This window comes from Pseudomonas fluorescens, from assembly GCF_902497745.1.
Classification (GTDB): domain Bacteria; phylum Pseudomonadota; class Gammaproteobacteria; order Pseudomonadales; family Pseudomonadaceae; genus Aquipseudomonas; species Aquipseudomonas fluorescens_BM.
On record NZ_CABVHJ010000015.1, the window covers coordinates 104028 to 161698 of the forward strand.

52 protein-coding genes and 1 riboswitch (1 of these 53 only partly in view) are annotated in these 57671 nt (G+C 59.6%); of the genes, 13 read left to right on the forward strand and 39 right to left on the reverse strand.

The window, feature by feature from the left end; all coding sequences use genetic code 11:
- From F8N44_RS22005 to orn, 5 genes are all read right to left on the reverse strand, one after another.
- On the reverse strand, positions 1–752 hold a 752-nt coding region (locus F8N44_RS22005; RefSeq protein ID WP_191630935.1), incomplete at its 3' end, for a hypothetical protein.
- 175 nt (positions 753–927) lie between these two features.
- Positions 928–1539 carry a trimeric intracellular cation channel family protein gene (locus F8N44_RS22010; RefSeq protein ID WP_150651779.1) on the reverse strand — a complete coding sequence of 204 codons (612 nt, stop codon included), beginning with the start codon at positions 1537–1539 and terminating at the stop codon, positions 928–930.
- Between the two features lie 65 nt (positions 1540–1604).
- Positions 1605–2642, reverse strand: a complete 1038-nt coding sequence (locus F8N44_RS22015; protein ID WP_150651780.1) for a hypothetical protein — start codon at positions 2640–2642, stop codon at positions 1605–1607.
- Between the two features lie 41 nt (positions 2643–2683).
- Positions 2684–3706 carry a hypothetical protein gene (locus tag F8N44_RS22020; protein ID WP_150651781.1) on the reverse strand — a complete coding sequence of 341 codons (1023 nt, stop codon included), beginning with the start codon at positions 3704–3706 and terminating at the stop codon, positions 2684–2686.
- Positions 3707–4205: 499 nt separating this feature from the next.
- Positions 4206–4748 (reverse strand): oligoribonuclease, encoded by a 543-nt coding sequence (orn, locus tag F8N44_RS22025; protein WP_034151653.1) that lies wholly within the window; start codon positions 4746–4748, stop codon positions 4206–4208.
- A 107-nt stretch (positions 4749–4855) separates the two neighbouring features.
- Here orn and rsgA point away from each other — a divergent pair, with 107 nt between their 5' ends.
- Positions 4856–5887 (forward strand): small ribosomal subunit biogenesis GTPase RsgA, encoded by a 1032-nt coding sequence (gene rsgA, locus F8N44_RS22030; protein WP_122599323.1) that lies wholly within the window; start codon positions 4856–4858, stop codon positions 5885–5887.
- 48 nt (positions 5888–5935) lie between these two features.
- Here rsgA and F8N44_RS22035 read toward each other — a convergent pair whose 3' ends face one another.
- From F8N44_RS22035 to motA, 3 genes are all read right to left on the reverse strand, one after another.
- Entirely contained in the window at positions 5936–7099 is a 1164-nt protein-coding gene (locus F8N44_RS22035; RefSeq protein WP_150651782.1) for a sterol desaturase family protein, read from the reverse strand.
- A gap of 91 nt (positions 7100–7190) precedes the next feature.
- A complete protein-coding gene (motB, locus tag F8N44_RS22040; RefSeq protein ID WP_150651783.1) occupies positions 7191–8258 on the reverse strand; it encodes a flagellar motor protein MotB in 1068 nt (355 codons plus the stop codon).
- A 3-nt stretch (positions 8259–8261) separates the two neighbouring features.
- A complete protein-coding gene (gene motA, locus F8N44_RS22045) occupies positions 8262–9113 on the reverse strand; it encodes a flagellar motor stator protein MotA (protein WP_007915795.1) in 852 nt (283 codons plus the stop codon).
- A 166-nt stretch (positions 9114–9279) separates the two neighbouring features.
- Here motA and F8N44_RS22050 point away from each other — a divergent pair, with 166 nt between their 5' ends.
- From F8N44_RS22050 to asd, 3 genes are read left to right on the forward strand one after another with little or no spacing between them, the layout of a single operon-like run.
- Positions 9280–10818 (forward strand): HDOD domain-containing protein, encoded by a 1539-nt coding sequence (locus F8N44_RS22050; RefSeq protein WP_150651784.1) that lies wholly within the window; start codon positions 9280–9282, stop codon positions 10816–10818.
- Positions 10819–10860: 42 nt separating this feature from the next.
- Entirely contained in the window at positions 10861–11676 is an 816-nt protein-coding gene (gene rhdA / locus F8N44_RS22055; protein WP_150651785.1) for a thiosulfate sulfurtransferase, read from the forward strand.
- 19 nt (positions 11677–11695) lie between these two features.
- On the forward strand, positions 11696–12556 hold the full coding sequence (gene asd / locus F8N44_RS22060; RefSeq protein ID WP_008079215.1) for an archaetidylserine decarboxylase: 861 nt from the start codon (positions 11696–11698) through the stop codon (positions 12554–12556).
- A 67-nt stretch (positions 12557–12623) separates the two neighbouring features.
- On the opposite strand, the gene F8N44_RS22065 is transcribed toward asd, so the two are convergent.
- Positions 12624–13025: a hypothetical protein gene (locus tag F8N44_RS22065; RefSeq protein ID WP_038360321.1), complete on the reverse strand. Its 402-nt coding sequence runs from the start codon at positions 13023–13025 to the stop codon at positions 12624–12626.
- A gap of 220 nt (positions 13026–13245) precedes the next feature.
- Between F8N44_RS22065 and F8N44_RS22070 the strand changes: the two genes are divergently transcribed.
- Positions 13246–14997, forward strand: coding sequence for a molecular chaperone (locus tag F8N44_RS22070; protein ID WP_150651786.1), 1752 nt, complete (start codon positions 13246–13248; stop codon positions 14995–14997).
- Between the two features lie 128 nt (positions 14998–15125).
- On the opposite strand, the gene serB is transcribed toward F8N44_RS22070, so the two are convergent.
- Positions 15126–16340: a phosphoserine phosphatase SerB gene (serB, locus tag F8N44_RS22075; protein WP_008079219.1), complete on the reverse strand. Its 1215-nt coding sequence runs from the start codon at positions 16338–16340 to the stop codon at positions 15126–15128.
- A 134-nt stretch (positions 16341–16474) separates the two neighbouring features.
- On the opposite strand from serB, the gene F8N44_RS22080 reads away from it, so the two are divergent.
- On the forward strand, positions 16475–17980 hold the full coding sequence (locus F8N44_RS22080) for an AhpA/YtjB family protein (RefSeq protein ID WP_150651787.1): 1506 nt from the start codon (positions 16475–16477) through the stop codon (positions 17978–17980).
- Between the two features lie 475 nt (positions 17981–18455).
- On the opposite strand, the gene F8N44_RS22085 is transcribed toward F8N44_RS22080, so the two are convergent.
- The 9 genes from F8N44_RS22085 to F8N44_RS22125 form a co-directional block, all read right to left on the reverse strand.
- Positions 18456–19166, reverse strand: a complete 711-nt coding sequence (locus F8N44_RS22085; RefSeq protein ID WP_150651788.1) for a membrane integrity-associated transporter subunit PqiC — start codon at positions 19164–19166, stop codon at positions 18456–18458.
- Between the two features lie 177 nt (positions 19167–19343).
- Positions 19344–21608 (reverse strand): DNA topoisomerase IV subunit A, encoded by a 2265-nt coding sequence (gene parC, locus F8N44_RS22090; protein ID WP_034151664.1) that lies wholly within the window; start codon positions 21606–21608, stop codon positions 19344–19346.
- 7 nt (positions 21609–21615) lie between these two features.
- On the reverse strand, positions 21616–22140 hold the full coding sequence (locus tag F8N44_RS22095; protein WP_053116749.1) for a TIGR02281 family clan AA aspartic protease: 525 nt from the start codon (positions 22138–22140) through the stop codon (positions 21616–21618).
- Positions 22137–23126, reverse strand: a complete 990-nt coding sequence (locus tag F8N44_RS22100) for an esterase-like activity of phytase family protein (protein WP_150651789.1) — start codon at positions 23124–23126, stop codon at positions 22137–22139. The genes F8N44_RS22095 and F8N44_RS22100 overlap by 4 nt, the downstream gene beginning before the upstream one ends.
- Positions 23126–25033, reverse strand: coding sequence for a DNA topoisomerase IV subunit B (gene parE, locus F8N44_RS22105; RefSeq protein ID WP_093430155.1), 1908 nt, complete (start codon positions 25031–25033; stop codon positions 23126–23128). Before parE ends, F8N44_RS22100 begins: the two co-directional genes overlap by 1 nt.
- Before the next feature lie 41 nt (positions 25034–25074).
- Positions 25075–25683: a YqiA/YcfP family alpha/beta fold hydrolase gene (locus tag F8N44_RS22110; protein WP_150651790.1), complete on the reverse strand. Its 609-nt coding sequence runs from the start codon at positions 25681–25683 to the stop codon at positions 25075–25077.
- A gap of 304 nt (positions 25684–25987) precedes the next feature.
- Positions 25988–26803 (reverse strand): 3',5'-cyclic-AMP phosphodiesterase, encoded by an 816-nt coding sequence (gene cpdA / locus F8N44_RS22115; RefSeq protein WP_150651791.1) that lies wholly within the window; start codon positions 26801–26803, stop codon positions 25988–25990.
- 99 nt (positions 26804–26902) lie between these two features.
- Complete coding sequence (locus F8N44_RS22120; protein WP_016985685.1) at positions 26903–27355, reverse strand: DUF1249 domain-containing protein; 453 nt, start codon at positions 27353–27355, stop codon at positions 26903–26905.
- The gene (locus tag F8N44_RS22125) at positions 27346–27963 is read right to left on the reverse strand and encodes an NUDIX domain-containing protein (protein ID WP_150651792.1); all 618 of its coding nucleotides are present in this window, start codon (positions 27961–27963) and stop codon (positions 27346–27348) included. The genes F8N44_RS22120 and F8N44_RS22125 overlap by 10 nt, the downstream gene beginning before the upstream one ends.
- Before the next feature lie 227 nt (positions 27964–28190).
- On the opposite strand from F8N44_RS22125, the gene F8N44_RS22130 reads away from it, so the two are divergent.
- Entirely contained in the window at positions 28191–28937 is a 747-nt protein-coding gene (locus F8N44_RS22130) for an RsiV family protein (protein WP_150651793.1), read from the forward strand.
- Here F8N44_RS22130 and cytX read toward each other — a convergent pair.
- Entirely contained in the window at positions 28906–30198 is a 1293-nt protein-coding gene (gene cytX / locus F8N44_RS22135) for a putative hydroxymethylpyrimidine transporter CytX (RefSeq protein ID WP_150651794.1), read from the reverse strand. The genes F8N44_RS22130 and cytX overlap by 32 nt on opposite strands.
- Before the next feature lie 139 nt (positions 30199–30337).
- A complete protein-coding gene (gene thiC, locus F8N44_RS22140; RefSeq protein WP_150651795.1) occupies positions 30338–32227 on the reverse strand; it encodes a phosphomethylpyrimidine synthase ThiC in 1890 nt (629 codons plus the stop codon).
- A gap of 146 nt (positions 32228–32373) precedes the next feature.
- Positions 32374–32479, reverse strand: a riboswitch (TPP riboswitch).
- Positions 32480–32685: 206 nt separating this feature from the next.
- On the opposite strand from thiC, the gene F8N44_RS22145 reads away from it, so the two are divergent.
- On the forward strand, positions 32686–34119 hold the full coding sequence (locus F8N44_RS22145; protein ID WP_150651796.1) for a TolC family outer membrane protein: 1434 nt from the start codon (positions 32686–32688) through the stop codon (positions 34117–34119).
- Positions 34120–34209: 90 nt separating this feature from the next.
- On the opposite strand, the gene waaA is transcribed toward F8N44_RS22145, so the two are convergent.
- Positions 34210–35484 (reverse strand): lipid IV(A) 3-deoxy-D-manno-octulosonic acid transferase, encoded by a 1275-nt coding sequence (gene waaA / locus F8N44_RS22150; protein ID WP_150651797.1) that lies wholly within the window; start codon positions 35482–35484, stop codon positions 34210–34212.
- Between the two features lie 11 nt (positions 35485–35495).
- On the reverse strand, positions 35496–36398 hold the full coding sequence (locus F8N44_RS22155; RefSeq protein WP_191630936.1) for a LysR family transcriptional regulator: 903 nt from the start codon (positions 36396–36398) through the stop codon (positions 35496–35498).
- A 103-nt stretch (positions 36399–36501) separates the two neighbouring features.
- On the opposite strand from F8N44_RS22155, the gene F8N44_RS22160 reads away from it, so the two are divergent.
- From F8N44_RS22160 to F8N44_RS22175, 4 genes are all read left to right on the forward strand, one after another.
- Complete coding sequence (locus F8N44_RS22160; protein ID WP_007915730.1) at positions 36502–36834, forward strand: DMT family transporter; 333 nt, start codon at positions 36502–36504, stop codon at positions 36832–36834.
- A gap of 200 nt (positions 36835–37034) precedes the next feature.
- Positions 37035–38210, forward strand: coding sequence for an NAD(P)/FAD-dependent oxidoreductase (locus F8N44_RS22165; RefSeq protein WP_150651799.1), 1176 nt, complete (start codon positions 37035–37037; stop codon positions 38208–38210).
- Positions 38207–39019, forward strand: coding sequence for an aldo/keto reductase (locus F8N44_RS22170; RefSeq protein WP_150651800.1), 813 nt, complete (start codon positions 38207–38209; stop codon positions 39017–39019). The genes F8N44_RS22165 and F8N44_RS22170 overlap by 4 nt, the downstream gene beginning before the upstream one ends.
- 31 nt (positions 39020–39050) lie before the next feature.
- Positions 39051–40013: a metal ABC transporter ATPase gene (locus F8N44_RS22175; protein WP_150651801.1), complete on the forward strand. Its 963-nt coding sequence runs from the start codon at positions 39051–39053 to the stop codon at positions 40011–40013.
- A 4-nt stretch (positions 40014–40017) separates the two neighbouring features.
- Here the strand turns inward: F8N44_RS22175 and F8N44_RS22180 are convergent, their stop codons facing one another.
- The 7 genes from F8N44_RS22180 to msbA form a co-directional block, all read right to left on the reverse strand.
- Positions 40018–40818, reverse strand: a complete 801-nt coding sequence (locus F8N44_RS22180; RefSeq protein WP_150651802.1) for a hypothetical protein — start codon at positions 40816–40818, stop codon at positions 40018–40020.
- Between the two features lie 58 nt (positions 40819–40876).
- Positions 40877–41563 carry a hypothetical protein gene (locus F8N44_RS22185; RefSeq protein ID WP_150651803.1) on the reverse strand — a complete coding sequence of 229 codons (687 nt, stop codon included), beginning with the start codon at positions 41561–41563 and terminating at the stop codon, positions 40877–40879.
- Complete coding sequence (locus F8N44_RS22190) at positions 41564–42538, reverse strand: glycosyltransferase (protein WP_150651804.1); 975 nt, start codon at positions 42536–42538, stop codon at positions 41564–41566.
- A gap of 130 nt (positions 42539–42668) precedes the next feature.
- On the reverse strand, positions 42669–44090 hold the full coding sequence (hldE, locus tag F8N44_RS22195) for a bifunctional D-glycero-beta-D-manno-heptose-7-phosphate kinase/D-glycero-beta-D-manno-heptose 1-phosphate adenylyltransferase HldE (RefSeq protein ID WP_093430139.1): 1422 nt from the start codon (positions 44088–44090) through the stop codon (positions 42669–42671).
- A gap of 64 nt (positions 44091–44154) precedes the next feature.
- On the reverse strand, positions 44155–45555 hold the full coding sequence (locus tag F8N44_RS22200; RefSeq protein ID WP_150651805.1) for a PIG-L deacetylase family protein: 1401 nt from the start codon (positions 45553–45555) through the stop codon (positions 44155–44157).
- 4 nt (positions 45556–45559) lie between these two features.
- Positions 45560–46456 (reverse strand): GNAT family N-acetyltransferase, encoded by an 897-nt coding sequence (locus tag F8N44_RS22205; RefSeq protein WP_150651806.1) that lies wholly within the window; start codon positions 46454–46456, stop codon positions 45560–45562.
- Positions 46450–48276, reverse strand: coding sequence for a lipid A export permease/ATP-binding protein MsbA (msbA, locus tag F8N44_RS22210; protein WP_127925582.1), 1827 nt, complete (start codon positions 48274–48276; stop codon positions 46450–46452). The genes F8N44_RS22205 and msbA overlap by 7 nt, the downstream gene beginning before the upstream one ends.
- 125 nt (positions 48277–48401) lie before the next feature.
- Here msbA and F8N44_RS22215 point away from each other — a divergent pair, with 125 nt between their 5' ends.
- Positions 48402–49055, forward strand: coding sequence for a toluene tolerance protein (locus tag F8N44_RS22215; protein ID WP_150651807.1), 654 nt, complete (start codon positions 48402–48404; stop codon positions 49053–49055).
- A 3-nt stretch (positions 49056–49058) separates the two neighbouring features.
- On the opposite strand, the gene F8N44_RS22220 is transcribed toward F8N44_RS22215, so the two are convergent.
- From F8N44_RS22220 to F8N44_RS22260, 9 genes are all read right to left on the reverse strand, one after another.
- Positions 49059–50519 (reverse strand): hypothetical protein, encoded by a 1461-nt coding sequence (locus tag F8N44_RS22220; RefSeq protein ID WP_150651808.1) that lies wholly within the window; start codon positions 50517–50519, stop codon positions 49059–49061.
- A gap of 54 nt (positions 50520–50573) precedes the next feature.
- A complete protein-coding gene (locus F8N44_RS22225; RefSeq protein WP_127925579.1) occupies positions 50574–51482 on the reverse strand; it encodes a glycosyltransferase family 2 protein in 909 nt (302 codons plus the stop codon).
- Positions 51475–53229 carry a carbamoyltransferase gene (locus F8N44_RS22230; RefSeq protein WP_150651809.1) on the reverse strand — a complete coding sequence of 585 codons (1755 nt, stop codon included), beginning with the start codon at positions 53227–53229 and terminating at the stop codon, positions 51475–51477. Before F8N44_RS22230 ends, F8N44_RS22225 begins: the two co-directional genes overlap by 8 nt.
- A gap of 171 nt (positions 53230–53400) precedes the next feature.
- Positions 53401–53736 carry a YceK/YidQ family lipoprotein gene (locus tag F8N44_RS22235; protein WP_150651810.1) on the reverse strand — a complete coding sequence of 112 codons (336 nt, stop codon included), beginning with the start codon at positions 53734–53736 and terminating at the stop codon, positions 53401–53403.
- A 115-nt stretch (positions 53737–53851) separates the two neighbouring features.
- Positions 53852–55303 carry a lipopolysaccharide kinase InaA family protein gene (locus tag F8N44_RS22240; RefSeq protein ID WP_150651811.1) on the reverse strand — a complete coding sequence of 484 codons (1452 nt, stop codon included), beginning with the start codon at positions 55301–55303 and terminating at the stop codon, positions 53852–53854.
- Positions 55303–56055 (reverse strand): lipopolysaccharide kinase InaA family protein, encoded by a 753-nt coding sequence (locus F8N44_RS22245; RefSeq protein WP_150651812.1) that lies wholly within the window; start codon positions 56053–56055, stop codon positions 55303–55305. Before F8N44_RS22245 ends, F8N44_RS22240 begins: the two co-directional genes overlap by 1 nt.
- Positions 56052–56786, reverse strand: coding sequence for a lipopolysaccharide kinase InaA family protein (locus F8N44_RS22250; protein ID WP_150651813.1), 735 nt, complete (start codon positions 56784–56786; stop codon positions 56052–56054). Before F8N44_RS22250 ends, F8N44_RS22245 begins: the two co-directional genes overlap by 4 nt.
- Entirely contained in the window at positions 56786–57592 is an 807-nt protein-coding gene (gene rfaP / locus F8N44_RS22255; protein WP_150651814.1) for a lipopolysaccharide core heptose(I) kinase RfaP, read from the reverse strand. Before rfaP ends, F8N44_RS22250 begins: the two co-directional genes overlap by 1 nt.
- Positions 57592–57671, reverse strand: the final stretch of a protein-coding gene (locus tag F8N44_RS22260) for a glycosyltransferase family 4 protein (protein WP_150651815.1). 1042 nt of this gene lie beyond the right edge of the window; only the last 80 of its 1122 coding nucleotides appear in the window; the start codon falls outside the window, past its right edge — the gene reads right to left on this strand; it ends in the stop codon at positions 57592–57594. The genes rfaP and F8N44_RS22260 overlap by 1 nt, the downstream gene beginning before the upstream one ends.

A 57671-nucleotide genomic window follows, 5' to 3' on the forward strand; every position in this document is an offset into this window, starting at 1 on the left:
CGTTCGCGGCGAACAAGCGTAGCCTCCATAAAATTTGTTTTTGATTCGTTAAGTTTGTTACCGCTCGCAAAGACGTCATCATCGCCGGGTTCTACCCCATCTACAATCCAGTCGACCAGTCTGATCTGCTGCCCCTGCGGAAACAGCCCCAGATAGTAGTTCCAGATACGATTGCCGGGTTCTTCATTGCCGCGCCGCGTCTGAAACCAGTCGAACAGCCCTATCGAATACGTCACGGGAGTTTGTGCTTCGATCGTGACGCTACTGTCCTGGACACTGGAAAGGGTGGTTCCATTGGTGAGAATCTTCTCCCCGTTCAGCGTCAGGCGCGCACCGATCTGAGTCGTACCAGCGCTCGATGAGGATACCCAGAACGTGCGAACCTGAGGGTGGGCGCTGTCATTTTCCACATCATCCTCGTCTGCTTCTCTGACTGAGAATGGAGTTTGCGACTCTAGGGTAAATCGTCCTTGTTCAGTGCTCGCGACCCAGCCTTCGCGCAACGTCTTGCCAGTGCTGTAATGAATGAGTTGGATGCTGTCCATTACCTGCGCCGGTACGTGCATAACATTACCGTCGGTATCTACCCCGGAAACCAGAACTTGCACTTTCACCTGCATCCGGCCGTTAGCGAACAGCGACTTGCTGCGAGTAGCATCGTTGGCATCAAACTTGACACTCATTCTGGCAAGACCTGCAAGAATCGGCTCAATGGTTTGCTGACCGTGTGTAGCGTCCATGCTTTCGCTCATGATGTATTCCTTTGAAGAGTTATATTTAAATATTGACATCGAACATATGCCAACAAAAAAATTACAGACCTTTCAAATAAACAGCAAAGCGAAAAATGTAAGAAACATACACTTGCAAGTCTCTAGCTTTTTACGATCTTTTATCCGCTAAACCACTTTCTTCCAGCCACAAGGATTAATGCTCGTCGTTATAAATGAATTTTGGCATTTCCCAATGAAAACGGATGGCCAGCAGACGTAACAAAAACCCGCCGAACAGCGTGATCAGAATGGCTTGTTCGCCTGGCACATTCAGATAAAGACACAGCATGTAGCACCACGCCGCAGCAAACGAGACACTCGCATAAAGTTCACGCCGAAAGATCAGCGGAATGTCGTTGCAGAAAATATCGCGCAAGATGCCGCCAAATACCCCGGTGATCACGCCGCTGACCGACGCCACCAGCATGCCGTGGCCCATTTCCAGGGCGGTCATGCAACCGATCAGTGTGAACGCCACCAGACCGACCGCGTCGAGCACCAGAAACAGCGAACGCAAGTGGCGCATCCAGCGCGCTGTGAATACGGTAAACATCGCCGCGACGGAAGTCAGCACCAGGTATTCCGGATGTTTGACCCACGTCAGCGGGTAGTGCCCGAGCAGCACATCACGTACCGAACCGCCACCCAACGCCGTGATGCAGGCAATCAGCACCACGCCAAACCAGTCCATGCCGCGACGGCCGGCAGACAGGGCGCCAGTCATGGCTTCGGCAGTGATAGCGATCAGATAGAGCATCAGCAACATGGTGGCGATCCAGGCAGGAAGGCGCGCAGTCTAGCCATTTCGCGCCAGTACCAAAAGAGATGACGTTAACCTTGTTCCAGTTTGAAACTGCCGTCCTTGATGACGGAACGGATAGCCAGTTGATGCTCCGTGCCGAATTGGTCTAGCACCTTGAAATGAAATACGCCTTCGTGTGAGGACGCCTGCTGATCTCGCCAAAAGTCACGAGACCACGAAACCACGGCGGTCAACTCCCCGTCCCGATCATTGACCCGGACCGTGTATTGAGCGACCGAATAAGACCTGACCGGGTTCTGCGCGGTTACGCGCCCGGTGAGCAGCGGTAAAACAACGCCTATTTTGCGGCGATCCGGTCTGACCAGCACGCCCTTGAGTGCATTGACCTTTTCGCCCCCGACGTATCCGTTAATGTGGTTTCCATAGGCAAATTCGATACTGCCCGTCTGGTTGTCCTTAACCCAGTCCATCAACTTGATCTGTTGCCCTTGAACATAAAGGCCGAGGTAATAGTTGAAGATTTTGTGCCCGCTCTTCTCGTCTCCGCGGATGACCGGCTCCCAGCGAAAGTTCTCGATCGCATACCGTGGCGGCGCCTGTGACTCTATCGTGACACTGCTGTCATGCATGCTGAACAAAGAGCTGCTGTTGGTGTAGATAAACCGTCCATTGAGGAAGATGCGAGCGGCAATCCGTGTGGTTGCGGCACCCTCAGCCGAGACCCATAGAGTTCGCACCTGTCGTTGAATGGACTCGGTTGCACCGACCGTAGCGGTCGAATTCGTAGCCTTTCTGGCGCTCGGAGCTTCGCTGGTAAACTCACCCGGCTCGACAGTGGCACGCCAGCCATCCTGCAAGGGCTTGCCCGTGTGGTAATGAACCAGTTCTATGCTCTGGAACACGTCATCCGGAATAACAGCGTAGTTTCCGGAGACGTCCACGCCGGATACCAGAACCTGAACTTTGACTTGCATACGACCGTTGCCGTATAGCGTCTTGCTCAGCGTGCTGGCGTCACCACCAAGCGTGACTTCGAAACGGGAAATTGAATCCAGAGTAACAGGTTCAGCCTGCAACTCCGGTGTCTCTTGTACAAACTCTTCCATGAAAGTTTATCCCTTTTGTATTTTCAGAAAAAATTAAAGTATCAGCCTCGTTCCAGCCTCAAGCTTCGTTCCTTAAAGTTAGTGCGGATAGCCAGTTTATGTTCAGTGCCAAACTGATCCAGGGCGGTGAAGCGGAAGACCTCAGATCTGTCGACGAGCGGTTGATTTCGTGCTGCCGGGGACAGTGCCTGGACAACAGTCAGTTCTCCGATGCGATCGTTGACTTTAATCTCATAATCTTTCTCATGATAAATAAACCTGATGGACTCTGGCGAAACACCGAAAGCCTCGACAAACGGTAACGACATATTAAATGTGTGCCCGTCGGGGTGGATCAGAACGCCAGCCTGAAACGCCGCATTCCATCCATCGACTTTATTACCGAAGGCAAATACAACGTTCTCATCAGCCCCCCCAGCAATCCAGTCCACTAACTTCACCTGTTGTGCATGGGGATACAAGCCAAGGTAGTATTTGTAAATACGCTGATTTTTAAACCCGCCGTCATACCAGACATTTTCCCAACGGAACTGCTCAATCGCATAGGTTACCGGCTCAATGGCCTCAACGCTGATACTGCTGTCATGCCTGCTCGACAGAGTTGTTCCATTACTGCGAATGACTGTGTTATGAAACTTTATGGACGCACCGATCTGAATGGTTTCCACATTTTCGCTGGAAACCCAGAACGTGCGTACCCGGCGCTGGCCCGAAAGATCCTCGTCTCCATCATCCTCATTCGCCATAACGGTGGCGTGCGCTACTGCCAAGGTGAAACGGCCCTGCTCCGTACTGGCTCGCCAACCATTGCGCAAGGTTTTGCCGCTGTCATAGTGAATAAGACGAATACTCTCCATTATCTCGTCGGAAACAGCGACGACGTTACCATCGCGATCCACACCAGCCACTACAACCTGCACCTTGACCTGCATGCGCCCATTGGCATATAGCACTTTGCTCCGACTGGATGCACCCGCGTCAAACTTTACGGCAAAACTACCGATGCTTTCTGCCGCATCTGACTCAACGAGTTGATCCTGTGACGTACTCAATCCTTCACTCATTAACTTCTTCCATGATGTATATTAATTCGAACAATCCAGGGTTCGAACATAGAGCACAATTAATAACATACACCGAGAAAAAAACCGCGCCCAAAGTGTAAGAAAAAACAAAAAAATCAATCATTAATTCAACTGGCGCACTTAATTAAAACTTTCCAGAACCATTACCTTATTCAAGCATTTGGGCCTCAATCAGCATCTGCCACACACAAGCTTGCATTTTTTAACAAAATCACCACCCAACACAACGTCCCCAGTTAACGTCATCAAACTGGCTTGCCCGCTCGTAAATATTAGATAAAGGTAAAAGCTGCAACATCAGAGTATTGCAACAATAACGCTGAAATGAAGTCTTCTTCAAAAGATTGCCGGGATGTTATTGCAATAGATGCCGCCGATCAGGGCAAACGCCATCCAGCCATTTCACGCTGGCTCGACAGAGCGCGAGCGACACGTTCCAATGCAGGAGCCACCTGTGGCAGCTCCTGCACAAACCACATCAAAACTTGATGAAATGCTTGCGGTAATGCTGCAGTTCGGCGATCGATTCGCGAATATCGTCCAGTGCCAGGTGCGTGCTGCCCTTCTTGAAACTGTCGCGCACATCCGGCGCCCAGCGCGCGGCCAGCTCTTTGAGCGTAGAGACGTCGAGGTTGCGGTAGTGGAAGTAGCTTTCCAGCGCTTTCATGTGGGTATAAAGGAAGCGACGATCCTGGCAGATGCTGTTGCCACAGATCGGCGATTTGCCCTTCGGCACCCACTTTTCCAGAAAGGCGATGGTTTCGGCCTCGGCTTCAGCCATGCTGATGCGGCTGTCGCGCACGCGTTGGGTCAGGCCGGAGTTGCCGTGGGTGCGGGTGTTCCACTCGTCCATGCGCGCGAGCACTTCGTCGCTGTGGTGGATGGCGATCACCGGGCCTTCGGCCAGCGTGTTGAGATCGCTGTCGGTAACGATGGTGGCCATCTCGATGATGACGTCGTTTTCAGGATCCAGACCGGTCATTTCCAGGTCGATCCAGATCAGGTTCTGCGGGTTTGGCATATTTCGGCTCCTAGGCAATGCTGCGCAGTTTAGCCTAGGCCGCTTGCCGGGCGTGCTAAACTCGCGGCCGTTTTACCTAATCGCTGCATTCTTCAGACGGAACACCCATGGCCAAACGCCAACTCAATCGTCGTCAAAACTGGCGCATCGAAAAGATTCAGGGCGAACGCGCCGCACGCGCCGCCAAACGCGAGTCCTCGGCTGTCGAAGCCCTTGAGGGCGGCGACCTGGGGCCAGAACAAACAGGCCTGGTGATCGCCCACTTCGGTGTACAGGTCGAGGTCGAAGCCGTTGACGGTGATCAGGCCGGCCAAGTGTTTCGCTGCCACTTGCGCGCCAACCTGCCCGCGCTGGTAACCGGCGACACCGTCGTCTGGCGCGCCGGCAACCAAGGCATCGGGGTGATCGTTGCGCAACTGCCGCGCACCACCGAACTGTGCCGCCCGGACAGCCGTGGCCAGCTCAAACCGGTTGCGGCCAACGTCGACATGATCGTCATCGTCTTCGCCCCATTGCCCGAGCCACATGCCAACCTGATCGACCGTTATCTGGTCGCGGCCGAACACGCCGGCATCCGCCCGTTGCTGCTGTTGAACAAATTCGACCTGATCGACGAGCAGAACGCTCCGGCGCTCAATGCGCTGCTGGCGGTGTACCGCACGCTGGGTTATCCGGTGCTGGAAGTCTCCGCGCATCACGGCAACGGCATGGAACAGCTGCAACAGCAGCTCGACGGGCGCATCAGCGTATTCGTCGGCCAGTCCGGTGTCGGCAAGTCGTCGCTGGTCAACAGCCTGCTGCCAGAAGTCGAAACCCGCGTCGGGCCGTTGTCCGAGTTGTCCGGCCAGGGCACGCATACGACGACCACCGCACGACTGTTCCACTTTCCCGGTGGCGGTGAGCTGATCGACTCCCCGGGCATCCGTGAATTCGGCCTCGGTCACGTCAGCCGTGCCGACGTTGAAGCAGGTTTCATCGAGTTCAATGACCTACTCGGCACTTGCCGCTTCCGAGACTGCAAGCATGACCGCGAACCGGGTTGTGCGTTGCTCAAGGCGTTGGAGGATGGTCGTATCCAGCAGCAGCGGATGAACAGCTACCGCTCGATCATCGCCAGTTTGCCTGAAAACGGCTATTAACTAGCCAGACACAAAAAAGCCGCGATCATCTCGCGGCTTTTTTTTGCCTCAAACGCTGGCCGGCGGTTTCGGCACAACCACCTTTGGCTCAGGCTTGCGAAACGCATACAGATGCTGATGCACAATCCCGCCAGGCAACTCCTTGCCAAAAACGCCGTAACGTACCGGCCATTCTTTAGGCGGCAATTTGAACGTGCCGAACAGCATGTCCACCAGCGGCGTGTGGATCGCGTAGTTCTTGTAGATGTAATCCTTGTGCCGGGCGTGGTGCCAATGGTGGTAGCGCGGCAGCACGATCAGGTAGTTCAGCCAGCCGCCGTTGATCCGCACGTTGGCGTGGGCCAGTACCGCCTGAACACCAACCAGAATCACGTAGGCATTCAACGCTTGCGGCGCGAAGCCCAGCAGCATCAATGGCACCAGCACACCGGTGCGGGTCAGCAGGATTTCAATGAAGTGCACGCGCGAGCCGGCGAGCCAGTCCATGTGGGTGCTGGAGTGATGCACCGCGTGGATGCGCCACAGAAATGGCACCACGTGATAGAGCCGGTGCAGCCAGTATTGGCCGAGATCGGCGACCAGGATTGCCAACAAAAACTGCACCACCAGCGGCAGGCTTTGCACACTTGCCTGCAAGCCTGGCGACACCGCCCAACCGGCGATGTAACTCGAAGAGGCGGTGATGAAGATCAGGATGAACTGCACCAGCATGTGGCTGACGAAGAAGTAGGTCAGGTCGGTGCGCCAGTGCGGACGCAGGATGTTTTGCTCAGGGTCCTTGGAATAGAGTTTTTCCAGCGGAATGAACACGATCGCCGACACCAGCAGCGCCAGCACAAACCAGTCCAGACCGAGCGAGTACGGGGTCTGCCCGATCGAGCTGACTTGGACATTGGTGCCCCCAAGGAATACCGCCAGCCCCGACGCCACCAGTCCGGTAATCCCCAGACGTTTGCGCTTGTTGAGCAGGATATTCAGGGTGCCGAGGCTGAACGACAGCACCAGACCGAGCAACAGCGTGGTGCGCGCGAACTGCTCGTCATAGACCTTGCGCAGTTCGGCCGTGGTCAGCCATTCCGGGAAGAGGAAACAGAACACCGCCAACAGGCTCAACAGCCCGAGGGTGGCCGAAATATAGCCACTGACCCGCCCCTCGCCAAACTTGAAGGGTGCGTTGCCATGCCGTTGAAAATAGGCTTTGAGTCTTTCCATTAACTGATCTTCCGTGATTGCGAAAACTGCGACTGGTCATTGCGACGCAGGCAGAAACAAAAAAGCCACGGTAACCGTGGCTTTTTGTCGATTACTGCTTGGGCGCAGGTGCCGGTGCAGTGGTTGCCGGCGCCGGCGCCGCACTCCCCGGTTCCGCCGGTTTCGGCGCGGCGTCATCAAACAGATTCAACCGTTCACGCAACTCATGCGCCGGCACCGGCTGCTGATCCGCCGGCAGCGCATTCGGATCAATCGGTGTCGCCGGAGCGGCACCGTTCTGGCCTTGATCTGCCGGTTTCGCCGGATCGGCACCTTGCGCACCTTCAATGGCCGCCTGGGCTTTCTTGGTCAGCACAACAATGTCGATACGGCGGTTGACCGGGTTGAACGGGTTTTCCTTATCGAACAGTGCCGACGAGGCATAACCGACGACCCGCGCCACTTGCGCATCCGGATAGCTGCCGGCGATCAGTGCACGTCGGGCAGCATTGGCACGGTTGGCCGACAATTCCCAGTTACCGAAATCACCGGTGCCGGTGTACGGCTTGGCGTCGGTGTGACCGCTGATGCTGATCTTGTTCGGCACCGCTTTGATGGTGTCAGCCATGGCCAGCAGGATGTCTTCGAAGTACGGCTTCAGGCGTGCAGAACCCGAGTCGAACATCGGCCGGTTCTCGGCATCCATGATCTGGATACGCAAGCCGTTCGGGGTGATCTCGAAGAGGATCTGATCCTTGAATTTCTGCAGTTGCGGGTTCTCGTCGACCTTGTTTTGCAGTTCTTGCAGCAGCAGTTCGAGGCGCTCTTTCTCGACCATTTCGGCCATGCCTTCAACCTGCTCGGTGTCGACGGTGACCTTGTCCGGTTGCGGCTGGGATTTCACCTCAGGGTTGAGGGTATTTTCCGGCGCCAGAGTCGGTGTGCCACCCAGGTCGATGATGTACGGCGTGCCGCTTTCGGAGAAGCCGACCGGGTCTTTGAAGTAACCGGCGATGGCGATCTTCTGCTCCGGCGTTGCGGTGGACAGCAGCCACAACACCAGGAAGAACGCCATCATCGCCGTGGCGAAGTCGGCGAAGGCGATTTTCCACGCCCCACCGTGATGCCCGCCGGCTATGCGCTTGACGCGCTTGATGATAATCGGCTGATTATTTTCCATTTCTTAGCGACCGCGAACGGCTTGTTCCAGCTCGGCAAAGCTTGGACGGTGGGCCGGGTACAGCACCTTGCGACCGAACTCGACCGCCAGCGACGGCGGCATGCCGGAAGCCGAAGCCACCAGCGAGGCCTTGATGGCTTCGTAGACGTTCAGCTCTTCCTTGGCGTCGTGGGCCAGGGAATGCGCCAACGGGCCGAAGAAACCGTATGCCGCGAGAATACCGAAGAAAGTACCCACCAGTGCCGCACCCACGTGCAGACCGATGGACTTCTGGTCACCTTCACCCAGCGAGGCCATCGTCACCACGATACCGAGTACCGCCGCGACGATACCGAAACCGGGCATGGCGTCGGCGATGCCGTTCACCGCGTGGGATGGATGCTCGAGGTCTTCCTTGAGGCTGTACAACTCCATGTCGAACAAGCCTTCCAGCTCGTGCGGGGCCATGTTGCCGGAAGACATGATGCGCAGGTAATCGCAGATGAACGCGGTCATGCGCTCGTCTTTGAGCACGGCCGGGTACTTGGCGAAAATCGGGCTCGCGGCAGCGTCTTCGATGTCGCCTTCGATGGCCATCATGCCTTCGCGGCGGCTCTTGTTGAGGATCTCGTAGATCAGGCCGAGCACTTCCAGATAGAACGTGTGGCTGAAGCGCGAACTGAACATGCTCAGAGATTTCTTGAGCACGTGCATCGTCATGTAACCGGGGTTGGCCTGCAGGAATGCACCGAGTGCAGCACCACCGATGATCAACACCTCGAAAGGCTGGATCAGGGCGGCAATCTTGCCGTGGGAGAGCACGTATCCGCCGAGCACGCTCGCGAATACGACGATGATGCCGATAATTTTAGCCATAGGTAGAAAGTACTTACTTAAGTCGGGTTCAAGGTCATATTCGGAAGTTAAAAAATCTCTTCTTCTACTTATCGGCAAAACTGCGCCAGACTATAGCCAGTTCAGGCGAAAAGCCAATTTAGCCCATGCCGGGCGCGTCTACAGTCAGTGAAGATCCCGTCCAGACATGGCTAATGAAACGAACGTCCCACACGCAAAACCGACCACCCTCGACGGCTGGGTAAAGTTGCTCGATGGCGTGCGACTGCCCGTCCCGCAAGAGGCTCACGACAAAGTCTGCCGCGCGATCCGTGACAATCGCAGCTCGCTGCGCGACATCGCCGACCTGATGCAGGACAGCCCGGCACTGGCCTTGAGCATCATCCGTGAGGCGAATCGTCACACCCACGGCACCATGGCCACGCCAGCGGAAAACCTCGAGGTGGCGATCAATCGTCTGGGCCTTGCCCGTACCGAAGAACTGCTGGCGCGGTTGCCTGCAGAACCGCAGATGCAAATCCCCAAGGCCCTGCGTCAACTGCAAATGATCAGCCAGCACGCGACGCAACAGGCCAACGGTTTTTTCGCCAGTCGCCTGGCGCGGCTCTGGCAGGACATTCATTGGGGCAGCCTGCTGTTTCTGTCGCCGCTGTGGCCGTTGGCGCTGACGTATCCGCAATTGCTTGAAGAGTGGGAGCTGCGGGTTATCCATAAGGGCGAATCGGCCCGCGTGGTCGAGAAGCAATTGTTCGGCGTGCGTCTGCTGAAAATCGCCGAAGCGCTGGTGCAAGTCTGGCACCTGCCGATCTGGGTGCAGCAGGGCTACAAGCTGTTGCTCAGTGAGCAGCGCGAACTGGTGAAAGTGTTGCGTATTGCTCGCGACAGCGAGCATCCGCTGCGCCAGCAGAATCGCCTCGACGATGACCCGACCCTGCGCCGCTGGCTCAATCAACCGGCCAACACCGTGCTGCTGGCCAATGGTCTGGCGCTGTCGGCGCAACAGGCCTGGGACAGTCCGCACAGCGAACGCTGGCAATACCTGACCAGCCTTTATCTGCAAATCTCGATGGACGAGGTGCAACAACAGTTGCACCAGCAAGCCGCCAACAGCGCGCGCCATCATGCGATGCCGGACTTGTGGCATCCGGCGGTCTCGTTGTTGTGGCCATTGGGCACTCGTCGTTTGCCGGCCGGCATGCTGCCCGCCGCCGCGCCAAGCGCTGAAGACCTGGGCCTGTGGCGCAAGCAATGTGCCGAACTGCTCGCCGAACCGAGCCGCTTCACCAATGCCATGAGCCTGACCGTCGCCGCCCGTGATGCGCTGGTTGCCAGCGGCATGCGCCGGGTGATGATTCTGATGGCAGACCGTACGCAGTCCAATCTGCGCGTGAATCAAACCGCCGGCCTGCCGAAAGAAGCGGCGGCGCTGAATTTTGTCGTCAGCCAGAGCAGCGTGCTGCAAAGATTGCTGGCGCAACAGGCGCAGGTACGGATCACCCCGGAGAACAACGCGCAGTTCTCCGCCCTGCTGCCGCCGGGCCTGCGCACGCTGTTTCGTGGCGAGCACCTGTTCCTGCGCTCTCTGGTCAACAATGGCCGGGTGATCATGATCGTCGTCGCCGATCAGGGCGGCGGACCGTTCGCCGACATCACCGTGCAAGCCTTTGGCAAAACCGCGCAGTGCATCGAAAAGGCCCTGCACAGCTTTAGCAGCCGTGCCCGATGAGGCTGCGTTACAATCCCCCCCTTTGTGCTCTGGAGACCTCACATGTCTGACTTCTCTGGCTTGCCGCTCGTCATCGAGCCGAGCGATTTGCTCCCGCGTCTCGATTCCCCTGAACTGATTCTGGTGGATCTGACCAGCGCTGCCCGCTACACCGAAGGTCATCTGCCCGGCGCACGCTTTGTCGACCCGAAACGCACTCAGCTCGGCCAGCCGCCGGCGCCGGGCCTGCTGCCGGCGAAAGCTGATCTGGAGGCGCTGTTCGGTGAATTGGGCCATCGCAAAGACGCGGTCTACGTTGTTTACGATGATGAGGGCGGCGGCTGGGCCGGGCGTTTCATCTGGCTGCTCGACGTGATCGGTCACGACAAGTACCACTATATAGACGGTGGTCTTCCAGCGTGGCTGGCGGATGGCATGCCGATGTCGATCCAGGTTCCGCCAATTGTCGGTGGGCCGCTGGCATTGACCCTGCACGAAGAGCCGACCGCCACGCGCGAATACCTGCAAAGCCGTCTCGGCGCCGCCGATCTGGCGATCTGGGATGCGCGCGGGCCGCTGGAATACTCCGGCGAGAAAGTACTGGCCGCCAAGGCCGGGCACATCCCCGGCGCGGTCAATTTCGAATGGACTGCCGGCATGGACAAGGCTCGTCAGTTGCGCATTCGCACAGACATGCCGCAGATCCTCGAAGACCTCGGGATCACCAAGGACAAAGAAATCATTACCCACTGCCAGACCCATCACCGGTCGGGCTTCACTTATCTGGTGGCCAAGTCCCTCGGTTATCCGCGGGTCAAAGGCTACGCCGGTTCCTGGGGCGAATGGGGCAACCACCCTGACACGCCAGTCGAGATTTAAGGTTTTTTAAGGACAACCAATGAAAGAGCGTCTGTTTATCCTCAGCCAGTACCTGCTGCCTCATCACCTGCTGTCGCGCCTGGCTGGCTGCGTTGCCGAATGCCGCGTGCGCTGGTTCAAGAATGCCTTCACCCAGTGGTTCGCCAAGCGCTACCAGGTGGACATGTCGCAAGCGCTGGTCGAAGACCTGACCGCTTACGAGCACTTCAACGCCTTCTTCACTCGAGCCCTGAAAGACGGCGCGCGTCCGCTGGACGAAACCCCGGGCGCGATCCTCAGCCCGGCCGACGGCGCGGTCAGCCAGCTCGGCCCGATCGAACACGGTCGCGTGTTCCAGGCCAAGGGCCACAGCTTCAGCGTGCTCGAACTGCTCGGCGGTGATGCGGCCAACGCCGCGCCGTTCATGGGCGGCGACTTCGCCACCATCTACCTGTCGCCGAAGGACTACCACCGCGTGCACATGCCGCTGGCCGGCACCCTGCGCGAAATGGTCTACATCCCGGGCCGGATCTTCTCGGTGAATCAAACCACCGCGGAAAACGTGCCGGAGCTGTTCGCCCGCAACGAGCGCGTGGCGTGCATCTTCGACACCGAGCGCGGCCCGATGGCGGTGGTACTGGTGGGCGCGATGATCGTCGCTTCGATCGAAACCGTATGGGCCGGTCTGGTCACCCCACCGAAGCGCGAACTGAAAACCTTCCGCTACGACGAAGCCGCCCGTGCGCCTATCCATCTGGAAAAAGGTGCCGAACTGGGGCGCTTCAAGCTGGGTTCGACCGCGATCGTGCTGTTCGGGCCGGATCAGGTGAAGTGGGCTGAAGAACTGGTCGCGGGTTCGCCAGTGCAGATGGGCCAAGGCCTGGCACTGCCAAAAGCCTGAATGCTGTGAGCCACTGATCCGCCCGTTCGCACGTCTGCGAAAGGGCGGATTCAACTCGGTGGCGCCGTTACTCTATCTGCCCACGAAAGCCGATCGGGCCTTCGTTGACATAGGTATTGGTGCCGCTGAGGTTTTTCCCGCCATCACTGGACGTGACGCTCAACGCGATAACGTTCTGATTGTCCCGGCCGCCAATCACCCACTTGCCGCCCGGATGCCATGGGGCATCATTGCCACCCCACTGATTCTCGACGTTGTACTGGTTCTGACCGGTGCGTTGCGCCTTGAAGCCAATGGGACCTTCCCCGGCATAGGTCATGGTGCCGGTGAACGTTTTGCCGTCATCGCGCGAATTGATCTCGATAGCGACGACATTCTGGTTGTCCCGCCCGCCGAGTACCCAGGTTCCACCCGGATGCCACGGCGCCGAACTGCCACCCCATTGATTTGCCACTGCATATTTAGACATGAACCTCATCTCCTTGAAGTTTCGGGAGACCTGCCCGAGGTTGACGGCAGGCCGTGCAACCGTGCGTTTCCGATCGCACGCCTGAGAGACTAGTAGGGCTCACGAACTGGCATCCGGCCAGCAGACCAGCGGTCAAAAAACTTGACGCTATCCGGCGAAACAGGCCACAGCTGCTAGAGTTTTGGGCATTGCCCATTTCGCCGCCGGAGCCATTTACGGCATGAGTGAGTCTCGCCCGCAACCTTCTCTGAGCACCCCGACCCCAACGCAAACGCGCCTGTCGTTTTGCGACGCCACCCCACGCGACCTAAAGCGCTGGATTGCCGACCTGCCCAAGGCCAATATCGGCGAAACCGCCCGCCTGCTTTATCAAGGCCTGGGCGAACTCAACCAATTGCTTACGCCCAGCGACAACCGCCTCAACCTGCTGGAGCTGCTGCGCCCCGAGGTATATTTCGTCTGCCAGCATCTTGAGCGACATTTCCTGCATCAGGCGATCATGCTCGACGAGCGTTCGCGCAAGATCAGCAATCTGTGCCAAGCCCTGCAAAGCCACTTGGCGATCGGTTACAAACAGATCGTTCTGCGGATCGCGCCAAAGTACAGCAAGGATCGTGCAGCGCTGGTCGGTTTGGCTTTGCAACGGGCGGCGCATGCGTTGAAGGGACAGCTGGTTCGCGCCACCCAGCTGTACAGTTCGCCGCCGGAGCATCTGTGGTTTGAATTGCATCAGCTCTATCGCACAGCGTGTGAGTTGCAGCTGCAACAGCGGCGCGTGCATGACGATCTGGCCAGCCTGACCACAGAGTTGAGCCTTGAACAGACCTACATCGCCGCCCTGCTCCTGGGCAGCGCGCGCTGCAATCAACTGCGCCAGAACCAGATCGCCCGGCTCGCCGAAGTGCTTGAACCCTGGAGCGCCCAGCTCAAGCTGCACCCCGGCAGTCCCGACGACGGCTTGTTTGCGGTCAGCGCCGAACTCGATGTCGGGCCGCGCTACCGCAGCATGTTTCGCAGCGAGCAACGCGCCGGTCTGCTTGGCTTTGACCCGCAACCGCTGGTGAACACCCTAGAAGCGCATTTGCTGCATCAGGACACCTCCAGGCCCCTGCCCGTCCCGACCGGCCTGAGTTTCGACACGCTGCAACATTTACATGCAACGTGGGGCGAAGCGGCCGAGCGCAGTTTTCAGCGCACCGTCGGCCAGGGCAATCTGACCGTGTGCGTGGGCATGAGCGCCCTGCACTTCTACCTCGGCGGCGAACGCAGCTTCAGCGACATGCTCAAACATCCCGGCGCCCGCGCAGCGAATTTCAGCAACGCCGTGGCCAAAGGTGAAAAGGACAGCTGGAGCCAGGCGTTCGACGCAGCACCGCAAAATAACGAGCAGTTTTTGCCCTACGAAGAAATCCAGTACGACCATCTCATCGAAGACGAAAGCAGCGCCGACGCTGCGCCGCACTATCCGACTTACGCATTGCCAGTGATCAATCACAGCCCCGGCGGTTACTGCCTGGCGTGGCCAAATGAAGTGCCAGCCGAATTGCAGGCCGGAGAAATGCTCGGGATTCAGGACAGTGTCAGTCAGGGCTGGAGCATCGCGGTGATTCGCTGGATCCGCCAGGTACGCGGGGGTGGCACACAAATGGGCATTGAACTGGTGGCGCCGCACGCCCAGCCCTGCGGTTTGCAACTGGTGCGTTCGCGGGAAGATCACAGCCAATATCTGCGCGGATTACTGTTACCGGAGATCAGTGCGATCGATGTGCCGGCGACTCTGCTGGCACCGCGCCTGCCGTTTCAGGAGGGCAGCAAAGTGCTGATCAATACTCAGGGCGAAGAACACCGCGCCGGTCTGGATCGACGGGTGGCGAGTACGCATAGTTTCAATCAGTTTGCCTATCGCTCGCTGGAGGCCGCGCAGAATGGCGGGAGCGAGGAGGATTTTGATTCGTTGTGGAAATCGCTTTGAGTGCTCACCGATAGTCCGGCGGCGTGGCCTTCGCGAGCAAGCTCGCTCCCGCAGGGATTGTGTGAACACACAGATCCAATGTGGGAGCTTGCCTGCAAGCGATAAGGCCGGTTCAGGCAATGAAGATCTCAGAGCTGCCCATCACGATCGCGAAAGCCCAGCAGATACAGCACGCCATCCAGACCCAACGTCGAGATCGCCTGCTTCGCCGACTGTTTGACCAATGGCTTGGCGCGGAACGCCACGCCCAGCCCGGCAATTGCCAGCATCGGCAGATCATTCGCACCGTCGCCGACCGCGATGGTCTGCTCCAGACGCAAACCTTCCTTGTGCGCCAGCTCTTTCAACAGATCAGCCTTGCGCTGCGCATCGACAATCGGCTCGATCGCCACGCCGGTGCACTTGCCGTCGACCACTTCCAGCTCGTTGGCGAACACGTAGTCGATGCCGAGTTTGGCCTGCAATTGCTTGGCGAAATAGGTGAAGCCGCCGGACAGGATCGCGGTCTTGTAACCCAACCGCTTGAGTTCGGCGAACAGCGTTTCGGCGCCCTCGGTCAGACGCAGCGAGGCACCGATCGAATCCAGCACGCTGACATCCAGACCTTTAAGCAAGGCCAGACGTTCTTTGAAGCTGGCGCGGAAATCCAGTTCGCCGGCCATGGCCCGCTCAGTGATTTCGGAGACTTGTTCGCCAACTCCGGCAGCCTTGGCCAGTTCGTCGATAACCTCGGCCTCGATCAGCGTCGAGTCCATATCGAACACCGCCAGACGACGGTTGCGACGGAACAGCGAATCTTCCTGGAAGGCGATGTCGACATTCAGCTCTTGGGCAACGCTAAGGAATTCGGCACGCAGCGCCTGCGGATCAGCCGCTTCGCCACGTACGGAGAACTCGATGCAGCCCTTGCCTTTGTCCGCCGGGGTGTCCAGCGGCATACGACCCGACAGACGGTCGATGTGATCGATGTTCAAGCCATATTTGGCGGTAATCGAGCTGACGGCCTGCAATTGGCCGGCGGTCACTTTGCGGGTCAGCAGGGTGACGATGTGGCGCTTCTTGCCCTGATTGCCCACCCATTGCTGGTAGTCCTCTTCGGACACCGGGGTGAAGCGCACCTGCTGGTCGAGCTCGTAGCCCTTGAACAGGATATCCTTGAGCACGGATTTACCCTGCTCCGAATCGGGAATTTCAACCAGAATGCCGAACGACAGGGTGTCGTGAATAACGGCCTGACCGATGTCGAGAATGTTCACACCACCCTGTGCCAGAACACCGGTAATGGCTGCCGTCAGACCCGGACGGTCGACTCCCGTGATGTTAATCAGGACGATTTCGCGCAACGCGCACCCCCGCAACTGGAAAAAAACCGCATTCTACCCACTTTCAGTGACCATCGGGCACCGCGAGCGCTTTGCCGGTCTAGGGCCTGTCGCTATACTGCGCGTCAACTTCACGGACAAAAGAGCCGAGCTCAGTGAACCGGCCCACGCCAGTTAAAACCGATAACTTCTTCCTGCTGATCTTCCGTGCACTGCGCCATCGCCGTGTACCGATTGCATTGCGCATTGCCAGCCATAACGTGATCCTGGTCGCTCTGGCCCTGGTGATCTATGCCGGCGTGATGGGTTTGCAATTCAAGCAGGCCATGCACCAGCAAGCCGATGCGCTGGGCGAAAGCCTGACCACGCAGACCGCGACCTCGGCCACCGAGCTGTTGGTGTCCAACGACATCCTCAGCCTCAACGTGCTGCTCAACAACCTGACCAAGAACAAACTGGTGGCCCACGCGGCGATCTACAGCGTGGATAACCGCATCCTCGCCGAGTCCGGTCAGCGGCCCAAGCACAGCCTGCTGGGCGAAGCCGAAGGCATGTACGAGAGCAAGATCACTTTTCAGGACGTGACTGCCGGGCAACTGCGCATCAGCCTGGACATGGATCAGTTCCAGCAGCCGATGACCATCAGCCTGCAAAGCATGGGCATTCTCAGCGGTATTCTGTTGGCACTGTCGCTGGCCCTGAGCCTGCGCATGGGCCGCTACCTGTCGACGCCGCTGCTGCAATTGCGCGTCTGGTTGCGCCGCATCGACGAACACACGCCGGGCATCGATCGTCAGGATGAAATCGGCGATCTCGCGCGTCAGCTGCACGCCAATTACGCGCCGGAGCCTGCTCCTGAACCGGAGCCTGAGTTTGAGGACGAAGAAGACGAGCCGGAGTTCGAGGTGCGCAACTTGCGTGATCCGAGTTTCGACGAAACCCGTCCGATGGCCGCGCAGAAGCCGGCGCCGCGACATCTGGTCAGCACCGTCGAAGACGATGATGACGATGACGCCTTCGCCGACCTGCGCGACGAGTCGCTCAATGACGCACCACAACCCGTCGTCCGCCAACCGTCTCCAAGCGTGCCGCAGCACACCGCCGTACTGGCCGTGCAACTGGGTTCTCAGGAGCAACTGCGCCGCTTGCCACGGGCACGCCTGGAAGAGTTGCAGGAGCGCTATCGCGACTGCCTCGATCAAGCCGCTTCGTTGTATCAGGGCGAAATCGAAACCCTGAACGATGGCAGTACGCTGATGCTGTTCCACACCGAAGACAGCGGCGACGATTACCTGACCAATGCAATCTGCTGCGGCGAGTTGCTGCGGGCGCTGGGTCATCAGTTGCAGATTGAAGTCGCGGACAGTGGCATTACCTTGCAATTGCAGTTGGGCCTGACCTTGGGTGATGAGCTGTTTGGTCTGAGCCAGATTGATCTGTTGCTGACCGATTCGGCGCAGGATGCATTGGCTCTGTCACAACACAGCCGCAATCTGCTGCTGGTTGAACGCAAGATCGGTGACGATGCGCTGATCCGCCAGCGTGCGCGGATCCGTCCGATTGCCAGCCCTGAGGGTGCTTGCTGCGTCGAGCGGTTGATGGAGCCTTATCCGTCGATGCTGGAGCGGCAGCTGGCGCGGATGCATGAGCGTCGGGCGTAAGCCTTGGGCCTGAAACACAGAAGCCCGCAGACGAGTGATTGTCTGCGGGCTTTTTTGTGGGTGTGAGGCCTTAAGAGCCCCTCATCGGAACGCCGCCCGCCTAGCCCTCTCCCAAAGGGAGAGGGAACCGATCCGGGGATATTGCCGGAATACACCGACCTGCACGTCCTGCTTTGAATCCATAACCGCCAAGCGCTTGCAGGTCGATGTATAGCGCCAGACACCTCGGTCAGTCCCCTTTCCTTCCGGGAGAGGGGACTGACCCGGGGATATTCCAGAGCCACACCGACCTGCCCCTGCCCTACGGAATCCATAATCGCCAAGCTCTTTCAGGTCGATGCATAGCGCCAGACACCTGGGTCGGCTCCCTCTCCCTCGGGGAGAGGGCTGGGGTGAGGGGCTTTTGATCTTTCACGCAGAACCCCAGACACAACAAAGCCCGCACAAGGCGGGCTCTGTTCTGACTCGATCCAGCTTAGAAGCGGAACACTTCCATATCGGTACGAATCGGCGATGCCATCGGTATCTTCGGCTGCTTCTCGGCTTCTGCCGCTGGCGCTGCCGGTTTCGGTGCCGATTTACGCGGTGCTTCGGCCACCGGCGGCTGATTGGCCAACGGTTTCAACGCCACCGACAATTGCTCGGCCAGACGCTGCAACAAGATCCCCTGCGCCTGCACCTGCGACGCCGTACTGCCGGCATGCAGCTCCTGCAGATGAACGATGCGGTTATCACGCACCTGACCACGACGGTCGATCAGACGCCATTGCGCATCAAGGATCGCCGGTTGTTTCTGACCGGAGTCCAGACGCGTGATGGTCAACAACACCTGCACATCCGGGGTAAACCCACCGGTAGCCGGTGCCAGCACCACACGTTGGCTGTCCAGATGACCCGCCACCTGGCGCATCAGCAACTGATCGATATCCGACGAAAGGCTGCCAGCCCAACGACCGTCGGTCGCCGCTTGCAGACTGCCGTCCGGTTGACGTTGCAGCAATGTCTCACGTTGCAGGTAATCAGCTACGACTACCGGACCCAACAAAACCGCCATGCCTGCGCTTTGCGCAGGCTGAACCGGACTTCCGCTGTCCAGTTGATACAGCGACACCGGCTGGTGAACGCTGCAACCCGCCAGGCCCAAAACGCCGGCGAGCAGGAAAATAAGGGGGCGCAGAGCAGTCATCATCCCGTCCAGGTGGCCGCCACAAGGCTGACCACAGTGAAAATACTCAATAAATATGAAGAACGCTCAGCCACGCCGGCGCTTGGAAAGGCCATATCATCCGTGAATATGCGTTCCGACTCCAGCGCCAAAGCGTCGATCTACGCGTTAAATCGTGGATCGAGCTCTCTAGGACGCCTAATTGAGGTTTTCGACGAGCAGCGCATCCACTCTCTGGAAGCCCCTCGGCAGCTTATTGCCACGACGTCCACGCTCACCTTTGTAGTGTTCGAGGTCGTCGGCCTTCAGCGACAAGGTGCGTTTTCCGGCCTGCAACACCAAAGTGGCGCCTTCCGGAAGTACGGCGATGTCCGTGACATATTCTTCGCGACTGGCCACACGCTCACCGGAAATACCGATGATCTTGTTGCCTTTGCCCTTCCCTAATTGTGGCAGATCACTGATTTTGAAGATCAGCAGGCGACCTTCGGTCGTGACCGAGGCCAGCCAGTTGTGCTCACGATCGGCAACCGGACGTGGCGCGATCACCTTGGCATTGTTCGGCAGGCTCAACAGGGCTTTACCGGCCTTGTTCTTGGCTTGCAGGTCTTCGCCTTTAACCACAAAACCGTAACCGGCGTCGGAGGCGATCACGTACAACGCGTCGTCTTCCGGCATCAGCACGCATTCAAACGAAGCGCCCGGTGGCGGAGTCAGACGACCGGTCAACGGTTCGCCCTGGCCACGCGCCGACGGCAGCGTATGCGCAGCAACCGAATAGCTGCGGCCGGTGGAGTCGATCACCACGGCAGACTGGTTGGAGCGCCCCGCCGCCGAGGTCTTGAAGCCGTCGCCAGCCTTGTACGACAGGCCGGTCGCGTCGATGTCGTGACCTTTGGCCGAACGGATCCAGCCTTTTTCCGAGAGGACGACGGTGACTTTCTCGTTCGGCAGCAGATCGTGTTCGGTCAACGCTTTGGCTTCGGTGCGCTCGACGATTGGCGAACGGCGGTCGTCGCCATAGGTTTCGGCGTCTTTGATCAGCTCGGTGCGCACCAGTTTTTTCAACTTGGCTTCGCTGCCCAGCAGGGCTTGCAGCTTGGCTTGTTCCTTGAGCAGTTCGTCCTGCTCGTCGCGCAGCTTCATTTCTTCCAGTCGCGCCAACTGACGCAGACGGGTGTCGAGGATGTAGTCGGCCTGAATCTCGCTGAGGGCGAAACGCTCGATCAGCTTGGCTTTCGGGTGTTCCTCGGTGCGGATGATGTGGATCACTTCATCCAGGTTGAGGTAGGCAATCAACAAACCGTCCAACAGGTGCAGGCGACGTTCGACCTTGTCGAGGCGGAATTGCAGGCGGCGACGCACGGTCAGCACGCGGAATTCCAGCCACTCGACCAGCAAGGCCCGCAGGTTTTTCAGCTGCGGCTTGCCGTCCAGACCGATGATGTTGACGTTGACCCGGTAGGTCGACTCCAGCTCGGTGCTGGCGAACAGGTGCTGCATCAGCGCTTCGTGATCGACGCGGCTGTTGACCGGAATGATCACGATGCGGCACGGGTTTTCGTGGTCGGATTCGTCACGCAGGTCAGCGATCTGCGGGGCTTTCGACGGTTTCGCTTGCATCAGCGCGGCGATCTGCTCCAGCACTTTGGCACCCGAAACCTGATGCGGCAGCGCGGTGACGATGATGTCGCCGTCCTCGACGTGGTACACGGCGCGCATGCGCACCGAGCCCTTGCCGGTTTCGTACATTTTCAGCAGGTCGGCGCGCGGCGTGATGATTTCCGCTTCGGTCGGATAGTCCGGGCCCTGAATGTGTTCGCAGAGCTGCTCGACCGTGGCTTTCGGCTCATCGAGCAGACGCACGCACGCGGTCGCGACTTCGCGCAGGTTGTGCGGCGGCACGTCGGTGGCCATGCCTACGGCGATACCGGTGGTGCCGTTGAGCAGGATATTCGGCAGGCGCGCCGGCAGCACCAGCGGCTCCTGCAGGGTGCCGTCGAAGTTCGGCCCCCAGTCGGCAGTGCCCTGGCCCAGTTCGCTGAGCAGCACTTCGGAATAACGCGACAAGCGTGCTTCGGTGTAACGCATGGCGGCGAAGGACTTCGGATCGTCCGGCGCACCCCAGTTACCCTGGCCGTCTACCAGCGTGTAGCGATAGCTGAACGGCTGGGCCATCAGCACCATTGCTTCGTAGCACGCCGAGTCGCCGTGCGGGTGAAACTTGCCGAGCACGTCACCGACGGTACGCGCCGACTTCTTGTGCTTGGAATCGGCGTCCAGGCCCAACTCGCTCATCGCATAAATGATGCGACGCTGTACCGGTTTCAGGCCGTCGCCGATATGCGGCAAGGCACGGTCCATGATCACGTACATGGAGTAGTTGAGGTAGGCACTTTCGGTGAAGTCGGCCAGCGAGCGGCGTTCTACACCGTCCAGGCTGAGATCAAGGGGGTTGCTCATGCAGGCCTCATCGGTTCGTTGTCTGGCGCAGCAGCATGGTGCCACCGCGCTGAGTAAATTCAAGTTTGTTCAGGGCGCTCATGCCGAGCAACACCTGATCGCCATGCAGTCCCGGCGCCACCAGTGCGCGGACGTCCCGCAGCACGATGTCGCCCAGTTGCAGGCGGGCAATTTTGGTCCGATAGCCCTGGCTCAGGCCGTTGGCCGTGCTCAGGGTCACACCGAAACCTTCTTCCAGCTTCAAACGCTTGGCCAGATCCGCCGGGATCGCTACATCGGTTGCGCCGGTGTCGAGCATGAACTCCACCGGTTCGCCGTTGATCTGGCCGCTGGCGACAAAATGCCCTTGGGCGTTGCCGGCCAGCTTAACTTCGATAAAACCTTCGCCCTGCTCCGAGCTGACGACTACGTTCGGATTCTGCTGGCGTTGCTCCCACTGGCCGAAAAACCGTGTGGCCAGAAACAGTGCCGCGCACCACGCCAGAATCATCAGCACCCGACCGGCGCGCTTGCCCGGCGGTTGCTGACTCATGGCTTGGCGCTCCAGCCACCGTCAGGCGCGGCGAAGCGCCAGACGATCGGGCGAACCTCACCGTCGGCCCGCGGGCCGAAATTGTTGTCGACGCCGACCCATGCACCCTCAGCGTCAACGATCAGCGCCTCTTCCAACCCGAAGTTCTGCGAGTAACGGCGGTTGGCCTGCAACAGTTCAGCGGCGTACGACCAGCAACGCTCGACCTTGGCGGTCTGCGCATCACGCCGACAAATCTGGAAGGCGTTGCGCTCAAGGGTAAACAATTTGCCGTTAAACAACGAAAGGTCGGAAAAGTCTCGGTCGACCGCTCTGGCCTTCGGGAACTGCGGTGGCTGCATTTCCTTGCCGCCCTCGCTGAGCAGCACGCAACGACCGTCGCAATCCCACACCGTCTGCTGGCGCTTGATCAGCAGCAAGCCACGGCTTTGCCGCTCGGCGGCAAGCCACATCTGATCGCCCGCCGGGCTGATCGCCAGGCCTTCGAAGATCGCATTGAAATGCAGGAGCATGCCGCTGGCCCGCGCTTCGCGAACCATCATCGGCGAGATCTTCAGCCAGTTGACCGGGCCGCTGACGGGCACCTGCAAGACCGCCGCATGGCCCTCGCTGACAATGTAGCGATTGCCGGCGCTGTCGCAGCTGATGCCCTCGAAATCCAGATCGCCACCGCGCACGAACGACGCGGCCCAATTGCGCGAGCGCAACCCCCACGGCAAACCGGTCTCAGGCACCAGCGGTACGTCGATGTGCAACGCTTCGGCCTGCCAGACCTGATCGGCGGTATTGAGCCGATAGATCTGATCGTCATCACGGTCCGACACCGTCCACAACTCGCCGCCACACATGGCCAGCCCCGACAGGTTACCGCCGCGCATGCCTTCGACCGGGTGCCCGGAGAGCACGCGCAACTCCTGCAACGGCTCGGCCGACACATTCATTGCACTCAGCAGCAACGCACCCGCCAAGGCCCAGCCAAACCGCATCAGGCCAGCACCTCGGCGAGGTTACCTTTGGATTCGAGCCAGGTCTTGCGGTCACCGGCGCGTTTCTTCGCCAGCAGCATGTCCATCATTTCCGAGGTTTCGGCGAAGTCTTCACCCAGCGTCAGTTGCACCAGACGCCGAGTGTTCGGGTCCATGGTGGTTTCACGCAGCTGCGGCGGGTTCATTTCACCCAGACCTTTGAATCGGGTGACCTGTGGTTTGCCGCGCTTCTTTTCGGCGACCAGACGATCGAGGATGCCGTCACGCTCGGCTTCGTCGAGGGCGTAGTAGATCTCTTTGCCCAAGTCGATGCGGTACAGCGGCGGCATGGCCACGTAAACGTGACCGGCATCCACCAACGGGCGGAAATGCTGGACGAACAACGCGCAGAGCAGCGTGGCAATGTGCAGACCGTCGGAGTCGGCGTCGGCGAGGATGCAGATCTTGCCGTAACGCAACTGGCTCATGTCTGCGGCGCCCGGATCGACACCGATGGCCACGGCGATGTTGTGCACTTCCTGGCTGGCCAGCACTTCGCTGCCGTCGACTTCCCAGGTGTTGAGGATCTTGCCGCGCAACGGCAGGATCGCCTGGAATTCCTTGTCCCGCGCTTGCTTGGCGGAACCGCCGGCGGAATCACCTTCGACCAGGAACAGTTCGGAACGCATCGGATCCTGCCCGGCGCAGTCCGCCAGTTTGCCCGGCAGCGCTGGGCCCTGAGTAACGCGTTTGCGCTCGACTTTTTTGCTCGCTTTCAGGCGGCGACCGGCGTTGTTGATCGCCAGTTCGGCCAGCGCCAGACCGGTTTCCGGGTTGGCGTTGAGCCACAGACTGAACGCGTCCTTGACCACACCAGAGACAAACGCCGCCGCTTCACGGGACGACAGACGTTCTTTGGTCTGGCCGGAGAATTGCGGCTCCTGCATTTTCATCGACAGGACGAAAGCGATGCGCTCCCAGACGTCTTCCGGCGCCAGCTTCACACCGCGCGGCAGCAGGCTGCGGAACTCACAGAACTCGCGCATCGCGTCGAGCAGGCCCTGACGCAAACCGTTGACGTGGGTACCGCCCTGCGCCGTCGGGATCAGGTTGACGTAGCTTTCCTGCACCGCGTCGCCACCTTCCGGCAACCACAGCAGCGCCCAGTCGACCGCTTCTTTGTTACCGGCGAACGCGCCGCAGAACGGCTCGTTCGGCAGGCGTTCGAATTCGCTGACGGCGTCGACCAGATACGAGCGCAGGCCGTCCTCGTAGTGCCACTCGACTTTCTCGCCGGTGCCTTTGTCTTCGAAACTGACCAACAGCCCCGGGCACAACACAGCCTTGGCCTTGAGCACATGCTTGAGGCGACTGATGGAGAATTTCGGTGAGTCGAAGTATTTCGGATCCGGCGCGAAGTACACGCTGGTGCCGGTGTTGCGCTTGCCGACGGTGCCGACGATTTCCAGCTCGGAGGCTTTGAAGCCGTCGTTGAAAGTCATCTGGTATTCGTTGCCGTCACGCTTGACGCGTACGCGCACTTCGGTCGACAAGGCGTTGACCACGGAAATACCTACGCCGTGCAAACCGCCGGAGAACTGGTAGTTCTTGTTGGAGAACTTGCCGCCCGCGTGGAGCTTGGTGAGGATCAGCTCGACGCCAGACACACCCTCTTCCGGGTGGATGTCGACCGGCATGCCACGGCCGTCGTCGCTGACTTCCAGCGAGTGGTCGGCGTGCAGGATGACCTGCACCGATCTGGCGTGGCCCGCCAAGGCTTCGTCGACACTGTTGTCGATGACTTCCTGGGCGAGGTGGTTCGGCCGACTGGTGTCGGTGTACATGCCGGGGCGTTTGCGCACCGGGTCGAGGCCCGAGAGGACTTCGATGGCGTCGGCGTTATAAGAGCTAGCGCTGGGAGTGGCCATAGGGTCTCGTCGTCAGTCATTCATGAAATAGGGGCAAGACTTCACAGTGCGGTGAAATCGATTGCCTGATACACATCGGCGCCAATGCCGGCAAAACTCAACAACGCCGGCAATTGCCCGGCAAAACCCTGAAATCCATGGTCGCCACCGGCCTGAATGCGCAAGGCACAGGCGCGGTAATACTGTTGGGCGAGGCGATAATCCAGTGTTTCATCGCCGGTCTGCAACCACACCTGATAACGCTGCGCATCCCGAGGCGCCGGCACTTCCAGTTCGGCCAGCGCCGTGACGTGGTCGTGGGTCAGTTCCCAGGTTTCATCGGTATACAGGTTTTTCTGCGTGCCCAGATAGCCGTCGAACATCCGGTGCGGGCTGACCGCCGGGTTCACCAGCAAGGCTTTCAGGCCATGGCGCTCGGCCAGGTGAGTCGCATAGTAGCCGCCGAGGGAGCTTCCCACCAGCAGCGGGCTGCCCAGCTCCTCGATTGCCTGCTCCAACTGACCGATGGCTTCGCGCGGATGGTGATGCAGGGCCGGGACACGCAGTTTGTCGCTCAAACCCAGTTGCTCCATCACGGAGACCAGCTGACAGGCCTTTTTCGAGGCCGGGGCGCTGTTGAAACCGTGGATATAGAGGATCGAACCGGACATTTGAGCTCCCTGGGTGTCGGTTTGGGTTTGCGGAGTTTACAGGGAGAGAAGAGCGGATTGGGGGGTGGGCTCGATAATTTGGTGTGACAGCACGGGCTGCCCTCACCCTAGCCCTCTCCCGGAGGGAGAGGGGACCGAATGGGGGATATTTGCGAACTACATCGACCTGAACGCTGTGCTGTGAATCCATAATCGACAACGCTGTTACAGGTCGATGGATAGCGAAAGACACCTCGGTCGGCCCCCTCTCCCTCTGGGAGAGGGCTGGGCGGGCGGCGTTCCGATGAGGGTTTTGATTTGTCGCTCAATAACCGTTGGAGCCGTAATCGACTGTGTAGGCGAAACCGGTGACACGTTCAACACCGGTTTCCAACCGCCCATCCGGCAACAACCGCAACCACCGATACCCCGGCGCCTGCTCCCCCACCTTGAAATCCTCACTCCCCGGCTCGAACTGAATGCACGTCGAAGGCGAAGCCATCAACCGCACACCATTGCGCTCGCGATCAAACGCCTGATGCACATGCCCCCACAACACCGCGCGAGCCTGTGGAAAACGATCCAGCACTTCGAAAAACGCGTCTGGATTGCGCAGGCCGATAGGCTCTGCCCACGCACACCCGATCGGCACCGGATGATGGTGAAAGCACACCAGATGATGGCGTTCCGGCGCTTCGCTCAGCGAGCGGGCCAGCAGTTGCAGTTGATCGTCCTGCAGATACCCCGGCACCGAGCCCGGCACTGCCGAATCCAGCAGCGTCACCCGCCAGTTGCCGATATCCACCACAGGCTCCAGCAGCGTGCTCTGCACGGCGGCCTGGGCCATGATCGTCGGTTCGTCGTGATTGCCGGGAATCCAGCGCGCCGGCGCATCGATCTGTGCGCTCATCTGGCGAAACTGCTGATACGACTCCAGCGTGCCGTCCTGCGAGATATCGCCCGTGGCCAGCATCAGGTCGATCTGCGGCTGCTGCGCCAACGCCAGTTCGATGACCTTTTGCAGGCTCTCGCGGGTGTTCATGCCCAGCAGTGTGCCGTCCGCCTCGGCGAACAGATGGCTGTCGGACAACTGCACCAGCAGCGCCGCATCGGCGGTGGTCAACGTAGATACGCTCGGCAAGGCGCTCTCCCAAGGCAAAAGCACGGAATCGATCAAGTGCCGCAATTATGCTGGGGGATCAGTGAAAGAGGAAACCGCCGAACCGGACACAGTTCACAACTAGCGTACGACTTCGTACTCATGCCCCAACGCCAGGCAATGACTCAGCCATTCCCCCAGGAACAGATTGAGCTGGGCCTTTTCATCTGGCTGATGCATGGCCGCGTTCGGGTAAGGATAGATGCCGCGAAAGCGTCGTGCATGTTCGGCGCTGACCACTTCGGCCATGCGTGCGTCGTGATAGACCTGCACTTCCAGTTGCGGCACTGGCAGCCATGGCAGGCTGTGTTCCTGACGCACCTGCAAAGTGGTGGTGTACGGGCAGGTTTGCAGCACTTCAAGGGCCAGCACGCCGAGCATCTGCTCGCCTTGGGTCACGGCGATGCGCCGCGCCTCGGGCTCGTTGCGCATGTCCGGTAGCAGTCGCATCAGGCGCGCGTAGTTGGCCTCGCAAGCGGCTTGCAGCCCCACGAGGTCGACTCGATAGCGATCGCGCAACTTGTTTACGACCATAACCCCCTCACTTCGGCGCGATTGAGCGCCAGCCACTGCAAGGCGATGATGCTCGCCGCGTTGGCAATGCGTCCGTCACGGACGGCCTGCAAGGCATCTTCAAAGGCCCAGACCGTGACTCGGATATCTTCTGCCTCTTCTTCCAGGCCATGCAGGCCGCCAACGCCTTCGGTGCTGCAACGCCCCAGATACAAATGCACGAACTCGTTGCTGCCGCCCGGCGACGGGAAATACTTGGTCATCGGCCACAAGGCCTTGATGTCCAGACCAGCTTCCTCCTGCGCTTCGCGGTGAGCAACTTCTTCCGGCACTTCTTCTTTGTCGATCAGACCAGCGACCAGTTCGACCAGCCACGGGTTATCGGTCTTGCCCATGGCGCCGACGCGGAACTGTTCGATCAACACCACTTCGTCGCGTTGCGGATCGTACGGCAGCATGCACACGGCATCGTGGCGCACGAACACTTCACGATTGATCTCGCGGCTCATGCCCCCGGCGAACAATTCGTGGCGCAGGTGCAAACGGTCGAGCTTGTAGAAGCCCTCATAGCAGCGTTCGCGCCGCACGACGTCGACGGTGGTCGGAATGGCATTGGCAAAATCAGTCATAAGCATCCTCTTTACTGCACATCCATTACGAAGTTGCTTTTGGTGACTGGCAACCTCGACTTCGCGCCATCCTAACGCGCCCGAACGGTTTGATGCAGCCCCTTTACCGTCAGCGGGATGGACGGTGGAGGCGAAACCCACTCTAATTAGCTTAGTGGCGAACTGACTGCTTCGTTGAGAGTCGAAGCGGTAACTTTTTGCCTTCCCCTGCTTTCGAAAGGACGCCCATGTCGCTTTTCAAAATTGCCTCCGTGGCCGCCATCGCCCTGACTCTGGGCGCGTGCGCCAGCCTGTTCCAGCCCAATTACCGTACGCCGCTGGAAACCACCCGCGATACATCGGAACAGCTTAAGCCTGGATGTTCCAACCCTGACTGCCCGCTGGTGAACATCGACACCCTGCGCTTCCCGGCCGAACCTGCGCTGGACGGCATCATCGAAAAACGCCTGCTGCAAATGACCCGCACCGAGAAGAACGCCCCGGTAGCGCCGACTCTGGCGGCCTATCGCGATCAGTTCCTGGCCAGTGCCGGCCCGCACAACAGCAGCTACCTGCAAGCAAAAGTACGTGAGCAGCATGACGGCTTGGTGATCATTGAGGTGTCGAGCTACCTGGATACCGGCGGCGCCCATGGCACACCGGGTCGCGGCTTCATCAACTATTCGCGCCAGCAGCACAAGGTGCTGAACCTGTCCGACATGTTGCTGCCGGGGCAGGAAGAGGCGTTCTGGAAGGCGGCGCAGGTGGCGCACAACAGCTGGCTGATCAGCACCAAGCTCGATCAGGAGCCGGAGTTCGTGGCGAACTGGCCGTTCGTGAAAACCCCGAACGTGGCGCTGACCTATGGCGGCGTGATCCTCAAGTACGACGTGACCACCATTGCGCCTTACGCGCTGGGCCACATCGAACTGAAGATCCCTTATCCGCGTCTGAACGGCATTCTCAAGCCTGAGCTGTTTCCCGGCCGTAACTGAAGGCCCGGCCCAGCACTAGCTGCAACAGCCCTGCCAGCACCAGCGCCGGCAGGGTTGCGCCGACATCCGGATACAGATTCGCCAGCAAGTGGTAGGTGCTCACGCCACCCAGCCACGCCAACAGCGCCGGCCAGCGCAATGCGGCCGACGCGACTTGAGCACTGCGCTTGCGCAGGATGAAGTGATCGACCAGCACCACGCCGAACAGCGGCGCAAACACCGAACCGATCAACAGCAGGAAATTCTGGTACTGCGCCAACGGCGCCAGCAGTGCGATCAGCGTGCAGATCACGCCGATGGCCAAGGCCAGATGCTCGACTTTCAGGCGCAACAGAATCCCGCTTGATACCGCTGCCGAGTGAATGTCGGCGAAGGCATTTTCCGACTCATCGAGCAGAATCAGCAGCAGCGGAATGCCCAGACCGGCACCAGCCAGAGCCAGCAACAGCGCGTTGACTTCACCGCTCGGCGCGAAGGCCAGGGTGTAGGCGACGCCGAGGCTCATCAGCCAGAAATTGCCGATGAAGAAACCCAAAGCGGTGCCACCGAAAACGTTCTTCGCACGCTTGCCGAATCGCGAGTAATCGGCGATCAGCGGCAGCCACGAAAGTGGCATCGCAATAGCGATGTCGAAACCCACGGCAAAAGGCATCGAACCGTCACCGGCGCGCGACCAGAGATCGGCCAGATCGGCTTTGGCAAACAGGTTCCAGGTCAGCCACAGGCACGCCGCCAGCAGCAGCCAGATGCCCCACTTGCGCAGAATCTGCCGCACAAAGGTCAGCGGCCCGCTCACCGCGAGCAGCGTCGCCAGAGCGCCGAAAAACAGCGTCCACAACAGCGGGTTCGACCACAGCGAACCCTCGCTGAACGCACGGGTGCCGAGCAGGCTGGCGGCATCGCGCATGACGATAATTTCGAACGAGCCCCAACCGATCAGTTGCAGCAGATTGAGCAGCGCCGGCAGGCTCGCGCCTTTGCTGCCCAGGCTGAGTTTCAGCGCGGCCATCGACGACAGGCCGGTATCGCTGCCGATCACGCCAACGGCGGCCAGCAACAGTACGCCGACCAGCGTGCCAAGGAAAATCGCCAGCAGCGAACCGGACAGGCCCAGGCCGGGCGCGAGCAATGCGCCAGTCTGCAAAACCATCAGGCCGATGCCGAGGGAGAACCACAGGGAAAACAGATCGCGACCGCCGAATACACGCTTGTCGGCGGGCACGGCGAGGTCGGGGGAATAGGTGCTGGGTTGAATGCTCAAGGGTGTTATCTCAGAGGGACATTTGTTGTTGTGTTGATCGCATTCGCGAGCAGGCTCGCTCCCACACTTGAATGCATTCCAAAGTGGGAGCGAGCCTGCTCGCGAAGGGGCCCTTGCAGGCCCACCCTTTCAGGTCAGATCAAACCTTTTTGTACAGCTGACTGCCTTCCTTCTTGAAGCGCTCGGCCTGTTCCGCCAGGCCTTGGGCGACGTCCACGTCGACCGCGTCGATCCGCTGGTTGGCCGCGTACTCGCGGACTTCCTGCGTGATCTTCATCGAGCAGAATTTCGGCCCGCACATCGAACAGAAGTGCGCGACCTTGGCCGAATCCTTCGGCAGGGTTTCATCGTGATACGAACGCGCGGTGTCCGGATCCAGACCAAGATTGAACTGGTCTTCCCAACGGAATTCGAAGCGCGCCTTGCTCAAGGCGTTATCGCGAATCTGTGCGCCCGGATGCCCTTTGGCCAAGTCCGCTGCGTGGGCAGCAATCTTGTAGGTGATGATCCCGGTCTTCACGTCATCCTTGTTCGGCAGACCCAAGTGCTCCTTCGGCGTCACGTAGCAAAGCATCGCGCAACCGAACCAGCCGATCATCGCCGCACCGATACCCGAGGTGATGTGGTCGTAGCCCGGCGCGATGTCAGTGGTCAGCGGGCCGAGGGTGTAGAACGGCGCCTCGTCGCAGCACTCGAGCTGCTTGTCCATGTTCTCTTTGATCAACTGCATCGGCACGTGGCCCGGGCCTTCGATCATGGTTTGCACGTCGTGTTTCCAGGCGATTTTGGTCAGTTCGCCGAGGGTTTCCAGTTCGCCGAATTGAGCGGCATCGTTGGCGTCGGCAATCGACCCCGGACGCAAGCCATCACCCAGCGAGAAACTGACGTCATAGGCTTTCATGATTTCGCAGATTTCTTCGAAATGCGTGTAGGCGAAGTTTTCCTTGTGATGCGCCAGGCACCACTTGGCCATGATCGAGCCGCCACGGGAAACGATACCGGTCACACGTTTGGCGGTCAGCGGCACATAGCGCAGCAACACACCGGCGTGAATGGTGAAGTAGTCGACGCCCTGCTCGGCCTGCTCGATCAGCGTGTCGCGGAACAGCTCCCAGGTCAGGTCTTCGGCCGCGCCGCCGACTTTTTCCAGGGCCTGATAGATCGGCACTGTGCCGATCGGCACCGGCGAGTTGCGGATGATCCACTCGCGGGTTTCGTGAATGTGCTTGCCGGTGGACAAGTCCATGATGTTGTCCGCACCCCAGCGAATGCCCCAGGTCAGTTTCGCCACTTCTTCTTCGATGGACGAACCCAGCGCGCTGTTGCCGATGTTGCCGTTGATCTTCACCAGGAAGTTACGGCCGATGATCATCGGTTCCAGTTCGGTGTGGTTGATGTTGGCCGGAATGATCGCGCGGCCACGAGCGATCTCGTCACGCACGAATTCAGGGGTGATGATTTTCGGCACGCTGGCGCCGAAGCTGTGACCCGGGTGTTGCTGGTCGAGCAGGCCGGCGGCGCGGGCCACTTCAAGTTTCATGTTTTCGCGGATGGCGACGAACTCCATCTCGGGCGTGATGATGCCCTGACGCGCATAGTGCATTTGCGTGACGTTGGCGCCGGGCTTGGCGCGGCGCGGGTTGTTGACGTGGGCAAAGCGCAGCTTGGTCAGTTCCGGATCAGCAAGGCGCTCGCGACCGAAGTTGGAGCTCAGGCCGGCCAGGCGCTCGGTGTCGCCACGGTCGTCGATCCACGCCGAACGCACATCGGCCAGGCCTTTGCGCACGTCGATGACCACGTTCGGATCGGTGTACGGGCCCGAGGTGTCGTAGACAGTGACCGGCGCGTTGATTTCGCCGCCGAAGTCGGTCGGCGTCACATCGAGGGTGATTTCGCGCATCGGCACGAGGATGTCCGGGCGCGAGCCCTGAACGTAGACTTTTTGCGAACGGGTGAACGGCTTGACCGATTGTTCGTCGACCTTGGCCGAGTCACTCAGGTTGATCGCGTTTTTTGATTTTGTAGTCATCACGGGCTCTCCAGACAGCATCCAGGCAGTGGATTGTCGGAGCAGAACCTGAAAGGCACGGACGCACCAGGACCGGTGCTGTGCATCGTCGTCGAGCGTTCGATTGTCGAACAATTTCCCGGACGAAGCACAAGAGGACTCGCCGGGTGACGAGAAATCTTGTTCCCTACGCAGGCGCTAACCTGATCAGGTTCAACGGGATCCGAAATTATTCGATCTCAGCCTCATAGCAAGGCACCCCGACAAGAACCCGGCCAGTCTAGACACAACCGGCAAAGAACGCCAACACCGCAGCAAACACCATGATGAATGGCATAAATACAGGGGCTTGGCCGATTGTTGTGAGGCAAATGCGCAACTACACTCGCTTTGCCCTGCCATGCCTTGACGCTGCGGAGCCTGCGCCTTACCTTTGGCGCCCGGATTACTTCCATAATATTAATGCTAGGGATCGCCTCATGCTGCGCAAACTCTCACTGGCTGTTGCCGTGTCTTGTGCGTCCAACGCAATGGCCTGGGCAGCAGAAGCGCCCTTGTCGACCAAAACCGATCTGGTCAGCGTCTATCAGGAAGCGGTCGACAACAACGCCGACCTCGCCGCCGCTCGCGCTCAGTACGGTGCGCAGAAAGAAGTAGTGCCACAGGCCCGCGCCGGGTTGCTGCCGAACCTGTCGGGCGGTGCCGAAGTGGCCAATGTGCGCACATCGATCGATCAACCCTCGGCCACTGCCAATCGCAGCGCACACTCGTATCAGGCGACCCTGGCCCAGCCATTGTTCCGCGCCGATCGCTGGTTCCAGTACCAGGCCGCGAAGGACGTCAACGAGCAAGCCGCGCTGCAACTGTCAGCGACCGAGCAGAACCTGATCCTGCAATCAGCCGAAAGCTATTTCAACGTGCTGCGCAGCCAGGACAACCTCGCCTCGACCAAGGCTGAAGAAGCCGCGTTCAAACGCCAGCTCGATCAGTCCAACGAGCGCTTCGACGTCGGCCTGTCGGACAAGACCGACGTGCTGCAATCGCAAGCCAGTTACGACACCGCGCGGGCCAACCGAATTGTCGCCCAGCGTCAGGTCGATGATGCGTTTGAAGCGCTGATCACCCTGACCAACCGTCAGTACAACTCGATTCAGGGCATCGTCCATACGCTGCCGATCCTGCCGCCGGCGCCAAACGATGCGAAGTCCTGGGTCGACACGGCAGCGCGGCAGAACCTCAATCTGCTTGCCAGCAACTACGCGGTCAGCTCCGCCGAGCAGACCCTCAAGCAGCGCAAGGCCGGCCATTTGCCGACCCTCGATGCCGTGGCCAAATACGAAAAGGGTGACAACGACGCCCTCGGTTTTTCCAACCCGAACGCTTTCGGTGTGCCATACCGTGACAACGTCGAGCAAAGCACAGTCGGCTTGCAACTGAACATCCCGATCTACAGCGGCGGGCTGACCAGCTCGCAGGTGCGCCAGTCGTATGAGCAACTGAATCAGAGCGAACAACAGCGCGAATCCCTGCGTCGGCAGATCGTCGAAAGCACCCGCAATCTGCACCGTGCGGTGAACACCGACGTCGAGCAGGTGCAGGCGCGCCGACAGTCGATCATCTCCAACCAGAGCGCAGTGGAAGCCACGGAAATCGGTTATCAGGTCGGTACGCGCAACATCGTTGACGTGCTCGATGCGCAGCGGCAGCTATACACCTCGGTGCGCAATTACAACAACACGCGCTACGACTACATTCTCGACAATCTGCGTTTGAAGCAGGCAGCGGGGACGTTGAACCCGGGTGATCTGGAGGATCTGCGGCGGTATCTGAAGGCTGACTACAACCCGGACAAGGATTTCCTCCCGCCGGATCTGGCCAAGGCTGCCGAGGCGCAGCTCAAGGCCCGCCCTTAAGCCTTAAAAACAAAAGATCGCAGCCTTCGGCAGCTCCTACAGGAAACGTATTCCAATGTAGGAGCTGCCGAAGGCTGCGATCTTTTTGCTTTACTTGATCAATCGGCCCAAACCATCCAGCAAACGCTGCAACGCGCCCTGGTTGCGGCGCATCACCGCCAGCCCGGCCTCGGCCATACGCTGCGCATCACGCGGCAATTCGAACAAGCGTTGCACCTCCACCGCCAGCCCTTCGGCATCATCCACTTCCGCCAACGCCCCGGCTTCACGCAATTGCGCGGCGATGTCGAGGAAGTTGAACAGGTGTGGGCCACTGATCACCGGTTTCGCCAGTGCTGCCGGCTCCAGCAGGTTGTGCCCACCGTTGGCCACCAGACTGCCGCCGACAAATGCGCTGTCCGCCAAGGCATAGAGAAACAGCAACTCGCCCATGGTGTCGCCGAGCAGCACCGACGTCTGCGCATCGACATTGGCTTCGGTCGAGCGCCGAACCGTGGCAAAGCCTTCGCGCTGACACAGTTCGAACACCGAGTTGAAGCGTTCCGGGTGACGTGGCACCAGGATCAGCAACGCATCCGGGTGATTGGCCAGCAAGCGACGGTGGGCATCGAGCACCACTTCGTCCTCACCTTCGTGGGTGCTGGCGGCGATCCACACTGGGCGCTCCAGCGCCTGCCACTGCCCGCGCAGTTCAGCGGCGCGTTGCAGCAATTGCGGGTCGATGGTCAGGTCGAACTTGATCGAACCGGTGACTTCGACTGTCTCCGCACGCGCGCCGAGATTACGGAAGCGCTGGGCTTCTGCTTCGGTCTGTACGGCGAATAAACTCATTTCGGCGAGCATCGGCGCGGTGAGTTTGCTGAAGCGGCCATAGCCGCGTGCGGAACGCTCGGACAAGCGCCCGTTGGCCAGCGCCACCGGGATTCCCCGCTTGGCGCACTGATGAATGTGGTTGGGCCACAGTTCGGTTTCCATGATCACCGCGAGCTTTGGCTGCACGCGATCAAGAAACCGCGCCGCCGCACACGGCAAGTCGTAGGGCAAATAGCAATGCTGGATGCGCGGCTCGTTGGCGAACAGCGCCTGAATGCGCTCCGAACCGGTCGGCGTCATGCAGGTCACGGTGATCGGCAACTGTGGATAGCGTTGCAGCAAGGCGCGGATCATCGGCGCCGCAGCAATGCTTTCGCCCACCGACACCGCGTGCACCCAGATGCCGCCGGGTTGCAGCGTCGGCATGCCGTAGGAGAAGCGTTCGCCAATCCGCTTGGCATACGCCGGCGCCTTGCGCGCTCGCAGCCACAGCCGAATCGCCACCAATGGCAGCCCCAGGTAAAACAGCGCGGTGTACAGAGTTCTATTCATGGCGGCGGAGTTTATCGGCTTTTGCCGCTGATCGCGCGCAAGTGCACGGCAAAACGTTCGGCCAGCCAACGCGCGGCCGGGCCGAGTGGCTCGTCGCGGCGCCAGACCAGTTCCACCACCAGCGCCGGCGGCGTCCACTCACTGTCCAATTCAACCATCAAACCTTGATACGCCGAGTACTGCACCACATGCCGTGGTAACCAAGCCCAGCCGAGATCGCGCACCAGCCATTCGGACATGACGTAGAAACTGTCCGCGCGCCACACCTGCGGGCTGGCCGGCTCGTTGCCGGGATAGACGCTGGTTTGTGTCGACATCAACAATTGCCGGTGTTGGGCCAGTTGCTGGCAGGTGACATAAGACTGCTGCGCCAGCGGATGATTGATGCCGCACACCGTGACCATTTCGACGCTGCCGAGCACGCGGCGCTCCAGCGCTTCAGGGATTTCGTCGTGATAAAACAGCAGGCCAAGGTCGGCGCGACGCTCGACCAGTTTGTGCGCGACCTCGCCTTGCGCGGCGCTGGTCAGTTGCACTTCAAGACTGGGGAATTGCTCGGCCAGTTCACCGAAACTTTCCACCAGCGCCTGATACGGCATCGCCTCATCCTGGGCCACGCGCAGTTGCGCTTCCTGGCCGCGCATCATCGCCATCGCCCGGCCATTCAGACGCTCACATTGGCGCAAGACTTCACGCGCCTCTTCCAACAGCGCCTCGCCCGCCTCGGTGAGCGTTGGCTGGCGGCCGCTGCTACGCTCGAACAGGCTCACGCCCAAATCATCTTCGAGCATGGCAATCGCGCTGCTGATCGCCGACTGCGCTTTGCGCTGCTGCCGCGCCACGGCGGAAAACGAGCCATGTTCGGCGACGTCGACAAACACCCGAAGTTGATCCAGATTCCACTGCATGCTGATTCGCCAACCCATCTTCAGAACAGATAGGTAATGACTTTACCCCATCTGGCGAATCACTAGAATGCCGCCTCAGCAAGCAACGTTTCATATGAGGATTTGAACCATGAACGCCTACGCCTACCTGGCCATTGCCATCTGCGCCGAAGTGATCGCCACCGTGTCGATGAAAGCCGTCAAAGGCATCAGCACGCCGCTGCCACTGGTGCTGGTTATCGTCGGCTACGCGATTGCGTTCTGGATGCTGACACTGGTGGTGCGCACCGTTCCGGTCGGCGTCGCCTATGCAGTCTGGGCAGGGATGGGCATTGTGATGGTCAGCGTGGCGGCACTGTTCATCTACGGACAGAAATTGGATATCCCGGCGATGCTGGGGATGGCGTTGATCGTGCTCGGCGTGGTGGTGATTCAACTGTTCTCGAAAACTGCCGGGCACTAAAATCCAACCACAATTCCTGTGGGAGCGAGCTTGCTCGCGAAAGCGGTTCGTCAGACGCATGATTGCTACCTGACACACCCTCTTCGCGAGCAAGCTCGCTCCCACATTTGGTTCTGCGTTCAACCTGTTGATCATCGACAAATCCCGCGCTTTCCCGAGTCTGTATACTGCGCCCTCGTCTTGAACACTGAGGTCGCTGCATGCCATCCGTTATTTCCACCGACGTTCTGATTGTCGGCGCTGGTGTCGCCGGCCTCTGGCTGAATGCGCGTCTGCGTCGTCAGGGTTTTTCGACCGTGTTGGTGGAAAGCGCCAGCCTCGGCGGCGGGCAGACTGTGAAGTCCCAGGGCATCATCCACGGCGGCGCCAAGTACGCGCTGCACGGTGCACTGACCGGCGCCTCGGAAGCCATCGCCGACATGCCGCGCCGCTGGCGTGAAGCGCTGGCCGGCAATGGCGAGCTGGATCTGTCCGGCGTGCGCCTGCTCTCCGAAGCTCACTATCTGTGGTCGCCGGGCACCCTCGCCGGCAACCTCACCAGTTTCTTCGCCAGTAAGGCCGTGCGTGGTCGCGTTGATCAGGTCAAGGGCGAGCAGCTGCCGCCGGCCCTGCAAGACAAACGCTTCAAGGGCAAGGTCTACCGCCTCGCCGAACTCGTCGTTGATGTGCCGAGCCTGGTACAGCGTCTGGCCGATCTGGCCGGCGATGGCCTGCTCGCCGGGCAGACCATCGAGCCGTTGCTGGAAGCGGGCGTGCTGGTCGGCTTGAAGGTCGACGGCCGCGAGATTCGCGCTCAGCGCATCGTCCTCAGCGCCGGCGCCGGCACTGCTCAACTGCTGGAAGACCTCGGCTTGAGCCAGCCGGCCATGCAACGCCGCCCGCTGCACATGATCATCGCCAAAGGCCCGGGCCTGAAACCGCTGTACGCCCACTGCCTGGGTGGCGGCACCAAACCGCGCATCACCGTAACCACCCACCCGGCCGCTGACGGTCAGTGGGTCTGGTACATGGGCGGCGACATCGCCGAAAGCGAAGGCGTGCACCGCGAGCCGGCCGAGCAGATCGCCACCGCGCAAAAGGAAATCGCCCAGTTATTGCCGTGGATCGACCTCAGCACCACGCAATGGGCGACCCTGCGCGTTGATCGTGCCGAGCCGCTGCAAACCGGGCTGAGCCGCCCGGACAACGCATTTCTCGCCGAACAGGGCCGCTTGCTGGTCGGCTGGCCGACCAAACTGGCGCTGGCGCCGGACTTCGCCGATCGCGTGATTGCCTCACTGGAGCGCGACGGTATCCAGCCGCACGCCAGCGAACCGTTGCCGGCCCTGCCAAAACCACCGATGGGCATTCCCGCCTGGGAGCAACTGCTGCCATGACCATTGCCAGCCTGCATGACTTTCATCGCCCGCTGGGCAGCACCGGCCTGACGGTTTCGCCACTGGGCCTGGGCACGGTCAAACTCGGCCGCGACCAAGGGGTGAAATATCCCAACGGTTTTCAGATTCCCGGCGACGATGAAGCGCGGATGCTGCTGCGGCAGGCACGCGATCTGGGCATCAACCTGATCGACACCGCCCCGGCCTATGGTCGCAGCGAAGAACGCCTCGGCCCGCTGCTACGCGGCCAGCGTCAAGACTGGGTAATCGTCAGCAAGGTCGGCGAAGAGTTCGCCGAAGGTCTCTCGCATCACGACTTCAGCGCAGCGCACACGCGGATGTCGGTGGAACGCAGCCTGCAACGTCTTGAAACCGATTTTATTGACCTGGTGCTGGTGCATTCCGACGGCAACGACATGGCGATCCTCGAGCACGAAGAGGTTTACGCGACACTCGCGGCGCTCAAGGCCGAAGGCAAGATTCGCGGCTTCGGTTTCTCCGGCAAAACCGTCGAAGGTGGTTTGAAAGCTCTGGAGCAAGGCGACTGCGCAATGGTCACCTACAATCTGAACGAACAAAACGAGAAGGCTGTCATTGACTATGCTGCTGCCCACGGCAAAGCCATTCTGGTGAAAAAAGCCCTGGCCAGCGGTCACGTGTGTCTGAGTCCGGGCGTGGATCCGGTACGCGCCAGCTTCGAATTGCTGTTCGCCCAGCCTGGCGTAGCCAGTGCTATTGTCGGCACGATCAACCCGCTGCACCTCGCCCACAACGTTGCGACCGTTGCCCAGGTCCTGCGTGGTCACTGACGCCGCCTCGCGGCCTTAAGCAGGAGCCGATATGCCGCGCACGCTCATCAGAAAGAACCCAAGCAACTTCAAGACCCTGCCGCTGTTCGTCGAAGCCACCCCGGAAGGCCTGACCTACCAAAGCGTCGGCATGCCGCTGAACTTCGCGCAGACCTTGCAGCGGCGCAAACCAGTGAGCGTGGCCGACACCGAGCGCTTCTCGCTGGAACTGGCCAACCTCGGCGTTTCAGTGCGCCTGACCCTGCATTGGCAGAATCGCGATTATTGGGTGCTGGTGCGCCAGCGCCGGCAGGATCGCGGTGACGTCGTGCTGAAGTTGATTTCCGGTTACGTGCCGGCCCACGAACTGAATATTCCGCTGCACACGGCAATTCAGGAAATTGCCGAAGAGTGCTTGCTGGAAACCCCGGAAGGCTGGCTCGGCGGACGCTTCAACGACACCTGGCTGCCAGCGCCCTATTCGGCCGCATTGCATTATCGCGAGGCCCTGCCGTTTCGCCTGACCCCGTTGTCCGGCTCGGCGCGGCCAATACGCTGCGCCAACCTGCAATTGCTGGAGCGGCCACGGGCCTATGTGCACCTGCCGACCGCGTCACTGCAATTGATCTACGATTTGCGCCTGGATGTGCCCAAGGAAGCCAAATCCCTGAGCCTGTTCCACGTCGACGAGCGTCTGGAGGGTGATCAACTGGTGGCCCGGCTCGACCGCAAACGCCCTGATCTGTACTTGATGCCCCTCAAGGACGGCGCGCCACTGGCCGAGTTGTACACACTCAAGCGCGACAAACTGGTACCGGCCAGCACCCGAGGTCTTTATCTGGCCGAGAGCTTTGCCACACAAACCGGTTGGGTTGTACGCGAAGAGCGGATTCGCTGGAAGGACTGGTTGGTGCAACAGGGCCTGCAACCGGCGAAAGCCCCGCGTCAGGGGCTCAAGCAGTTGAGTATCAAGGCGCTGCGATTAGTCGGGCTGGGCAAAAAAACCGCTAAATAGCGGATTAGCGGCGGCGATCCCACCACGTACGCAACGCGGCAAATAAATGGAAGTAGCGATTTTCGCGCTTGCCCATGCCGCGCTTGGGCGAGAACGATTCTTCAGCGAATGCACCGGTAATACGTACCCGAGACGCCTGGGTCGGCAGCGTGCAGACTTTGGCGTCCACCTTTTGCAGGGCATATTTGAGCAAGCGCTCGGAATGCAGCTTGCGGCCCGTCGCCTTGCAGAAATCGAAAATACGCTCGATGCGCTTGCCGTACGCGACATACGTATCGCGCCCGCACACCGCAAAGCGGTCGTTCAAGCCGCCCCACCACTGCCAGTCCGGAATATAAGCGTTGTGCTTGCGAGCCTCGGGGTGAGCGAAGACATAGCCAGGCAATGCCGTGTGAAAGAAATTGTCCGGGCGCACGAACACGACGAAATCCGGATTGAACGGCTCGATCATGTTGGTCACGGTGTGCAATGAGTTGAGCTGATAGATCAAGTTGCGCAATGACGCGTAGTCATCGGCCCAAGTGTCGCCCTGTGCTTTGACCTGCTCGAAATCCCAGCGCTCCAGCACGCCTGCGGTCGAGGTGAGTGTGCCGGTCATCGATTCGAATGGCTGGTAGTTGTCCGCCTTCAGTTCGCCTTTCTCGCCGGATCGCGTGTTCTGCACCTCATCGATCTTGTACAGATGGTAGAAGCACTTTACTTCGCTACCCGCAGGCAACTGCGCCAGCACGTTCTGCTCGATGGAAGGGAAACAGATTTGCGAGTTTCTCGGGATTCCGAAAAAAGCCACGGCAATTTTCAACACTCAACAGCACCTTTTGAAAGTAGATCGGGCCTGCTGGCAACCGGATTCACGACGTGACTTACTTTTGCCGAAACAGCTTTTGCCACCAGCGCCGGGGCTGCAATGGCACCACGATGATGTCTGATTTCTGCAGCCAGTCGCGCTCATAGTCCCAGGCATGGCCACCCCACAGTTTTCCTGCTTCGTTGGAAAACCCGAGGGTCATGAGCTGATAGCTATAACCGGCATGAGCGCGCAACCAGTCGAACAACACCAGCGTGTTGAAGCCAGTAGACGGCCCGACATAACGCTTGCCGCCCGGTCGGTCGACCGGGTAGTTCCACAGTGGCGGCAGTGGAATGCGATCCCAATACATGGCCACGCGTGGCAGTGGGCACATCGGTGCGGCGCAGCCCACCAGCATGCTGAAACAGCGGTCGCTCGCCTGTTCGAACATCTGCTGTACCGGCGGCGCGTAAGGCAGACCAAAAAAATACGCGTCCGGCGCGTTGTAGCCATGCACAAAGACATTGACGCTCTGCGTGTTGAGCAGCGCCGCTTTGATGCAGGTATTGAAGCTGACGACGACGTCATCGGCGCCAATGTTCAGCGCCTGAAAGTCCGCCACGGTGATGGCCGGGTTGTTGGCAATCAGCACAACCCGAGGCGCACGGCTCAGACACTCGAGAAGTTCTGTCGGTAAAGCCCCCAGTACGGACTGATTACCACCGGGCAGCGCATCCAGCGCCATGTGTTCGTCCTTCATTCAGACTGGCACCTTCATCCCGTAACGCAGCTTCACCCAGAAACGTGTGAACGCAGAGGGCGGCTGCCATGGGCGCATCTCACGCTGGATTTCCGTGGCCAGTGCCTGACCGACCCGGGCAAAGGAATAGCGGCTTTGCGCGAATTCCTGGCCGTTACGGGCAATACGCTCTGCCAGTTCCGGGTCGCTTTGCAGCAGCTTGATCTTTTCCACCGCCTCGTCTTCGCTGCGGTAGAACACGGTGTTGTGCATGTCTTCAAAGCCGAGCAGGCGGTCTTCTTCGCCCTGGCTCCAGGCCAGCAGCACACAGCCGCAGGCCATGGCTTCGTAGTTCTTGATCATGAACTCGTTCATGCCGATGTCGGCACTGACAAAAATCCTGATGCGATTGAGCGTCTGCAGGTATTCCGCGCCTGACTTGGTGCGGGTCACCAACATACCGGTACGCCTGGAGAGCGATTCGAGCATGGCTTTGCGCTCGGCATACTCGGTGCTTTTCAGACTGCCAAGAAAACCGATGGGAATGTCCCGCTCAACGCCAGTGTTGTGCAGCATCTGTTCGTCATAACCTTTGGAGACGAACACCGTGTCGATACCTTCCGCCAGCATCTTGCGCGCGACAACGGCACCGGACACCAGCGCCCGACAACTCGGCAGACGACTATAGAGCCGTGAATACACGCCACGGTACTTACTCGCCGGCATGTAGTTCTGGTACGCGTCGTGCTCGAGAAAGACCAGCCCCGGTATACATTTGAGCACCTGCAGTTGCGTGGCCAGACGCTTGACCCGGGAGAAAATCACCACGCGATCGAAGGTCTGGTAATCGACCGAGGCGAGAAACGACCCCAGATTCAACTGCTGCTGTTTGCTCAAACGATAGATGAAACATTCATCACAGTTCTGCTGCACGATGTCGTAGAGCCGGTCGAGAATGACCCGCTGCTCGTCCATCACCAGGAGCATGACTTTCATAGGTTAATTGACCACGCGACGTAGGCTGGCAAGCGCATCGGATTCAAAGCTGCCCAAATCAACGGAAACGGCAAAATCCCCAAGGCAAAATCCGTTCACACGCAGTACACAACGGTAAAAATTCATCTGGTCAACGACTGCGGATTTTTTCGACAATCGCAGTTGTCGAGCTGTTTTCCACAAGTCCCAAGACCTTCACGGTGCCGCCATAAGCCGTGACGATATCTGCGCCGACCACCTGATCGATGCCGTAATCGCCACCCTTGACCAGCACGTCCGGCTTGACCTCGCGCAGCAGGTTTTCCGGGGTACCCTCAGGGAAGCTGATCACCCAGTCCACAGCACCGAGTCCGGCGAGAACGGCCATGCGCCGGTCAACACTATTGATCGGTCGGCCCGGGCCTTTGAGGCGGCTGACCGATGCATCATCGTTGACCGCGACAATCAGACGATCGCCCTGTGCCCGCGCCTGCTCCAGATAGGTGACATGCCCGGCGTGCAGGATGTCGAAGCAGCCGTTGGTGAAGACAATCTTCTCGTTGTGCGCGCGGGCATCGGCGACGGCGAGCAACAATTGCTCCAGACCCAGAACACCGCGCTCGGAACCTTCTTCACGCTGGATCGCGCGACGCAATTCCGGGGCACTGATGGCGGCTGTACCGAGTTTGCCAACCACGATGCCTGCGGCCAGGTTGGCCAGGGCGACGGCATGAGGCAGGTCTTCACCGGCGGCAATCGCTGCGGCCAGGGTAGAAATCACCGTGTCACCGGCACCGGTGACGTCGAACACTTCGCGGGCACGGGCCGGCAAATGCAGCGCCGGCTGGTCCGGACGCAACAGGGTCATGCCGTGCTCGCCACGTGTTACCAGCAGCGCGCCGAGTTCAAGGTCGTGCATCAATGCAGCGCCCTTGCTCACCAGCTCATGCTCATCGACGCAACCGCCGACAATGGCTTCGAACTCGCTGAGGTTCGGGGTAATCAGGCTCGCGCCGCGATAGATCGAGAAATCCTTTCCCTTCGGGTCGGCCAGCACCGGAATATTCTTCGCGCGGGCAGCCTGGATCAACGCCTGATGGTTTTTCAGGGCGCCTTTGCCGTAGTCGGAGAGCACCAGCACCTTGATGCCTTCGAGCAGGTCGTCGACCTGCGAACCGAGGGCCAGGGCGTCAGTGGCGAACGGCTCTTCAAAGTCGATACGCAGCAGTTGCTGGTGCCGGCTCATGACCCGCAGCTTGACGATGGTTGGCTGGTGCGCGATGCGCTGGAACAGGGCGCGTACGCCCGCGCCTTTGAGACTGTTGCTCAGGCTGTCGGCGGCTTCGTCATCGCCGGTCACACCGACCAGCGACGCCGGCGCACCCAGCGCGGCAATGTTCAAGGCAACGTTCGCGGCACCGCCCGGACGATCTTCGATCTGCTCGACCTTAACGACCGGCACCGGCGCCTCAGGGGAAATCCGTGAGGTTCCGCCATGCCAGTAACGGTCGAGCATGACATCGCCGACTACCAAGACCGGGGCTTGATCGAAACGCGGCATGGACAACTTCATGGAGCAACCCACATACAAAATGAACAGGGGCGCGATATTAACACAGGGTAAAGCGCCGTCCGCCTCAATCTGAAAGGTCGCGTACCCAGAACAATTCATGACGCCGGACCGCTTTGCGGAAAAACTCGTTACTGCCTGTTGCAGGCCAGCGACGACCCGCCAGGCCTTGCTGGATCCAGCGGCGCAATTGCCGTTTGAACACTTGCTCGCCCTGCAGATCGTGCTCCATCGCCAGGGCCATGGCTTTGTCCAGTTGCACGTCTGCCGATAACAGCGGGCTCCATAACCGGTCAGCCGGCAATGGCTCGATAGCAGGCGGCAGCGCGATACCGGCACCGGCCGGGCCCATCGGCCAGCGATCGTTGTCGTGCAGGTGATTGGCGTACATCAGCAGGGTTGTCGGTTTCCAGCTACTCAGCTCGATGGCCGCAAGCAGTGCCTGGGTAGACGCCACATGATCACTGTGGGGATCGAGTTCAGGATGCGGTGTCACCACGACTTCCGGGCGATAGTGCTCAAGCAGCGCCGTCAGGTCGCCCAGCAGATTCTGCCAGGTTGGCTGCCCATCAATGTCGGCGGGCAAGGTCAACGGATTGTGCCGGCGCACACTGCGCACGTCGCTTTCCTGCGACTCACGGGAACCGAACGCCTGACCGGGCTCTTCGGCCATCGACGGCAATTGCAGGCAGTAATAACCCAATTGCACGCAGCGATCGGCAGGCACGCCGCCCCACAACGGGATGACCAGACTGTCCCAACTGCGCAAACGGCCCTTCAATCGCGCTGCTGCGGCTTGATCAAGGCCCAGACGCTGAAAGTCTTCGGCCTCGATCTCACCCTGGGTCAGGGTGACGATACTGCTGTCTTCACATCGACTGTAAAGGCCGAATGCAGCGAGTTCGGCATCGTCAGCATGGGGAGCGATGACCATCACCCGCTGGCAGCTGTAGTCAGGATTGGCCATGACCCACAACACGCCCGTCGCGGCGGGCACGCAATATTGACCACGCAGTGCCAGAACTCCTTGCGCCAGCGCATCGGTCTGACCAGACAAATTTAGGAAACGCCGGCCATTGACCCCGCGCTCGAAGTCCTGGCGATCATCGCCTACTTCAACATAGGGGTCGAACCAGCGCCCCAGCCAAGTGGATTTCACTTCAAGTTCGAGTACCAATGTCTCGCCCTGTGCCAGCGGCTCGCTCAGGCGCAAAACACCGCCCTCAAGGCTCACGACCTGCCGCGCGGTTTGCGCCGGGAAGTTGTACTGATAGTCGTCAGAAGGCCGATAAAACAGATGATCGGCAAACCAGGCCTCGTGAGCGACCCAGGCCAGCACCAGCAATACCGGCACCAGCCACCAGGCGATCAGGAAGCCGATCAACAACAGCGCCACCATAAAGGCAATCAGGAACAGACGTTTGTTGCGTCGATGGGCCTTGAGAAGCTGTTGCTTGCGAGCACTCATGGATTCAGACCTTGTAGACCGGCACCGTGTGGCACCAGCGATCCTTGTACTCACGGTCGGCACGACCGAATGAATAGCGCAAAGGCTTGCCCAGCGCTTGCGCGTGCGCCCAGGCCTCTTGGGTATTGACGAAACTCAGCACACTGCCAGGACTGAACTCGCGGCTCTGCGGATCGACGCCACCGTTGATGTATTCGAGCGAAACCCATTGCGGGGCCTCTACGCGATACAGCACCTGAATGGCCACGGGCGCCGAATCGAGCATAGCCACCGAACCGGTCATGAATTCGCGCAGCAAGGTAAAAACCTCAACCAGCCCGGCCTTGCCCGGCACCTCGAAGCCCCAGCGACGCTGAAACAGATCACCGTACGCAGCGGCTTGTTCCTGCGGCGTAAAGTCGGACATCGGCACCAGCGATCCGCCCGCCTCTTCCAGCAGGCGCTGCTCGCGACGCTGGTTGTAGCGAAACTTCTTCGAATACTCTTCCGGCAACCGCGCCAGCGCCAAACCCTCAGGCTGCGGCTTCAATGTGCTGATCTGCGCGGCATTGAGCTGGGATACATACGCCATACGCTGGCGCACCGGGACGATGACATCTGGCGCGATCGGCAGAATGATTTCCGCATTGCCCATATCGAGCAAACCACGCTTGCCCTCGCGCTTGAGCACTTCCTTGGACAAGGCGACATGCCGCCCCCAGCAGGGAATGGCGGCAAGCACTTCACCGCCAACCACCCAGCCCAGGTAGCGCAACTCGATGCCCAGGAATGTCGACAAGCGCTCGACGACTTGCGGATGGGTGGCAAAACTGCCGCCGAAACGCTGCCAGACCCGGGTGTAGCTGTCACGGTCGATTTCGCTCCAGCCACGCTCGCGAAAGCTGCGAAACATCGTCAGCATACGTTGGTCACATGTGCCGGTTGTGGCTCGTCACCCTCTTCGAACTCTTTGGCATGCAGACGCGCGTAATAGCCGTTTTGCTCGAGCAATTGCGTGTGAGAGCCACGCTCAACAATGCGGCCCTCGTCCATGACCAGAATCAGGTCGGCTTTCTCGATAGTGCTCAAGCGGTGAGCGATCACCAGTGTCGTACGGTTCTGCACCACATGATCCAGCGCAGCCTGAATATGCCGCTCCGACTCGGTATCGAGCGCGGAGGTGGCCTCGTCGAGAATCAGCAGCGGCGCATCCTTGAGCAGCGCCCGGGCAATGGCGATGCGCTGACGCTGGCCGCCGGAGAGCAGCACACCGTTTTCGCCGACCATGGTTTCGTAACCCTGCGGCATCTTGATGATGAACTCATCGGCATAGGCTTCGGTGGCCGCGCGCTTGACCTCATCGAACGGTGCGCCGGCCAGATCGCCGTAAGCGATGTTGTTGGTCACCGTGTCGTTGAACAGCGTGACCTGCTGGGTTACCAGAGCAATCTGCCGACGCAGGCTGCGCAGGGTGAAGTCCTGCACCTGCACACCATCAAGCAGGATCTGACCCTGCGCATGATCATGCTGATAGAAGCGTGGAATCAGGCTGGCCAGGGTCGACTTGCCACTGCCCGAGCGGCCGACCAAGGCAACCATCTGCCCCGGTTCGACGACGAAGCTGATGTCGTTGAGGACCGCTTTGTCGGTGTCGGGATAGTGGAAGCTTAAGTTACGCACTTCCAGACGGCCTTCGAGACGATCCTGCTCGACCGTGCCCTGATCTACCTCTGCCGGCTCATCCAGTTGCTCGAAAATGCTTTCGGCACCGGCCACGCCTTTCTGAATCGTCGAACTGACTTCCGACAATTGACGGATCGGCTTGGGCAGCAGGCCAGCCATGGTGATGTAGGCCACCAGATCGCCCGGCGAAGCGTCGCCGCGAAGGTACAGCACGAGGAACATGACCACGGCCATGGCGCTGTACGTCACCAGTTGCAGCATCGGCGTGTAAACCGCGCCGGTCTTGGTCATCGTCAACTGCTTGTCGGTGTTGCTCTGACTGGCATCGCGAAAGCGATCCTTTTCGTACTGCTCGCCGCCGAAGCTGCGCACAACGCGGTAGCCATGAATGGTCTCGGACGCGACGTGCGTGACGTTGCCCATCGAGACCTGGATCTTCTTGCTCTGCTTGCGGAATTTCTTGCTGGTGCTGTTCACCATCAAGCCGATCAACGGCAGGATCGCGACCATCACCAGGGTGAGCTTCCAGTTCATCCACAACAGCGTGCAGAACAGGAAAATCACGGTCATGCCTTCACGGATGACGACTTTGATCGCATCCGTTGCCGCGCCGGTGACCATGGTCACGTTGAAAGTGATCCGGGAAATCAGGTGGCCGGAATTGTTCTTGTCGAAGAAGCGATTGGGCAACTCGAGCAATTTGTTGAACAGCACCACCCGCAGGTCATGCACCAGACCCAGAGAAACCCGCGCCAGGAAGAAGTTACCCAGGTACGAACCCACACCCTGCCACAGAGCAATGAAGACAATCATCAGCGGCACGGTTTCGAGCAACTGCAGCTTGCCCAGATAAGGATTGCCCGGGAACAGACTGGCTTCAGGATTGGCCAGACCGTCGACAAAGTACTTGAGGATGTAAGCGAGCATCGGTTGAGTCGATGCGAAGATCAGAAACCCGACGATGCTGAGAAGGAAAAGGCCGGCATAAGGCCGCACGTAAGCCAAAAGGCGGAAATAGATCGCCAGCGTGGACTGGGCTTTCGGTTCAGGACTGCTCATGGTGATCCGCGCAATTCAGTGAGGCGCCGATGATATCACACGCGTTTTTGCCCCGATAAACATGACTTCAAGCCAGCCTTCGACCAAGTCGGTTAAGATACCCCGCTAATGATGGGGAGCCCGATATGCAATCGATTGATCACAGCACTTACGAGGCACTGCGCGAGGGTGCACACGTATTGGAAGCCGACGGTTCCGGCGACAAGGTGCTCAGATTGGCCGATGGACGCATGCTCAAGCTGTTCCGCCGCAAGCGGCTGCTCAGTTCGGCGCTGTTCTACCCCTATGCACAACGCTTTGCCGACAACACCCGGGCCCTCGAGCAACGCGGCATCCTCTGCCCGAAAGTCATCGCGGTCTATCGCATCCCGAGCATTGAACGTGACTGCGTGTATTACAGCCCGCTGGCAGGCAATACAGTGCGCCAGTTACAAGGTACTGACGATGAGGCTGACTCATTGCGATTCCAGCTGGGCGGGTACTTCGCCCTGCTGCACGAAAAAGGCGTGTACTTTCGATCGCTGCACTTCGGCAACGTGGTGCTGACGCCGGACAACCATTTGGGCCTGATCGATATCGCCGACCTGCGCTGTCAGCGACGCGCACTCAGCGATAGCAAACGCTTGCGCAACTTCGCGCACTTGCTGCGCTACAAGGAAGACCGCCAATGGCTGCTGGGCCAGGATGCCGGCGACACGTTTATCGAAGGTTATCGGCAGGCGCTGCCGAGCAACCGACAAGCGCCGCTGATCTCGCGCCTGCGTCCGCTGCTCGGTTGAATCTCAGCGGCCGATGACTACCACGGTGGCACCTTTGCGATTGGCGAAATGCTCGATGATGCGCAGCTTGTGCGCCACCAGCCATTCGCTCAGCCACGGCTCGTCACCTTTGGCTTCAATGAGGAAATACTGATACTCGCCAGCATGCGCTGCCGACATCGCCTCATCCGCAGTCAGTACCGGCATCACGTAACCGCGTCCGGCGTAATAGCTGATCCGCCCATCCTCGAAATACGTCTTCGCGCCCGGCTCGACATGAGCAGACAACCAGCGACCGGCCTCGACGTAATGCGTTTTACCGGCGCCGGTGGAAATGACGTTGGACAGCATCACCAGCAACCCTAGGATCGCCAGCCATTTGCCCCAACGCGGAAACTCGCGAACAAACGCGGCCAGCCCCATGGCCAGCACAGGCACAAACAACAGATTCAGAAAGCTCAGATAGCGCGTATTCATGAACTGTTGCTTGATGAAAAACAGCACCAGTACCACCAGATACAACACGGCCGCCCAGGCAAAAGGACGATAATCACGCCAGTAAGTACCGAGAACTCCCCAGTTGCGCCGCAGAAGGAAGGGCACCGCGAAAGGCCCCATCAATTTCACGAAACTGATGGTCATGGTCGCCAGAATGCCGAAGAAAATGATCCGGCCGGCTTCATCCTGGGAGTACTTGTTGATGAGAGAGCTGGCAAACTGATCGCTCAGCATCTGGAAGGCGGCAAACACACTGTGCGGCGCAATCATGTCCAGATACAGCATCACGCGCGCCGACATGAGCACACCCGACACCGAAACGGCCAGCAGCCCCAGAACCGGTAGCAGCGAAAACTGAGCGAACTGCATCCGTCGGGTCGGCGACCACAGGTTGGGCAACTGCCACAACGCCAACGCCGGCACCAGCAGCAAGGCTTCCAGCCGGAACAAGGCTGCCGCAACGATTGCCAAATGAATCAATGCCGCCCGCAGCCAGCCGCCACGGGCTTGCCAGCGCAGCGCAAGCCAGAGCGTCAGTGTGCAGAAGAACCAGAAACCGCATTCGCGAATGATGTCATTGCGAAAGGCGTTCACCGCCGGCATGGCCAGTACCACGAGGCAGGCCCAACCGGCGAGATGCGCGGACCGCTGACGAACGCAATCCACCATCAGCGCGCTGGTGCCGGCGAAAAAGAGCGCGCACCAAAGGTAGGCACTCAGCTCCAGCGGCAGATGCAGGGCGGCGTGCGTACCGGCCAGCAGAAAGGAAAACCACGGCCAGTCGAAAGTTGCCCAGGCCACATCTGGCCCGTGCTCGGTGACCTGTTGTGCAATATCAATGTACAGCGCGGCATCACGCCCCACTGTCGCGGTGCCCAGAACCGCAATCAGCGATAACAGTGCACTGCCCAGAAACGCCAGCCAAACCGGATATTCGTCGATGACTCTGGAGACTTGAGCCCCTACCTTGCCGCCCGTACCTTTCACCCAGCCACCTCATCGACACTCATTACAAGGTACGCGCACGTCACCGCGACCCGTTTACCGAAACAGCAATCGCAACGCCTTGCGTGTGTATGACCAACGCGAAAACGTCCGCCAGTCTGCGCGCAAGGCCTGAAAATAGAATGACTTGGCCAGCTTGTACTCGCCATGGGAATAACAGTCACGAAACAACGATAAACAGCGCTGCGCCAGAAAGGCCTGGCGCAAATCACTCATTTCTTCGGGCATTCGTCGACTGGAAAATACTTCGCTGACCACCTGCTCCGTACCGGCGGCAAGGCTTTGGCGCAAGTCATGGCGCATGCTGTCGGCATGCTTGTAAATCAGCGCCAACGGCTTGTCCAGAACGGTACAGGGATAGCGCGCCAGCACTTGGGCAAACACTGGCAAATCCTCGACGTTGCGCAAATGTTCCGGGTAGTTACCCAAAACAAAAACATCGCGATGCATCGCGCAGGCGCCGTTTGAAATCGATACAGTCTTGCTCAACAGATAGCCCTGCAAGCGCTGTCTAGGCGTCACCGGCAACGGCTTGGCCGCCTGCAGGCTGCGTCGTCCGTCAGCGAACACCGACCAGTGCGCACCGATCACCATCAGGCTGTGCGGATGGCTGGCAATGTGCTGAGAAAGCGCAGCCAGTGCGCCGGGAGCCATTTCGTCATCGGAGTCGAGGAATACCAGATACCGCCCGGTCGTCTCCTCAAGCCCACGATTGCGCACCGACGACAAGCCGCCATTGCTTTTGCGCAGCGCACGAAAACGCCCGCCATGCTTGAGCAGGAGCTTTTCCACTACCTCAGGCGTATCGTCCGTCGACCCATCGTCGATGACCAGCAGATCCGCCGTCGTTTCATCCAGCTGCGCCAACACCGACTCCACTGCACGTGGCAGGGTTCGCGCATAGTTGTAAACCGGAATGACGACGCTGATCAGTGTTTCAGTCAAGTTCGTATCCTTTCACACCCTCTTTTACGACCAGAATATCTTCCATGATCAGGTATTCCAGGTCAGAACCGAAAAACATGTTCAGTGCGTCAGTCGGCGAGCAGATCATCGGTTCGCCACGACGGTTGAGCGAGGTGTTCAGCGATACGCCGTTACCGGTCAGGTTTTCCAGCGCCTTCATCATGTCGTAGTAGCGCGGATTGTATTCACGCTTGAGCACCTGAGCGCGAGAGGTGCCATCTTCGTGGACGACTTCCGGCACGCGGGTCTTCCACTCTTCCGCCACTTCGAAGGTGAAGGTCATGAACGGCGCCGGGTGATCGATCTTGATCATCTGTGGCGCAACGGTGTCGAGCATCGACGGGCAGAAAGGCCTCCAGCGCTCGCGGAACTTGATCTGGTGGTTGATCCGGTCAGCCACGCCAGCCACGCTCGGGCAACCGATGATCGAACGACCACCCAGTGCACGCGGACCGAACTCCATGCGCCCCTGGAACCAGGCTACCGGGTTACCGTCGACCATGATCTTGGCGATCTGCTCAGGCATATTGTCGAGCTTGCGCCAGGTCGGCTTGCTCTCGTGACGGGCGCAGGCGGCGATGACGTCTTCGTTGCTGTACGAGGGGCCGAGGTAGACGTGCTCCATCTTCTCGACCGGTACGCCACGAGCGTGAGACACATAGGCAGCAGCGCCGACCGCAGTGCCAGCATCGCCGGACGCCGGTTGCACGAACAGCTCCGTGATGTCGTCACGGGCAATGATTTTCTGGTTCAGCTTGACGTTCAATGCACAGCCACCGGCGAAAGCCAGCTTGCCGGTTTCCTTGAGCACGTCGCCCAGGTAGTAGTCGATCATCTGCAACGCCAGTTTCTCGAACAGCGCTTGCATGCTCGCGGCGTAGTGAATGTACGGTTCGTCAGCGATGTCACCTTCGCGCTTCGGACCCAGCCATTCGATCAGCTTTGGCGAGAAGTAGAAACCTTTGCCCTTCTCTTTGTAGCGACGCAGGCCGATGACGTTGGCATAGTCGGTGTTGATCACCAGCTCACCGTTTTCGAACGAGGCCAGACGCGAGAAATCGTACTTGCTGGCATCGCCATACGGCGCCATGCCCATGACCTTGAACTCACCGTCGAGCATCTCGAAACCGAGGAACTCGGTGATCGCGCCGTACAGGCCGCCGAGAGAGTCAGGATCGAAGAATTCCTTGATCTTGTGGATCTTGCCGTTTTCGCCGTAGCCGAAAAAGGTCGTGGCGTACTCACCTTTGCCGTCGATACCGAGGATCGCGGTTTTTTCTTTGAAACCGGAGCAATGGTAAGCGCTGGAGGCGTGAGCCAAATGGTGTTCGACCGGCTCGATCTTGATTTTTTTCGGATCAAAACCCAGTTGCTCAAGGCACCAGACGATCTTGTTGCGATAGCGCTTGTAGCGACGGTTGCCCATCAGGATCGCATCGAGGGCACGATCCGGCGCGTACCAGTAACGCTTGGCGTAGTGCCAGCGCGCCTTGCCGAACAGGCTGATCGGGGCAAATGGAATCGCAACCACGTCAACATCGGACGGCTTGATGCCGGCCTGTTCAAGACAGAACTTCGCCGATTCGTAGGGCATGCGGTTCTTTGCATGCTTATCACGTACGAAACGCTCTTCTTCAGCCGCCGCCACCAGCTTGCCGTCGATGTACAAGGCTGCTGAAGGGTCATGGCTAAGGGCGCCGGACAGGCCAAGAATCGTCAATGCCACAGGGGTCTAGCCTCTTTAGTCTGCGTGCAGGCGCGATGCGCCTTGAATATTGATGTGCCCTCGCACAGGGCGAGTGACAGCTAAAGGGCGGGATTATAGCGTAAACGAGAGGGGAATTACCCTGTGCGATTGCCCGAGGTTGAATGGTCTGGAGAAACCTTGCCCAAAGGTTCAATAACCACCCTTGCGCCAGTAAATACCAAGATTGCCGTCAGTGACCTGACGATAAACCGTATAGGGCAGCGCTACCGTATCGAATACACCGGACAATGGCAGATCCAGCAGCACGAATGGCAAAAGAACCCCGCTAGGATCGGGAGGCGCGTTCAACACGCAGAAGTCGAAGGCCAGACCGCTGTAAATACGCGGAATGGATTGGCAGTAGGTTTTCTGTTTGCGCATGTCCCGGGCGACGTCGGCATCATCCTGCAATACGGTCATGGTGCTGCCACAGCCAGCCAGAACCCATGAAAATACACCCAGCGTTGCAGCCTGTTTGATGGTCAAGATTCGCCCTCCAAGGTCGTCGGGCAAATTAGCATCGGGGCTGGACAGGGCACAGTTCATGGTTTCTGTAGAAGCCGTAGGACAAGTCGTTAAATCTTGTCCTCCGGAGTTTGATTCAGGCCGCGCCGGAAATGTCTTTCGGCAAACGCTGATCAATAACCTGATACAGCGCGCTGCTTTCCGGCCAGTTACGCATGAATCGCGCACGGTCACGGGCATAGGCCGGGGCAAAACTGCCCACAGCCCCATGCTGGCACATCGAATCCAGATCGATCAGCGCCCAGCGATCCTGCTGCCAGAACAGGTTGTGACCCTTGAAGTCGCCATGGCTGATGCGCTCGTCAATCAAGCGCGCGAACAACTGCTCCAGCGCCTGCAATTCCGCTTCCGGCGCTTCGCCACTTTCAACATACGGGGCAAAGCGCTCAATGATGTCCGGGCCCGACAAGTATTCGGTTACCAGATACGCACGACCGCGCAGCCACAAGAAGCGCTTTTCCAGTACCGCCAGCGGCTTGGGCGTGGCGATCCCGAGGAACGCCAGGCGATTGCCTTCGCGCCACGAATGCCAGGCGCGACTCGGCCGCCAGAAACGCTTGAGCCAATGCGCAAAGCCCTTGATGTTGTAGCGCTTGATCACCAGCGTACGCGCACCTGCCTGAACCTTGCCAACGCTCGCCGCGCCACCGGTCTTGTACAGATGCCCCTGATCGAGCAACGCATCGGCCTGCGCAAGCACCGGCAGCATGGCCGGTTCTTCTTCGCGACGAATTGCGCGCAGTCCGAATGCTCCACGCTGCACACTGAACAGCGTGCACTCGCGACCGACCTTGAGCAGAAAGTCTTTCAAACGCCAGCGGCGCACCTTGTCGATCTGCTTCTGCAAGGCTTCCAGCGGCAACGCGTGCTCACTGTTGCTCAACAGGTAATACACCAAAAGCTCTTCGGTAAATGGCTCCAGCGCTTTGGGTAACTGGGCGAAAAACACTCCGAGGTTTTCCAGGACTTTTTGCCGCGATAGCGGCTGACCGGCGGTCTCGGCGCAAATCCCGGCACCGTCAATCAAGTACAACTGGCCGCCATGACGCAGCAGATTGTCCAGATGCAGGTCTTCCTGCCAGAGCCCCTTACCGTGCAACTGGCCAATGGCACCCAGCGCCTCGGCCAACACCGCCGATTGTTCATCGGCCAGCACCGGCAGCGACTCGACTTTCGCCCAGGCATCGCCAAGGCTTTCGGCGCCTTCAAGGAAGTCGAACAGCAGCCAGCCACCTTCGCCATTTTTCAAACCATCGGCCAGCAGCAACGGTGTCGTCATGCCTTGCGCGGCCAGCAAACGCACGCCTTCCAGCTCGCGTTGAAAATGCCGGGCGGCCTTGCCGCCAACCAGCAATTTGGCCAGCACCGGACGCCCGCGCCATACGCCCGCACCGACGTAACGCTGCCCCGGCAATACCCGCAACAGACTCAGCAGTTGCAGATCCGCACTCCCGGCGGCATCGGCCAAGGTCACCGTCAGCGGCAGTTGCGGGGTTCGCCCGACACCGGCCAGCTCGGACAATTGCATCAGCGCGTCTCCTTGTGACTGCGGCGCGCGGTCAGCCGGGCGAGCCAGCTGTCGAGCAGCGAGCTATCGGTGGGCTGATCGAGATAAGCCGCGAGCAATTCACGCAGTTGCGCCTCGCTCCATTCCGGCGCGCGGCGTTGCAGCGGTTCCAGATCCTTGATCCGGTCGCGCATGCCAAACAACAAAGGGCGGGTCTTTTCCAGGTCGATCAATTGCGCCTGATACCCGTCACCGGTGGCCCGCAGAAAAATATGCTTGGGGTAGAAACAGCCGTGCACCTGACGCACACCGTGCAGATGCCGCGCCAGCAATCCGCAGGCCTTGAGGATCGCCGAATGCTGTGCGGCACTGAGTTGCGCCCAACGCTGCAACAGCGACTCCAGATCGCTCCAGCCATCGAGTGCTCGGGTCAGCAGGATCGCGCGAACCTCGCCGTCGACCTTGCGCTCACCGAAGAACGCCGCCTGCAGCGCCGGAATACCGAGCTTGCGATAGCGACTGATATTGCGAAACTCACGGGCAAAGCTTGGCTCGCCGAAAGGTGCGTGCAAGGTCCGCGTCAGATAGTTGCTCTGGCGCTTGAGGTAATAACCCTGCCCTTCCAGGTCCAGACGGAAGACACTGCTCCAACCGCCACGGGCGGTATTGGGTTCGTCCACAGCCTCAAGCTGTTTCGTCCAAAGCGCGTCAAAAGTGCCGAGACCATGGCGCTCAAGCAGCGCACGGTCTTCAGCGGCGAGAAAATCAGTCATTCGCGTCCCTCGAAAAATCTCACCACGTGCCGAATCCGTTTCTTGTCGGCGCTATCAAGCCGATCGCACTGGCGGTATTGCTTATAGAAGCGCAGGCGCTGGGTATTGGACAGGTGGTATTTGGCGAGTTTATCGAGACAGGCCAGATCCTTGGTGATCCGATACTTGAGCCAGAAGCCGCGCCAGAACTCGCCGTTAGGGCAATCGATCAGAAATATCCGCGCCTGCTCGTCGATCAACAGATTGCGCCATTTCAGATCGTTATGGGTAAATCGGTGATCATGCATCGTCCGGGTATAACCGGCCAGTTGCCGACTGACAGCGTCGACCCAGGCGCGATCCTTGAGCTTCGGATCCTTGCGCTCGGCGAGCGCCGAAAGGTCTTCGGTGTGCGGCAGTTCGCGGGTGATCATCGCGCCACGATCATACGCCGCACCTCGACGCTCCAGGCCCCAGGCCACCACTTCAGCGGTGGGAATGCCCCACTTGGCGAAACGTTTGAGGTTCTGCCATTCCATCTTCACCCGCGGCTTGCCGAGGTAACGGCGCAGGCCTTTACCGGCGCCGACATAGCGTTTGACGTAATAGTTGACGCCATTGCGCTGCACGCGAATCACTTCCGACAGCGGGTCGCGGGTCAGGCGTTCGCCTTGCAATGCGAATACGGCTTCGAGGCTGCCAAAGTCTTCGGCGAGCTCGCTGTATTGCGGCTCGAGAGTCCAACCCGCCATCAGAGCGCATCCCCGTAACGCTGCTTACGTTCATAGAGCTTGTTGGCCTTGCCTTCGAGCCAGTTCAGCAGCGGCGCTTCTTCAGCCAGAATCTGGCGCAGCGGTTGCTGGAAATAGCCTTTGAGGAAGCGCAGCTTGTCGCGGCGGGTCAGGCCGATGTCCAACGCGGAAAAGTACAGCGCCGCCAGATCCTTGTTGCGCCAGCGCTGCGTGATTTTTGCGCGGGTCTGGGCGCGGTGCAGGTCGATCACCGAGAGTTTGAAATCTTCCGGCGTCACCGGTTTATCGGTGTGCAGCAGGAAGTGGCAGATATAGCAATCACGATGGTTGACGCCGGCGCGATGCATCATGCCGGTCATGCGCGCAACCTCAGCGATCAGCGCGCGCTTGAGTTCAGGCGCGGGCGGCTGCTTGACCCAATCGATGCTGAAGTCTTCCAGGCTGATGGTCGGCGCCAGTTCTTCGGTGACGATGAACGAGTGCTGATCCGCCGGATTGCTGCCCTTCTCGCCGTACGCAACAGCGGTCATGGTCGGCACGCCGACTTCCTGCAGACGCTGGATGGCTTTCCACTCCTGACCCGCGCCGAGCACCGGCAGCTTGGCGGTCAGCAGGTTTTTGAAAATTTCGCCCCAGCCGATGCCACGGTGGATCTTGACGAAAAATCCGTTGCCATCGACTTCCGTGCGCAGTGTCCGGCGTGCTTCCAGCTCGCGATATACCTCGCCCTGCAAGCCTTCGACTTCGGCGAACGGGTCGCGTCCGGCCCAAAGGCTTTTGAACGGTTCAGCCAGCATCAACTTCATTAAGCGTGCTCCGCCAGAATCACATCAGCCGCGTGCTGCGGCATGCTGTAGAGGTCGGCCGTCTCGGCAAAAGCCAGAC

What these genes read in the sequence shown, in the direction of transcription:
- F8N44_RS22240 (WP_150651811.1), bottom strand. Translation starts at nt 55,303, where the DNA reads ATGCAATTGTCCGAGCTGGCCGGTGTCGGGCGAACCCCGCAACTGCCG.
- F8N44_RS22190 (WP_150651804.1), bottom strand. Translation starts at nt 42,538, where the DNA reads ATGAAAGTCATGCTCCTGGTGATGGACGAGCAGCGGGTCATTCTCGAC.
- F8N44_RS22015 (WP_150651780.1), bottom strand. Translation starts at nt 2,642, where the DNA reads ATGGAAGAGTTTGTACAAGAGACACCGGAGTTGCAGGCTGAACCTGTT.
- msbA (WP_127925582.1), bottom strand. Translation starts at nt 48,276, where the DNA reads ATGAGCAGTCCTGAACCGAAAGCCCAGTCCACGCTGGCGATCTATTTC.
- waaA (WP_150651797.1), bottom strand. Translation starts at nt 35,484, where the DNA reads ATGAATAGAACTCTGTACACCGCGCTGTTTTACCTGGGGCTGCCATTG.
- rhdA (WP_150651785.1), top strand. Translation starts at nt 10,861, where the DNA reads ATGTCTGACTTCTCTGGCTTGCCGCTCGTCATCGAGCCGAGCGATTTG.
- rfaP (WP_150651814.1), bottom strand. Translation starts at nt 57,592, where the DNA reads ATGAAGTTGATGCTGGCTGAACCGTTCAAAAGCCTTTGGGCCGGACGC.
- F8N44_RS22050 (WP_150651784.1), top strand. Translation starts at nt 9,280, where the DNA reads ATGGCTAATGAAACGAACGTCCCACACGCAAAACCGACCACCCTCGAC.
- F8N44_RS22120 (WP_016985685.1), bottom strand. Translation starts at nt 27,355, where the DNA reads ATGGTCGTAAACAAGTTGCGCGATCGCTATCGAGTCGACCTCGTGGGG.
- orn (WP_034151653.1), bottom strand. Translation starts at nt 4,748, where the DNA reads ATGCCAAACCCGCAGAACCTGATCTGGATCGACCTGGAAATGACCGGT.
- F8N44_RS22175 (WP_150651801.1), top strand. Translation starts at nt 39,051, where the DNA reads ATGCCGCGCACGCTCATCAGAAAGAACCCAAGCAACTTCAAGACCCTG.
- F8N44_RS22145 (WP_150651796.1), top strand. Translation starts at nt 32,686, where the DNA reads ATGCTGCGCAAACTCTCACTGGCTGTTGCCGTGTCTTGTGCGTCCAAC.
- F8N44_RS22130 (WP_150651793.1), top strand. Translation starts at nt 28,191, where the DNA reads ATGTCGCTTTTCAAAATTGCCTCCGTGGCCGCCATCGCCCTGACTCTG.
- motA (WP_007915795.1), bottom strand. Translation starts at nt 9,113, where the DNA reads ATGGCTAAAATTATCGGCATCATCGTCGTATTCGCGAGCGTGCTCGGC.
- F8N44_RS22065 (WP_038360321.1), bottom strand. Translation starts at nt 13,025, where the DNA reads ATGTCTAAATATGCAGTGGCAAATCAATGGGGTGGCAGTTCGGCGCCG.
- motB (WP_150651783.1), bottom strand. Translation starts at nt 8,258, where the DNA reads ATGGAAAATAATCAGCCGATTATCATCAAGCGCGTCAAGCGCATAGCC.
- F8N44_RS22100 (WP_150651789.1), bottom strand. Translation starts at nt 23,126, where the DNA reads ATGCGGTTTGGCTGGGCCTTGGCGGGTGCGTTGCTGCTGAGTGCAATG.
- parE (WP_093430155.1), bottom strand. Translation starts at nt 25,033, where the DNA reads ATGGCCACTCCCAGCGCTAGCTCTTATAACGCCGACGCCATCGAAGTC.
- thiC (WP_150651795.1), bottom strand. Translation starts at nt 32,227, where the DNA reads ATGACTACAAAATCAAAAAACGCGATCAACCTGAGTGACTCGGCCAAG.
- F8N44_RS22010 (WP_150651779.1), bottom strand. Translation starts at nt 1,539, where the DNA reads ATGTTGCTGATGCTCTATCTGATCGCTATCACTGCCGAAGCCATGACT.
- F8N44_RS22250 (WP_150651813.1), bottom strand. Translation starts at nt 56,786, where the DNA reads ATGGCGGGTTGGACTCTCGAGCCGCAATACAGCGAGCTCGCCGAAGAC.
- F8N44_RS22160 (WP_007915730.1), top strand. Translation starts at nt 36,502, where the DNA reads ATGAACGCCTACGCCTACCTGGCCATTGCCATCTGCGCCGAAGTGATC.
- F8N44_RS22170 (WP_150651800.1), top strand. Translation starts at nt 38,207, where the DNA reads ATGACCATTGCCAGCCTGCATGACTTTCATCGCCCGCTGGGCAGCACC.
- F8N44_RS22110 (WP_150651790.1), bottom strand. Translation starts at nt 25,683, where the DNA reads ATGTCCGGTTCGATCCTCTATATCCACGGTTTCAACAGCGCCCCGGCC.
- parC (WP_034151664.1), bottom strand. Translation starts at nt 21,608, where the DNA reads ATGAGCAACCCCCTTGATCTCAGCCTGGACGGTGTAGAACGCCGCTCG.
- F8N44_RS22245 (WP_150651812.1), bottom strand. Translation starts at nt 56,055, where the DNA reads ATGACTGATTTTCTCGCCGCTGAAGACCGTGCGCTGCTTGAGCGCCAT.
- hldE (WP_093430139.1), bottom strand. Translation starts at nt 44,090, where the DNA reads ATGAAGTTGTCCATGCCGCGTTTCGATCAAGCCCCGGTCTTGGTAGTC.
- F8N44_RS22070 (WP_150651786.1), top strand. Translation starts at nt 13,246, where the DNA reads ATGAGTGAGTCTCGCCCGCAACCTTCTCTGAGCACCCCGACCCCAACG.
- F8N44_RS22095 (WP_053116749.1), bottom strand. Translation starts at nt 22,140, where the DNA reads ATGAGTCAGCAACCGCCGGGCAAGCGCGCCGGTCGGGTGCTGATGATT.
- F8N44_RS22215 (WP_150651807.1), top strand. Translation starts at nt 48,402, where the DNA reads ATGCAATCGATTGATCACAGCACTTACGAGGCACTGCGCGAGGGTGCA.
- F8N44_RS22035 (WP_150651782.1), bottom strand. Translation starts at nt 7,099, where the DNA reads ATGGAAAGACTCAAAGCCTATTTTCAACGGCATGGCAACGCACCCTTC.
- F8N44_RS22200 (WP_150651805.1), bottom strand. Translation starts at nt 45,555, where the DNA reads ATGAGTGCTCGCAAGCAACAGCTTCTCAAGGCCCATCGACGCAACAAA.
- F8N44_RS22085 (WP_150651788.1), bottom strand. Translation starts at nt 19,166, where the DNA reads ATGACTGCTCTGCGCCCCCTTATTTTCCTGCTCGCCGGCGTTTTGGGC.
- rsgA (WP_122599323.1), top strand. Translation starts at nt 4,856, where the DNA reads ATGGCCAAACGCCAACTCAATCGTCGTCAAAACTGGCGCATCGAAAAG.
- F8N44_RS22125 (WP_150651792.1), bottom strand. Translation starts at nt 27,963, where the DNA reads ATGACTGATTTTGCCAATGCCATTCCGACCACCGTCGACGTCGTGCGG.
- F8N44_RS22185 (WP_150651803.1), bottom strand. Translation starts at nt 41,563, where the DNA reads ATGAAGGACGAACACATGGCGCTGGATGCGCTGCCCGGTGGTAATCAG.
- F8N44_RS22020 (WP_150651781.1), bottom strand. Translation starts at nt 3,706, where the DNA reads ATGAGTGAAGGATTGAGTACGTCACAGGATCAACTCGTTGAGTCAGAT.
- asd (WP_008079215.1), top strand. Translation starts at nt 11,696, where the DNA reads ATGAAAGAGCGTCTGTTTATCCTCAGCCAGTACCTGCTGCCTCATCAC.
- F8N44_RS22165 (WP_150651799.1), top strand. Translation starts at nt 37,035, where the DNA reads ATGCCATCCGTTATTTCCACCGACGTTCTGATTGTCGGCGCTGGTGTC.
- F8N44_RS22205 (WP_150651806.1), bottom strand. Translation starts at nt 46,456, where the DNA reads ATGCTGACGATGTTTCGCAGCTTTCGCGAGCGTGGCTGGAGCGAAATC.